The sequence below is a fragment of the Roseomonas chloroacetimidivorans genome (assembly GCF_049629625.1).
In the GTDB taxonomy this organism is placed as follows: Bacteria; Pseudomonadota; Alphaproteobacteria; order Acetobacterales; family Acetobacteraceae; genus Roseomonas; species Roseomonas chloroacetimidivorans.
The window spans coordinates 1-55,279 of the sequence record NZ_JBNBZS010000026.1 but is presented as its reverse complement, the minus strand read 5'-3'; the positions used below and the strand labels follow the sequence as shown (position 1 = coordinate 55,279).

The following is a 55,279-nucleotide window of genomic DNA, read 5'->3' as shown; positions in this document are numbered from 1 at the left end:
CACCGTAGGAGCAGCGCCAGGAAGTCGTCCAGGCGCGCTTCTGTTTCACGTGAAATAGCGGAAGACGGGGGCTTCACCCGACCTCCACGCGCGCGGCCGATTGCCCGCGCATCTCCGCCTGAGTGCGCCGCAGATGGCCGGCCAGTGCGACCAGCGCCGCCGGTGTGACGCCGGGAACCCGGCCTGCCGCGCCCAGCGTTGCCGGCCGCGCCGCGGACAGCCGCTGCTGCATTTCCGTAGACAGCCCCGCGATCACGGCAAAGTCGATCTCGTCCGGAATGGGCAGCCGCTCCTCACGCTCGAGCGCTGCGAACTCAGCAGCCTGTCGGGTGAGATAGGGCGCATAGAGCGCTTCCGTTTCCAGTTGCTCCCGCACACCGCGTGGAAGATCGCGCAGCCAGGGAAAGGCCTCCTCCAGCGCTGGCCCCGCCGCTGCGGGCAGCGCCATTACCTCGAGCAACGACCGCGGCACGCCATCCTGGTTCACCGCGATCCCCGCAGAGGCAAGGGCCGCCGGTGTCGCCACAGAAGCACGAGCGCGGGCGAGCGCATCGGCCACCGCCGTCGCAAAGGCCCGGTGCCGCGCGGCCCGCTCAGGACCGACACAACCCCATTCGATGCCTCTCTCAGTCAGCCGCAGCCCGGCATTATCTGCCCGCAGCCGCAGGCGGTGCTCGGCCCGTGCAGTCAGCATCCGGTAGGGCTCTGTCACCCCCTGGGTAACAAGGTCGTCCACCAGCACCCCGGCATAGGCCTCGGTCCGAAGCAACACGCGTGGCTCCTGCCCTCCCCCGGCCCGATGTGCAGCATTCACCCCGGCCAACAATCCTTGGGCCGCTGCTTCCTCATAGCCGGTGGTTCCGTTCACCTGCCCGGCCAGGAACAGCCGCGGCACCGAACGGACCTCCAGCCCTGGCCGCAGCGCCCGCGGGTCCAGGTGGTCGTATTCGATGGCATAGCCGTGCCGGAGGATTCGTGCTCGTGACAGGCCGGGGATGCTGGCCACCACCGCATCCTGAACCTCCCGCGGTAGGCTGGTGGAGATACCGTTCGGATAGACTGTGGGATCGTCCAGCCCCTCCGGCTCCAGGAAGATCTGATGGCGCTCCCTCTCGGCGAAGCGCACCACCTTGTCCTCGATCGAGGGGCAGTAGCGGGGCCCCGCCCCCTGGATCTGCCCGGTATAGATCGGCGCCTGGTCCAGGCTCGCCCGGATGATCGCATGGGTTTCCGGCGTCGTGGCGGTGATCCCGCAGGCGACCTGGGGCGTCGTGATCCGGTCCGTCATCCAGGAGAGCGGCTCAGGCGGGTCGTCCCCGGGCTGTGTTTCCACCACGCTCCAGTCGATCGTCCGCCCATCCAGCCGAGGCGGCGTGCCCGTCTTCAGTCGCCGTACCGGAAGGCCTAGGGAAGCCAGTGTCATGGCCAGCCCAATCGAGGCTGGATCGCCATGCCGTCCGGCGGGCTGGCGCTCCCGCCCCAGATGGATCTCCCCACGCAGGAACGTCCCGGCCGTGATCACCACGGCGCCGCAGGCGATCCGCGCGCCGTCGCCGGTCAGGACAGCATCGATCCCGCCATCCGCCCCACGCTCCAGGCCCTCCACCACCCCTTCCCGGATGGTCAGCCCTGCTGTCGCCTCCAGCAGTGTCCGCGCGGCCTGCCGATAAAGCCCGCGATCCGCCTGGACCCGCGGCCCTCGCACGGCCGGCCCCTTGCTTCTGTTCAGCAGCTTGAAGTGGATTCCCGCCGCATCGGCAGCCCGGCCCATAAGCCCGTCCAGCGCGTCCACCTCACGCACCAGATGCCCCTTGCCCACCCCACCAATAGCCGGGTTGCAGGACATCTCGCCAAGACGGTCCATCCGGTGGGTCAGCAGCAGCGTCCGCGCACCGCAGCGCGCCGCAGCCGCGGCCGCCTCGGCCCCGGCATGTCCACCGCCCACCACCACGACATCGAACGCGCACTCCATGGCGCGCCTATACCGCCGTGGCGCCTCGGGGTCACTTCCCCAAGCAGAACTCCGCGAAGACACGGTCCAGAATTGCCTCTGCCCCGACTCGCCCGGTCAGCCGCCCCAAGGCTCGCAGCGCCTCTCGCAGGGCATCGGCCCGCAGCTCCGGCAGGGTGGCCCGTTCCGCCTCCTCCAGCCAGCCAAGCGTGTCCCGCAGGGCCGCCCGGTGCCGCGGCCGGGTCAGCAGCGCGGTTTGCGCGGTGGGGACGAGCCGCCGTGCCTCCTCCTCCAGCCGCGCCCGCAGCGCAGCCAGCCCCACACCGGTCCGCGCGGAAATCGGCAGCGCGCCATCCGGCATGCCTGGTCCCGCAGGCTCCCCCAGATCAGCCTTGCCGGCGACCAGGACACAGGGCCGCCGTCTGATCAAATCCAGCGTTGCAGGATCGGGTGCCAGATCCGGAGCCAGCACGGCAATCACGATGTCCGCTGCCTCACCGCGCTTCAGGGCGCGCCTCACCCCCTCGGCCTCGATCTCATCCCCGGCTTCCCGGAGCCCCGCCGTATCCGCCAGCGTGGCTGGCAGTCCGGCGAGCACCATCCGGGCCTCCACGATGTCGCGCGTCGTCCCGGCCCGTGCGGAGACGATCGCGGCCTCCCGCCCGACCAGGGCATTCAGCAGCGATGACTTCCCGGCATTCGGCGGACCGAGGATGGCGATGTCCAGCCCGGCACGCACCCGCTCGCCACCGGCGTCCTCGGTCAGGCGTGCCTCGATCTCCCGGGCCAGTACAACCACGCTATCCCGGACCTGCCGTTCCAGCGTCTGGGGCAGACCCTCACCCTCGAAATCGATCAGGGCTTCCTGGCGGGCCAGCAGGGCGGTCAGCCGCTCCGCCCAGCCATCGCAGAGCGAGGCCAGACCACCACCCGCGAGGCGCAGCGCCTGCGACGCCTGCGCGGCCGTTTCTGCCTCAATGAGATCGATCACGCCTTCGGCGGCCGTCAAGTCCATCCGGCCGTTCAGAACGGCGCGGCGGGTGAACTCGCCCGGTTCCGCCGGCCTTGCCCCCGCAGCCACAAGCGCCGCGCCCACCCCGGCGATCACGGCACCCCCGCCATGGAGGTGTAATTCCGCCGAATCCTCTCCTGTGTAAGACCGCGGCCCTGGCATCCAGAGCACCAGCGCCTCGTCCAGCACCGTGCCTGCCATATCCCGCAGCCGCCGCACCGAGGCACGCCGTGACGGCGGCAGGCGGCCGCAGAGCGTGGCCAGAATCCTCCCGCTCTCCGGCCCTGACAGCCGCATCACGGCGATCGCTGCCCGCCCCGGCGCCGTCGCCAGCGCGAAGATCGTGTCCATGGAGAAGAGTTAGGGCGTGTATCAGGCCTGGGAAGGCGTCTTGGGTGCCACGTGCAGCTCCGTCAGCATCAACCGCCGAACCCGGCCCTTGTCGCGCACATGCACGGTCAGGATCTCGTCCAGATCCTCGCGCGTGTCGTAGCGGTACCAGACCCCCTCGGGGTAGATGACCATCACTGGCCCGAATTCGCAGCGGTCCAGGCAGCCGGAGGTGTTCACCCGGACATACCGCAGTCCCAGCTCCTTAGCCCGGGCTTTCAGATAATCCCGCAGGGGCTCGCTTCCGCGGCCGGCACAGGATCCCCGACGGTGTCCATTCGGCCGCCGGTTCGTGCACACGAAGAGATGCACGTCGAACCAGAGCGGCGGATCGGGTTGCGTTTCACGTGAAACAGACAGTGGTACTTGCTTGGACAAGGCTCGGAATCCCGGAGAAGGAGGACGAAGGCGGCCCGGTATCCGGCGAGTGTAGAGCCAGTGCCCGCCCAGATCGAGGGAGGATCATTCGTCTACGAACGTACTGCGTTAAACCCGGTGCTTGACGTGAGGCCCGGCTGGACGGACGAATGCCTCCGGCCAGACCCATGCCCCAGATCTTCCTTCACACGCCGCTCGGCCCCATCACCCTGTCCGAGGAGGACGGTGCCATCGTGGCCCTTGATTGGGGCCAGGGGCGCGACCGCGAGGAGACGCCCCTGCTGCGGCGCGCAGCCGACCAGCTGCAGGACTACATGGACGGCTTACGTACCAGCTTCGACCTGCCTCTGAAGCCGATGGGCAGTTCCTTCCGCCAGCGCGTCTGGCAAGCATTGCAGGCGATTCCCCATGGCGAGACCTGCACCTATGCCGAGCTTGCCCGGCAGCTCGGCACCGCCTCACGCGCGATCGGTGGTGCCAACGGCGCCAATCCGATTCCTATCATTATCCCCTGTCATCGCGTGATCGGCGCCGGCGGCACGATCGGCGGTTATTCTGGGGAGGGCGGCATCGCGACCAAGCGCTGGCTCCTCGCCCTGGAACGCCGCACCCGCCGCCCCGATCCTGCCAGCCCCGACCTGCTGGACGACCCTGTTATCCCCCCGCCCATGCCGCGCGCGCCCACGCGCCCGGATCCGAGCTAGGAAGCGGCCATGAACCACGCCATCCGCCTGCACGAGCCTGGCGGCCCGGAGAAGCTGGTCTGGGAGGAGGTTCCCCTTCCCAGTCCCAAGCCCGGTGAAGCCCTGGTCCGGCACGACGCCGTAGGCCTGAACTTCATCGACATCTACTTCCGAACGGGCCTCTACAAGGTGCCCTCCCTCCCCGCCGTTATTGGCATGGAAGCGGCCGGTGTGGTCGAGGCGGTTGGCGAGGGCGTCGAGGATCTCAAACCCGGCGACCGGGTCGCCTACGCTATGGGTCCGATCGGCGCCTATTCCCAGGCCCGCACCATCCGGGCCGACATCCTGGTGAAACTGCCTGACGACATTCCGTCCCAGACCGCAGCCGCGATGATGCTGCAGGGCCTCACCGCCCAGTATCTGCTCCGCCGGACCTACAAGGTTCAGGCTGGCGAGACGATCCTTATCCATGCGGCAGCTGGCGGCGTGGGACTCATCCTGAGCCAATGGGCCAAGGCGCTCGGGGCCACTGTCATCGGCACCGTCGGCACTGAGGCGAAGGCCGACATTGCCCGCGCCCATGGCTGCGACCATGTCATCCTCCAGGGCGAGGATCTCGCCGCCCGGGTCAGCGAAATCACCCGTGGCGCCCGCCTGCCCGTCGTTTATGACAGCATCGGCCGCGACACCTTCGCCGCCTCGCTCGACTGCCTGGCTCCCTTTGGCCTTCTCGTCTCATTCGGCAATGCCTCAGGCCCGGTCACAGGCGTGGATCTCGGCGTTCTTGCCGCTAAGGGCAGCCTCTTCGTCACCCGCCCGACCCTTGCCACCCACACCGCGAAGCGCGCCGATCTGCTCGCGATGTCAGAGGATCTTTTCGCGGTGGTCCGCAGCGGCGAGGTGAAGATCGAGGTCAACCAGACCTACCCTCTCCGCGAAGCCTCCGCAGCGCATCGGGACCTTGAGGCCAGAAGAACCACGGGAAGCTCCATATTGCTGCCCTGATTTTTCGTCCCAGGCGAGAGCTGCAAAGGCCGAAATCTTGCCGTGGGCGGGTCTTATGACTGCATCGGTCACCAACACGGGCAGCCCGGTGATGCTCCGCGCCTAATCCCGAAGGAAGTATCGGTATCGGTAGCGCTCAACGAAGCCGGCCGCCTCATAGATCCGCCGCGCCCCGGCATTGCCGGGCGCCACCTGAAGCCAGCACAGCCCCGCGCCCCGTGCGGCTCCCCAGCCAGCCAGGGCCGCCAATAGGCGCCGCCCCAGCCCGCGCCGCCGGAATTCGGGGCGCACGGCCAAGTCGAAAAGCCCGCAAAGCCCGCCATCTGCGACGGCATGGCCGCATGCGGCGGCCATCCCCCCGTCCCGTATCACGAGCCAGGTCGCCGGGCGCGCGAATAGCGGCACGGCACCAGCCTTCTCCGCACGGCGTGCCATGCCCTGATATTCGGCCGTCGCCAGAACTGAGAGCCATTCCTCATCCGGCCCATCGCACCAATGGACCGCCGCATCTGCCATTGGCAGCACCGAAGCGGTCATCACCAATGCGCCCTCGGCTTCCCGGTAGCCACGCGCCTCCAGCAGCGGCACCAGCCCCGGTGGGTCCAGCGGTGTGGAGCGGAACCGGCAAGGAAGGCCCAACCGGGTGTAATGCTCCTCGACCCGCTTCACCCGCGCCAACAGTTCCTGATCGGGTGCCGGGTCCAGCGAGCAGGCCGCATTCGCTCGCCCTGTGCCATTGAGGAAGGCCCGCACCACAAAGGGGCCATCCCAGGCCACGCGCGGCGCAGGAACGGCGTTCAGTGCTGCCCGTTCCAGCAGGGCGATATCCGGAAGCGCACTCATCCGGCCTGCTGCTCCGGTCCCGTCCCCGTACCGCATCCTGCACACCCCACTGGCTTGCGACCGGGCCATCGTCTGCCGTCGCGATCGCCTGGATTTACCCGGGTCTGCCCATGCTTGGCAGATCCGGCGGGCAGGTTCCGCGGGCTCCGATAGGTAACCCCGAAACATGGAAACGGCTGCGGGAAAGCCCGTAAGGGTGCTGCGGACCTTTCCGCGACGCAATGTCCTACGCAACCGGCGTCAGAAGGCCGCGTTGGTTGCCCGCAGACCTTGCGGTTTAGGAGATACACGAATGAAGAAGACCAGTCTCGCTCTCGCCCTTGCTCTCGCGGTTGGCCCGCTTGCCGGCTCCGCCCTGGCCCAGTCTCCCGGTGCGCCTGGCACGGTTACCACTGCGCCCACGACGCAGCACCCCAGCGGCATGACCCGCGACCAGGGTGCTGGTTCCCCGGGCGCATCGGCCGTGCCTGCCGCCCCAATGGGGACGGCTGGCGGTCCTCCTAGCCCGCAGGCTGGCTCTCCCGGCGTTCAGAACCCGTCTGGCCAGGGCGGTTCGGGTGGTGGTTCTGGCGGTGGTTCTGGCGGCTGAGCTCGAGCAAGCCGCATGAAATAAGGGCCTGCCCCGAATGCGGGGCAGGCCCTTTCTGTATACGAGAGCCGGTGCAGGTCTAAGGCGAACCTCTGCCCGCAACAGCCATCCCTTTCAGGTGTTCATCGCGTCGAAGAAATCCTGGTTCGTCTTGCTGTACTTCAGCTTGTCGAGCAGGAACTCCATCGCATCCTGCGTGCCCATTGGATTTAGGATGCGCCGCAGCACCCACATTTTCGACAGCTCCGCGCGGTCCACCAGCACTTCTTCCTTGCGGGTGCCGGACTTGGTGATGTCGATCGCCGGGAAGACGCGCTTGTCCGAAAGCTTGCGGTCCAGGATGAGCTCCGAATTACCGGTGCCCTTGAACTCTTCGAAGATCACCTCGTCCATGCGGCTGCCGGTGTCGATCAGCGCCGTCGCGATGATGGTCAGCGAGCCGCCTTCCTCGATGTTGCGCGCCGCGCCGAAGAAGCGCTTCGGGCGCTGCAGCGCATTGGCATCCACACCACCCGTCAGCACCTTGCCCGAGGAGGGCACGACGGAGTTGTAGGCACGGCCCAGGCGCGTGATGGAGTCCAGCAGGATCACCACATCCCGCTTATGCTCGACCAGGCGCTTCGCCTTCTCCAGCACCATTTCCGTCACCTGCACGTGGCGGGTGGCCGGCTCATCAAAGGTGGAGGCGACCACCTCGCCGCGCACTGTGCGCGCCATATCCGTCACTTCCTCCGGCCGCTCGTCGATCAGCAGCACCATGAGGAAAACGTCGGGGTGGTTGGCGGAAATGGACTTGGCGATGTTCTGCAGCATCACCGTCTTGCCGGTACGCGGAGGCGCCACGATCAGGGCGCGCTGCCCCATGCCGATCGGCGCCACCAGATCGATCACCCGGTGCGTGTAGTCCTTGGTCGGCCCCTTCCCGACACTCTCGACTTCCGGGTTCTCCATCCGCAAGCGGCGGGTCGGATAGAGCGGCGTCAGATTGTCGAAGTTCACCCGGTGCCGAACCGCCTCGGGCGGCTCGAAATTCACCGTGTTAACCTTCAGCAGCGCGAAGTAGCGCTCGCCATCCTTCGGCGCCCGGATCTGGCCCTCGACCGTGTCGCCGGTCCGCAGGGCGAAGCGGCGGACCTGCGCCGGCGAGACATAGATATCGTCCGGCCCCGGCAGGAAGTTCGATTGCGGGTTCCGTAGATACCCGAAGCCATCGGAAAGGATTTCCAGCGTGCCATCCCCGTAGATCGCCTGGTCGTTCTCGGCGAGCTGCTTGAGGATGGCGAACATCGTATCTTGTTTACGGAGCGAGGAGGCGTTCTCGACGCCCACCTGCTCCGCAAAGGCGAGCAGTTCGCCCGGGCTCTTAACCTTCAGTTCGGAAAGGTGCATTCGGAATGGTCTCGATCGGCGGGGCCGAAGGGGAAGGGTGCGCGGAACCTGGATCGAAGCCGTTAAGGCTCCTCCGCCGGGGAGGCGGGATTCCGATGGCGATGCACGGGGGGTGGCGGCCGGCGGGAATCCGCGGCCCTGCACCGGCGCCGACCCTAAAAGGCTGATCAGCCGTACGTCAAGCGGGTAGTTGGGAAAAATTCTCGCAAAATCAAGGTAGCTGTGAAGGGCATCATTTCCGGCCGGACCGTCTATCGGGGCACCGGCTTCGCGAGCCGGGCCGGCAGGCCCGGCACCGGCGCAGGAAAGGCAAACAGCGCGCCCTCATCCGGATGCCGCAGCCGCTCCTCAGGGGGGAGCGGGTTGTTTGCCGAGGTGACAAACACCGTGCCAAGATCCGCGCCGCCAAAGGCCGGCATGGTTGGATAGCGAGCCGGCACGGGAACCCGGCGCTCCAGCCGCCCCGCCGGATCAAAGCGCAGCAGGCAGCCCCCACCGAACACCGCGCACCAATAGAAGCCATCCCGGTCCACCGCCGCGCCGTCCGGCCCGTCCCCTTCCTCCACACGCGCGAAGACCCGCTTGCCCCCGACCGCCCCGCTCGGCGGGTCGTAGTTATAGGCCCAGATCAGGCGCTGCTTCGTGTCCGCGTGGTACATGGTCCGGCCATCCGGGCTCCAGGCCAGGCCGTTGCTGACCGACACAGGATCGGTCAGCCCCTCCCAGCCCCCTGCCCCATCATACCGCCACAGGGGCGCGGCGTGCGGCGCATCGGCCTGCCGTTCCCCCGGTGCGAGCGGCTCATACATCGCGCCCACCAGGAAGCGTCCCGCCGGGTCGCAGGTGCCATCGTTAAGGAAGAAGCGGCGCGGATCGCAGGGCGAGGGTGCGAGAAAATCCAGCGCGCCGGTCGCCAGCTCGAAGCGGTACAGCCCGGTGCGCAGCGCGACCAGCGCGCCGCCTTCGGTCAGCCCATAGGCCCCGATCCAGGCCGGCATCGCCCAGCACTCATCCTGGCCCGTAGCTGGATCGAACAGATGCAGGGTGGCGGCGCGGACATCGATCCAGAACAGCCGGCCGCGCTCGGAACACCAGCTTGGTCCCTCACCATTCAAGGCACCGGCCGTCAGGACGCGCGTGACCTCGACCATGGCTCGACATCTCCCCGGAAGGCGCCGGGATAGCGTGAGCCGCCGGAGCAGGTTGCCACGAGATAAACCGGAAGGGCGAATTCCCCGGGCATTTCCCTCAGAAGGGCCGGACGATCACCATCACCACGATCAGCACCAGCAGGACCGTCGGCACCTCATTCGCCGCCCGCCAGTACCGCTCGCTCTTTGGCCGCTCATCCGCCTCGAACCGCTTCCGGGCGGCGGACAGGTGCCCGTGCATCGCGCTCATCCCCAGGAATCCCGCCATCTTCCCGTACCACCAGCCCGCGCCCCAATCGACGACGCCCGGTGTCAGCACCAGGGTAATCCCGAACAGCCAGGCCGCGCCCATGGCGGGGTTGATGATGGCCCGCAGCAAGCGCCGCTCCATCACCTTGAACATCTCGGAAGGCTCGCTCCCCACCGGCACGGTGGAGTGATAGACGAACAGCCGAGGCAGGTAGAACATGCCGGCCATCCAGGCGAAGACCGAGATCAGGTGCAGCGCCTTGGTCCAGGGATAGAGATTCGCCAGCCAGGGAATCGTCACGGGATCAGGTTCCGCACGGGGGCGATCCCCAGCAGCCTCGGCAGGGCCGAATGGTCGGCGAAGGTCTCCGCCGCTCCCGCCTCCAGCAGGTCCAGCGCCGGCGTCTCATGCGCAAAGCCCAGCACGCGGCAGCCGGCGGCCACCCCGGCCCGCGCCCCCGCCACGCTGTCCTCGATCACCACGCAGTCCCTCGGATCAGCCCCGCAGAGCTTCGCGGCAGCGATGTAGAGGTCCGGATAGGGCTTTGGCCGCGCCACATCCTCAAAGCTCAGCAACCGGCCCTGGAAGTGGTGAAAGAAGGGCAGGATTCCCGCCTTGGTCCGCAGCTCGTCACGGCCGGAGTTAGAGGCGACCGCCATCGGGATGCCTGCCGCGGCTACCGCCTCGACGGCGCCCTGCGCACCGGGAATAGCGTCCAGGATCCCGGCCCGGTACTTGCCCACGATCCGCGCCACGATCTGCCGGGACCAGTCCGGCGGCAATGGACGCCCGAGCTGCCGCTCCACGGCCGCCATGATGTCGGGCAGCGCCGTGCCCATGAAGGTCTCCTTGGCCGCCTCCATGGTCATCGGCCAACCCCGCTCGGTCAGGTCCTCGGCAATGGAGCCATTCGCCACCGCCTCGCTATCGGCCAGGACCCCGTCGCAGTCGAACAGCACCGCCGCCGGGCGCATCACGCCGCCACCCGCATCGGCTGCGCCGCCCCATGCGGGCAGCCGGAATGCGCCTTCGGGCATTGCCGCCCCCCCGCGAAGGAACAGAGCTTACCCCCTGCCGCGTCACGAGACCCGCGCGTCTCCCCGCGCACCCGTTGCACCAGCGTCGCCAAAGCCCGGATAAAGGCCGGGTCGCTGTTCTGCGCCGGCACCCGGAAATAGCCGGGCACGCCCTTCTGGTGCGCCAGCTCGCGATACTCCACGTCCAGCTCCACCAGCGTCTCCGAATGTTCTGACACAAAGGCGATCGGGCAGACCAGAAGCGCTACACCCTCGGTGCCCGCGCGGGCGATCTCCTCCTCCGCGCTCGGCCCTAACCATTTCTGCGGCGTCACGCGGGACTGGTAGCACAGTGCGTGGTCAAGCCCCGGCAGGTCCAGCGCCTCCACCACGGCGGCGACGCTCCGCTCCACCTGCCATTGATAGGGATCGCCGGCCTTCACGATCTTCTCTGGAAGCCCATGCGCGCTGAACAGCAGCCGCAGCCTGGTTCCTTCCGGCACCTTGGCCCGCGCCTCGTCCCAGGCCCGCCGGACGATGGCGGCTGTGGCCTCCGCGAAGCCCTCATCGGAATGCCAGCAGCACAGAGTGGTCGTCGGCGCTGCCAGCCCTGCCTTCGCCGCCGCGGTATGCCACGCCCCCAGGCTGCTTCCCGTCGTCGTCGTGCTGAATTGCGGATAGAGCGGCAGCAGCAGGACCTCGTCCGGTCCCCAGGCCTTCACCTCGCCAGCCGCCGCCTCGGTGAAGGGATGCCAGTAGCGCATTGCCACGAAGCAGCGCGCCTCCACCCCCTCACCGGTCAGCACGCCCTCCAGCGCCCGCCCTTGCTCCTCTGTCAGCTCGCGCAGCGGCGACTTGCCGCCGAGGATGGCGTAGTTCTCGCTCGCCGCCTTCGTCCGCCGGGCCGCGATCAGCCGCCCCAAGGGCTGCCGGATGAAGGCCGGGAAGCGCAGGATCGCCGGATCGGTGAAGAGGTTCACCAGGAAGGGCCGCACCGCCTCCGGCCTGTCCGGCCCGCCCAGGTTGAACAGCACCACCGCCAGCTTCCGCCGGTCCTTCGGCCTGTCAGGGGAAGCAAGCCCGGCCGGATTGGCAGGCGTATCGGCGGTCATGGTCATGTGCACGCCAGATGCCACCGCCCGGGCGGGGGTCAAGGGCTCATCGCGTGACACGGGTTCGTATCCGCGATGGCGGGGCAGCCTCACTCCGCCGCCACGACCCGCTTCTTGCCGTACAACGCGGTCCGGAACGCCACCTGCCCCACGATTCCTGCCCCGGCCAGCACCAGCGCCGCCGACAACGCCGCGTTCGACCCCAGCCCCGCTAGCGCCGAGCAGATCGAGCCCACCGCCATCTGGATGAAGCCGTAGATCCCCGAGGCCGAGCCGGTCACGCGCGGGTTGAGGCTGATGGCCTGCGCCAGGGCAGAGGGCCCGGCGATGCCGACTCCAAGAGTGAAGACGAACATCGTTCCGACCGCGATCGCCACGGTCAGCTTCCCCGCCAGCACCACGCCAAGCAGCACGAAGACCGCCACGACGCCCATCAGGCTCGCCCAGGCCAGCACTCGGTCGATCTGCATACGCCCGATCAGCCGGCTGGCCAGCGCATTGCCGATGGAGATGCCGACGACGAGGACGGTCAGATAGATCCCGGCCTCATGCGGCGGCCGCCCGAGATCGTGGAAGATGAAGGGCGCCGAGCTGAAGAAGGCGTAGGCCGCCGTCGTCACGCAGCCGCCGCAGATGGAATAGCCCAGGAAGACCGGCGAGCGGAGGAGCCGCAGGTAGTCCTGCAGGATCGAGGCGGAGGAGACGCCCGCCGTGCTCCGCCCGGTTTCCGGCAGCATGCGCCAGGTGAAGACGAGGTTTGCCGCCCCCAGCAGGCACAGCGCCACGAGCACGAAGTGCCAGCCTGCCGTCTCCACGATGGCCGTGCCGACCAGCGGTGCCAGCCCGGGCCCCACCGTCACCATCACGTTCAGCAGCGCCAGCCGCTGCGCCGCCTCCTTCGGTCCCGCGGTGTCGCGCACGATGGCGCGCCCCAGCACCACGCCGGAACAGCCCCCCAGCGCCTGGAACAGCCGGGCGATGATCAGCGTACCGGCATTCATCGCCAGCAAGGTCGCCAGCCCTGACAGGGTGTAGAGAAGCAGCCCGCCCATCAGCACTGGCCGCCGGCCAAACCGGTCTGCCAGCGGCCCGTAGATCGGCTGCCCGACCGCAAGCCCCAGCACATAGAGGCTGATGGTCAGCTGCATCGCGCCGGTGGTGGCATCCAGGGCCTGGGCGGCCTGGGAAAGCGCCGGCACGAAGATGTACATGCCCACCGTGCCGCTGAAGGTGATCAGCGCCAGAAGCCAGAGCGGCACCCGTGGGCGCGGCGCCTGCTCGGCGTCCGTGCCGCTGGCGGCGGGGGCCGTGGCAGCCGGGGCGTCCGCCTGCGCCTTCAGAACGGCGTTCACGGCACGACCCCATCGGCTTCGGCCAGTCGGCTGAGGATATGGCTGATCACCCGGTGCGCCATTGCAATCTCCTCGTCGGACAACCCGCTCATCGCCTCGTCCCGCACCCGGGCGGAAACGGCATCCACCCGCTCCACCGTGGCGCGCCCGGCCTCGGTCAGCAGGATTGCCTTCGCCCGGCGGTCGGCATCCTCCCGTCGCTCGATCAGCCCGGCTTCCTGCAGCGCATCCAGCAGCCGAACCACCGAGGAACCGTCGAGCGAAAGGGAGAGCGCCAGGTCCTTCTGCCGCATCGGCGCCTGCGCCCGGGCCAGGCGCACCAGCGGCAGCCAGGTCGCCTCCGACAGTCCAAAGGGTTGCAGCCGCCGGTCCAACGCCCGCCGCTACTGCCGCGCCGTGGCGGAGATGACGGTGGGGAGGGTGACCCGGCTGGAAGAGGAAGCCGCCATGTCCGTGCCAGAACGATGTGATACCAATCGATGGTAAGTCATCAATTTGGTGCGCCGCAACATGCCAGGCCCGCATGGCGGCCCCGCCCTCGGCAACGCTGGACACCCGCAACTTGCCCCAGGGCCCCTCGCCCCCTAGGTGAAGTGCCGAAAGGCCCACCATTCCTGGCCAGGAAAGATCAGATCCGCCCGATGAGCGATACCCCGAACGAAGCCAAGCCCGAGACCGACGCCCAGCCGAACGCCGCGTTCATGCCGGACGGTCCCGCCCCCGACGCCACCGTTAGCGAAGCCCCGGCCTCCGCCCCCGATCTTGCCGCCCAGCTCAATGAAATGCGCGACAAGTGGCTGCGCGCCGAGGCCGAGATGCAGAACCTCCGCGCCCGCCACAAGCGCGAGCTGGAGGACGCCCGCAACTACGCGGTGACCAAATTCGCCCGCGATGTGGCGGATGCCGCCGAGAACCTCCGCCGCGGCCTCGACGCCCTGCCCGCGCCGAAGGAGGATGAGGACAGCGCCATCACCAAGCTCCGCGGCGGCTTCGAGGGCGTTGAGCGCGCCTTCCTGGCCATGCTGGAGCGCCATGGCGTGAAGGCCGAGAACCCCACTGGCAAGCCCTTCGACCCCGAGCTGCACCAGGCCATGGCCGAGCAGCCCGCGCCGGAAGGCATGGAGCCCGGCACCGTCATCACGGCCTGGACCCCGGCCTGGACCATCAACGGGCGGCTGCTGAAGCCGGCCATGGTGGTGGTGGCGGGGAAGGGCTGAGGGAATGGCCGGGGCAAAACGATTTCCCCGGCCTTCCATAACCTTTTTGATTCAGCCTCAGGGTCTTGTCGCGCCGCCCGCCCCTGAATACATCGGGAGCCGACGGGACAAGCCCGTCCCCCAACCCCCATCCGACTGAACAATGGGGCCGCGCACGGCGCCTGATCATGGGCCGTGCCCCGGCCGCCGCAAAGGAGAGTGAACGGATGAGCAAGGTCATCGGTATCGACCTCGGCACCACCAATTCCTGCGTCGCCATCATGGAAGGCGGCGACACCAAGGTGATCGAGAACGCTGAGGGCGCCCGGACCACCCCCTCGATGGTTGCCTTCGCCAAGAATGGCGAGCGCCTCGTCGGCCAGGCCGCGAAGCGCCAGGCGGTCACGAACCCCACCGATACGCTTTACGCCGTGAAGCGCCTGATCGGCCGTCGCTTCGAAGACCCGACGGTGAAGCGCGACATCGACCTCGTTCCCTACAAGATCGTGCGCGCCGACAATGGCGACGCCTGGGTCGAGGCCGGCGGCCAGAAGATGGCCCCGCAGCAGATCAGCGCCTATGTCCTCGGCAAGATGAAGGAGACGGCCGAGGCCTATCTCGGCGACAAGGTGACGCAGGCCGTCATCACCGTCCCCGCCTACTTCAACGACGCCCAGCGCCAGGCCACCAAGGAGGCCGGCAAGATCGCGGGCCTCGAGGTCCTGCGCATCATCAACGAGCCGACGGCCGCGGCGCTCGCCTATGGCCTGGACAAGAAGAACGGCGGCACCATCGCGGTCTATGACCTCGGCGGCGGCACCTTCGACGTGTCGATCCTCGAGATCGGCGACGGCGTCTTCGAGGTGAAGTCCACCAATGGCGACACCTTCCTGGGCGGTGAGGACTTCGACCAGCGGGTGATTGATTACCTTGCGGACGAGTTCAAGCGCGAGCAGGGCATCGACCTGCGCGGCGACAAGCTGGCCCTGCAGCGCCTGAAGGAGGCTGCGGAGAAGGCGAAGATCGAGTTGTCCTCGGCCAAGCAGACCGAGATCAACCTGCCCTTCATCACCGCCGACGCGTCCGGCCCGAAGCACTTGGTGCTGCAGCTGACCCGCGCGAAGCTGGAGGCCCTGGTTGACGACCTGATCCAGCGCACGCTCGAGCCCTGCAAGAACGCGCTGAAGGATGCCGGCCTGACCGCCGGTGAGATCGACGAAGTGATCCTGGTCGGCGGTATGACCCGCATGCCCAAGGTCATCGAGGCCGTGAAGTCCTTCTTCGGCAAGGAGCCGGCCCGCAACGTGAACCCGGACGAGGTCGTCGCCATCGGCGCCGCGATCCAGGGCGCGGTGCTGAAGGGCGAGGTGAAGGACGTCCTGCTGCTCGACGTGACCCCGCTGTCGCTGGGCATCGAGACGCTGGGCGGTGTGTTCACCCGGCTGATCGACCGCAACACCACCATCCCGACGAAGAAGTCCCAGACCTTCTCCACGGCTGATGACAATCAGACCGCCGTGACCATCAAGGTCTACCAGGGCGAGCGCGAGATGGCGGCCGACAACAAGCTGCTCGGCAACTTCGACCTGCAGGGCATCCCGCCCGCTCCGCGCGGCGTGCCGCAGATCGAGGTGACCTTCGACATCGATGCGAACGGCATCGTCTCCGTGTCCGCCAAGGACAAGGCGACGGGCAAGGAGCAGCAGATCAAGATCCAGGCCCGCTCCGGCCTGTCGGATGCCGATATCGAGCGCATGGTGAAGGACGCCGAGGCGAATGCCGAGGCTGACAAGCGCCGCCGCGAGAGCGTCGAGGCGAAGAACAACCTCGAGGCCCTGGTGCATTCGACCGAGAAGGCCCTGAAGGACAACGGCGACAAGCTCGCCGATGCCGAGAAGGGCGAGGTCGAGGCCGCGCTCTCCGCTGCCCGCTCGGCGCTGGAGGGTGATGATGCCGAGGCCATGAAGACGGCCGGGGAACGTCTCTCCGCCGCCTCCATGAAGATCGGTGAGGCGATGTACAAGGCGCAGTCCGAGACGCAGGCCCAGCCTGAGGCTGAGGCCGGCGCCAATGGCCCGAGCAACGCCAACCCGAACGGCAAGGTGGTCGACGCCGAGTTCGAGGATGTCGATCCCTCGAAGAAGAAGCAGGGCTGACCGGCCCATGCGGTAGGACAATGAGGCGCCCGGCATCGCGAGAAGCGGGCCGGGCGCTTTTTCTGTCCAGCCCTCCGTTCGGCCGCCTTTCGGGAAAACCGCTGGGCGGCACAGCTTTTGGATGCAACCCTACAGGGCACGGATCCGCCCCGCATGGGAACCACGATGGCCAAGCGTGACTATTACGACGTGCTGGGCGTTCCCCGGGACGCCAATGAGGACGCCCTCAAGAAGGCGTTCCGCAAGCTCGCCATGCAGTACCACCCGGACCGCAACCCCGGGGACAAGACCGCCGAGGCGAAGTTCAAGGAGTGCAACGAGGCCTACGACGTCCTCAAGGATCCGGAGAGGCGTGCCGCCTATGACCGCTATGGCCATGCCGCCTTCGAGAATGGCGGCGGGGGTGGCGGTGGCAATCCGTTCGGTGGCGGCTTCGCAGGCGGCGGCTTCGAGGACATCTTCGAGCAGATGTTCGGCAATCTCGGCGCCCGTGGGGGCCGTGGCGGCCAGAACAGCGGCCGCGGCGCCGATCTCCGCACCGAGGTGACGATCACCCTCGAGGAAGCCTTCGCCGGCACCAAGAGCACGATCCGCGTTCCCACCGCCGTCGCCTGCGACAACTGCCAGGGCACCGGCGCGGAGGGCGGCAAGGCCCAGACCGAGAGCTGCGGCACCTGTAAGGGCGCCGGCAAGGTGCGTGCGCAGTCCGGCTTCTTCCTGGTGGAGCGCACCTGCCCGACCTGCGGCGGCACTGGCCGCATCATCAAGAACCCCTGCAAGGTCTGCCAGGGCGCCGGCCGCGTGCAGAAGGACCGCAACCTCAACGTCACGATCCCGGCCGGCGTGGAGGAGGGCACCCGCATCCGCCTGGCCGGCGAGGGCGAGGCGGGCCTGCGTGGCGCCCCGCCAGGCGACCTTTATGTCGATATCGGCATCAAGCCTCACCCGATCTTCCAGCGGGAGGGAAACAACATCTTCATCCGTGTCCCCCTCCGCATGACCCAGGCGGCCTTGGGCGGAACGGTAGAGGTGCCGAGCATCGATGGCGGCCGCGCCCGCGTCGCCATCCCCTCGGGTACGCAGACGGGCGACCAGTTCCGCTTGCGGGGCAAGGGCTTCTCCGTCCTCCGCAGCGCAGCGCGCGGCGACATGTATGTCCAGGTTTCCGTGGAAACCCCGCAGAACCTCACCCCGAGGCAGCGCGAGCTGCTGGAGCAGTTTGAGGCCGAGGCCGAGGAAAACAGCCGCACCAGCCCGGAAAGCGAGGGCTTCTTCTCCAGGGTGAAGGAATTCTGGGAAGGCTTGGGGCGGTAAAGGCTGCCCCGCAGAGGAAGATGAGGTCCGGGGAGAACTCCTTCTCCCCGGCCTTTTTTATCTCTTCGCCTCGATCACGTCCCAGATGGCCTTTTCCAGGTGAACGCCGTCGAAGCGCGCCACTTCCTGAAGGCCCGTGGGTGAGGTCACGTTGATCTCGGTCAGGTAGCCCCCGATCACATCGATCCCTACGAAGATCATTCCGCGCTTCTTCAGCTCCGGCCCGATGGCCGCGCAGATCTCCTTCTCGCGGTCCGTCAGCGTGGTCTGTACCGCCTTGCCGCCGACATGCATGTTGGACCGCGCCTCGCCTTCCGCCGGCACGCGGTTGATCGCGCCCATCGCCTCGCCATCCACCAGGATGATGCGCTTGTCCCCCTGCCGCACGGCGGGCACGTATTTCTGGATCACCAGCGGCTCGCGCGAGCGTTCGGTGAACATCTCGATCAGCGAGTTCATGTTCGGATCGTCCGGCCGCAGGTGGAACACACCGGCGCCGCCATTGCCGAAAAGCGGCTTGATAATGATGTCCCCGTGCTTCTCGCGGAAGCGCGCGATGCGCCGCCGGTCGGCCGTCACCAGCGTCTCCGGCATCAGATCCGGGAAATGGGTGACGAAGAGCTTTTCCGGCGCGTTCCGCACATGGCCCGGATCGTTCACCACCAGCGTCTTCGGGTGGATATGCTCCAGGATATGGGTGGCCGTGATATAGGCCATGTCGAAGGGCGGGTCCTGGCGCATCAGCACCACATCCACATCCTTGCCCAGGTCCAGCTCCAGCTCGGGCCCGAAGGTGAAGTGGTCCCCCTTCACCCGCCGCACCTCCACCGGATGCGCCCAGGCCGTCACGCGCCCGCCCGAAAGCGCCAGGTCGCGGACATGATAATGCCAAAGCGCGTGGCCGCGCGCCTGGGCTTCCAACATCAGGGCGAAGGTGCTGTCGCCCTCAATCCCGATGCTCTCCATCGGGTCCATCTGCACCGCCACCCGCAAGGTCTTCGCCATGGCCGTCCATCCGTGATCGCGTTCGGCCGTGTTGGTGGCATTCCTCGCGGCAGGACGCCAGGGGGCAGGACGCCCCCTGGCCCCGCCGCGTCAGTGGGGGCTGGCCACCGGCCGCACGATCACCTCGCTGACATCCACGTCGTCGGGCTGCTCCACCGCGAAAGCGATGGCCCGGGCGACCGCCTCCGGCGCAATGGCGATGCGCCGATACGCCTCCATGGCCCGCGCCGCCCTGGGATCCGTGATCGTCCCGGCCAGCTCGGATTCCGTCACCCCTGGCGAGATCACGGTGACCCGGATCTGGTCCGTCTCCTGCCGCAGCCCCTCCGAAATCGCGCGCACCGCGAACTTCGTGGCGCAGTACACCGCCGCCGTCGGGCTCACCACATGCCCGCCGATGGAGGACAGGTTCACGAAATGCCCGTAGCCCTGCGCCCTCATCACCGGTAGCCCGGCCGCGATGCCATGCAGCACGCCGCGGATGTTCACGTCGATCATCCGGTCCCATTCCTCGACCTTAAGCGCGTCCAGTGGCGAAAGGGGCATGACCCCGGCATTGTTCACGATCACGTCCACCCGCCCGAATTCCTGGCACGCGAAGCCGATGAAGGCTTCCATGTCATCGTGCCGTGTCACATCCAGCGCCCGGAACCGCGCCGTTCCCCCGGCCCAGTTGATCTCCCCCGCCAGGGTCTCCAGCCGCTCCGTCCGCCGCGCCCCGATGACCACCTTCGCGCCCCGCGCGGCCAACAGCCGCGCCGTCGCCTCGCCGATCCCGCTGCTGGCCCCTGTGATGGCCACCACCTTCGTTTCCACACCGGACATGGCCTGCATCTCCTTCTGAGGCCCGAACATCCCGGGCCGCCGGGGCAGACCATCGGCGGTTCCGCCGCCGGAGCGGTAGACCAGCCCTCCGCAATCCTTGCCTGATCCTCCAGACCTGCCCATCGACAGCCCCGGGCAGGGTGACCTGCTAACGCCCATCGGTCATTCTTGGGAAAGCCAGACGAAAAGGAGATACGGAGGATGGACCGGCTGAACGAACTCGCTGCCCTCATTGATCGATTCGCCGGCAAGGACGGTATCCATCCCACCCCGATCCCGCGGGTCAGCCTGATCCGCATCGGGCGCCCGACAGAGCCTCTCCATGCGCTGCAGCAGCCCGCCTTGTGCTTCGTGGCCCAGGGCCGCAAGCAGGTCACCCTCGGCGGCCAGGTCTTCGAGTATGACCGTACCTGCTACCTGGCCGCCTCGGTGGACCTCCCCATCATCGGCCAGGTCGTCGAGGCCAGTCCCGAAACCCCCTATCTCTGCCTACGCCTGGATCTCGATCCCACTGCACTCGGCGCCCTGATCCTCGAGGCAGCGCCCGCCGCCGCCACCCACCCCGGCCCGGGCCTGGCCCTTAGCCGCATGACGGCCGAGATCACGGATGCTGCCATCCGGCTCCTCCGCCTGCTCGACACCCCGCGCGACGCCGCGATCCTCGCCCCGTTGGCCGAGCGCGAGCTCCTCTACCGCGCCCTCTCCGGCGAACAGCTCGCCCGCCTCCGCCAGATCGCCTTTCCCGACAGCCATCTCCGCCGCATCGGTCGCGCCATCCAGCGCATCCGCCGTGACTTCGCCGAGCCGATCGCCATCGCCGAGATCGCCGCCGAGGCCGGGATGAGCACCTCTGCCCTGCATGAGCATTTCCGGGCCGTGACGGGCCTGAGCCCGCTGCAGTACCAGAAACAGCTGCGCCTGCAGGAAGCCCGACGTCTCATCCTCAGCCGCGCGATGGACGCCGCCAGCGCGGGCCACGAGGTCGGTTACGGCAGCCCTTCCCAGTTCAGCCGCGAATATGCCCGCCTCTTCGGCGCGCCCCCGATGCGCGACGTGGCGAGCCTCCGCGACCTCGCCCGGCGGCGCGAGGATCTGGCCGTATCCGCCGCCTGATCCGCCCTCCGCGCCGGTGCCCCGGCGGAAGCCGCCACCCCGCAGGACCGCAAGTGCCTGTCCTGCCTGACGCCGCGCCCCGTATCGGCTATGGCACCCTCATGCAGGCGCCCCATACCCATACTGGCAAGACACGGCTCGCGGGCATTCTTGGTTGGCCCGTCGCCCATTCCCGCTCCCCGCGTCTGCACGGCTTCTGGCTGGCCCGCCATGGCATTGATGGCGCCTATGTCCCCCTGCCCGTGGAACCCGCGAACTTCGCCACCGCGATCCGCGCCCTTGCCGCCCTGGGCTTCCGGGGGGCCAATGTCACGCTCCCCCATAAGGAGGCCGCCTTCGCCGCCTGCGACATCGTGGAGGACCAGGCCCGCCGCATCGGCGCCGTGAACACCCTGGTTTTCCACGAGGATGGCCGCATCGAGGGCTGGAACACCGATGGCTGGGGCTTCATCGAAAGCCTGCGCGAACAGGCCCCGGCCTTCCGGCCCGAGGCCGGACCGGCCGTCATCCTCGGCGCCGGCGGCGGCGCCCGTGCGGTGGCGCACGCCCTGCTCTCCGCCGGCTGCACCGCCCTTACCCTGGTCAACCGCAGCCCTGCCCGCGCCGAGGCCCTTGCGCGTGAACTCTCAAACCATGGCGCCGCCATCGAAGTCGCCACCACACCCCCGCTGGAGAACGCCGCCCTGCTGGTGAACACCACCAGCCAGGGCATGCAGGGGCAGCCGCCGCTGCAGATCGATCTTACCCCCCTGCCCGCCACGGCGGTGGTGGCGGATATCGTCTATGTCCCGCTGGAAACCCCACTCCTGGCCGCCGCCCGCGCCCGCGGCCTCGCGGCGGTGGATGGGCTTGGCATGCTCCTCCACCAGGGGCGCCGCGGATTCCAGGCCTGGTTCGGGGAAATGCCGGTGGTGGATGCCGAGCTGCGCGCCTTCGTCGCCTCGGACATCCCGCGCGCATGAAGATCTGGGCGCTGACCGGCGGCATCGGCATGGGCAAGTCCACCGCCGCCAACACCTTCCGCCGCCTGGGTGTGCCTGTCTTCGATGCGGATGCCGCCGTGCACCGCCTCCAGGGCCCGAACGGTGCCGCCGTCCGCCCTATCGAAGCCGCCTTCCCCGGCACCACCCGCCCGACACCCCTCGGCCCGATGGTGGACCGGGAGGCCCTTCGCCGCGCCGTGCTCGGCCATGACGCCGCGCTGAACCGGCTGGAGGCCATCGTCCACCCGCTGGTCCGCCGGGAGGAGCGCCGCTTCCTTGCCGCCGCCCGTCGCCGGGGCGCCCGGCTCGCCGTGCTGGACATTCCCCTTCTCTTCGAGACCGGTGGCGAGCGCCGGGTGGACGAGGTGGTCGTCGTCACCGCCCCCGCCGCCACCCAGCGTGCCCGTGTCCTGCGCCGCCCCGGCATGACGGAGGAACGGCTGAAGGCCATCCTCGCCCGCCAGGTGCCGGACAGCCTGCGCCGGCAGCGCGCGGATCACCTGATCCATACCGGCCTGTCCCGGCACCACGCGCAGCGGGCGGTGCGGCGGCTGATGGCCCAAGGCGGCGCGATGGATCGCGGCCCCCTCTGATCCTGGGACCGCTGCGCCCACCGTTCCGTCCAAGGCGCCGCCGGGCTATCCTGCACGCGATGTCCGAGACCAAGCCCAAGCCGCGCGTCGCGCTCTTCGTCACCTGCCTGGTGGACTTGTACCGCCCCACCGTCGGCTTCGCGGCGATCAGGCTCCTGGAAGAGGCCGGCTGCCTGGTGGAAGTGCCGTCCACCCAGACCTGCTGCGGCCAGCCCGCCTATAATGCCGGCGACCGCGCGACGGCCAAGGAGCTCGCCCGGCCGGTGATCGATGCCTTCCTGGGCTACGATTACGTGGTGGCCCCGTCCGGCTCCTGCGCCGGCATGATCGCCCACCACTATCCCAGCCTGTTCGGGGACGACCCGGACTATCGCGGCCGTGCCGAGGCCCTGGCCGCGCGAACTTACGAGCTGACCAGCTTCCTGGGCGATGTCATGGGCCTGGACACGCCCCGGCAACCCTATGACGGCGTCGTGGCCTATCACGATTCCTGCTCCGGCCTGCGGGAACTGGGCGTGAAGGCACAGCCCCGCCGGCTGCTGGCCAAGGTGCCCGGCCTGACGCTGAAGGAACTGGCGGAGCCCGAGCTGTGCTGCGGCTTCGGCGGCACCTTCTGCGTGAAGTATCCCGACATCTCCACCCGCATGGTCACGGACAAGGCGGCCGATATCCGCGCCACCGGGGCCGACACGCTGCTGGCGGGCGATATGGGCTGCCTGCTGAACATGGCCGGCCGCCTGAAGCGCGAGAACAGCGAGGTGCATGTGCGCCACGTGGCCGAGGTGCTGGCCGGCATGACTGCCGAAGTGCCCCCAATCGGCGAGGCGACGGAACCGCACCGGTGATCCTCCCCCGCCTCAGCCGCCGCCCCATCCTGATCGGGGCATTGGCGGCCGGGGCGGCGGGATGGGCCCTGGCCTGGCTGCTGGGCACACGCGGCACGACCGCCGCGCTCCTCGCCTGGGATGCCGCGGCCGTGACCTATGCGGCCGCGATCCTGGCCTGGCTGTGGAATGCCTCACCCAAGACCCTGCAGGAACGGGCGGCGCGGTTGGACGAGGACCAGTGGACGATCCTCCTTCTCTGCGTGGCTGCCGCCCTTGTCTCACTTGTCGCGGTGGGTGCGGATCTGGCCGCGACGAAGGGCACGCCCGGCGCAAACCAGGCCGCCATCCTGGCTGGCGGCACGGTGATGATCTCCTGGCTCTTCGTGCAGGTGCTTTTCGCCCATCACTACGCCCACGCGCATTGGCTGCGCGGCAGCGGCCTGGACTTCCCGGGGAACGACCAGCCGGACTTCCCGGAATTCCTGTACTTCGCCATGACGGTCGGCATGACGGCGCAGGTGTCGGATGTAACGACGCGCTCGGCCGGCATGCGGCGGCTGGTGCTCGGGCACGGCCTGCTCGCCTTTCTGTTCAACGCCGTGGTGGTCGCGGCGGCGGTGAACCTGGCGGCGGCACTGGTCGGATAAGCGGGTCTTGCTTGACCTCACCTGACGCAGCGGGTGCTATCAACCGGCTGGGTGAGGGTGACATGAGCCGTTTGCGCGACAAGCGTGTTCTCGTCTTCGGCGGCAGCGCAGGCATCGGCCTTACGATCCTGCAGCGCTTCGCCAAGGAAGGCGCGCGGCTCGCCAATGCCGATCTTCAGGCACCGGCCGGCGGCCTGCCTGTGGATCTCCTGGACCTGCGCTGCGACATCGCGGATGGCGAGGCCGTCAGGACCGTTGTGGAGCAGGCGACGGCCCATCTCGGCGGGCTGGATGCGATGATCAACGCCGCCGCCGCGCTGACACGCATCGGGCCCGTCACTGACCTGCCGCCGGACGAATGGGAGCACGCGATCCGCGTGAACCTCACCGGTGCCTACCACGCCTCGCGCTGCTGCATCCCGCATTTGCTGGCAGCCGGCGGGGGCAGCATCGTCCATATCTGCTCGGAAATCGGCGTGGTCGGCGCGAAGGGCCGCTCCGCCTACAGCTCTTCCAAGGCTGGTCTCATCCAGCTCGCGCGCGTGCTGGCGCTAGACCATGCGGAGCAGGGCATCCGCGTGAACGCACTCTCCCCGGGCGCAGTGGTGACGGACCGGCTTCTTTCCCGTTTCGGAAGCGCCGAAGCGGCCGAGACCGCGCTCGCCCCCCTCTATCCCATGGGCCGGCTGGGCCGACCGGAGGAGATCGCGGCAGCGGCGCTGTTCCTGGCCTCCGAGGATTCCTCTTTCATGACCGGCGCGAATCTCGTCGTCGATGGCGGCTACACCGCTCGCTGACACGGGCGCCGCACCTCACCCGAACCGACAACATGGAGGTAGCAGCGTGAACGATCCGGCATTCCAGGAAGACTGCGCGGCGATCCTGGCCATGAAGGCGGCGGAGGCGGAACCAGAGCGACGCGATCTGCTGCGCGGCTTGTCCGCGCTCGGCGTTGCGGCAGTGCTCGGCACGACCCGCCCTGCGACGGCCCAGACGCGCGAGGTGGTATTGGCCGACTGGGGCGGCGACGGCTCCGTCGCCTTCCGCAAGGCCTTCGGCGAGCCCTTCGAACGCGCGACCGGCCTCCGCTTCGGCCAGGACGGCGCCGGCCCCAGTCCCGGCCGCATTCGCTCCATGGTGCAGTCGGGCAAGGTGACCCTGGACGTGCTGGATACAGCGGTGGGCGCCAGCCACTTCCTGGGCGCCGACGGGCTGCTGGAGGAGATAGACTACTCCATCGTCGACAGGAATCTCGACATGCCCGGCCTGTCCCACCGCTATGCTGTCGGCGCCTATACCTTCAGCGTGGTGCTGGCCTGGGATACGCGCGCTTTTGGCGGCCGTACGCCGACGAAGATGGCCGATTTCTGGAACCTGCGCGACTTCCCGGGCCCCCGCATGCTGCGCCGGGACCCGCAGGGCATGCTGGAAGCGGCGCTGCTCGCTGATGGCGTTCCGGCGGACAAGCTCTACCCGCTCGATGTCGACCGGGCCTTCCGCAAGATCCGGGCGATCCGCCCGCAGACTGTCTATTGGGGCAGTGGCTCCGACAGCCAGCAGATCATGCGCCAGGGCGATGCGGTAATGGGCCTGCTCTGGAATACACGCGCCACGCTGCTCCAGCGCGAGACGCAGGGCCGCATCCGTTTCACGTGGAACGAGGGCGTTCTCCAACCCTCCGTCTGGACCGTGCCGAAGGGCAACCCGGCCGGCAAGGACGCCTTCCGCTTGATTCGCTCGATGCAGGAACCGGCCGGCCAGGTCGAACTGCTTAAGCTGCTCGGCAATGGCCCCGTAAACCCGGCCGCCGCCGCGCTAGTGCCGCCCGACTTGAAGCCCTTCAACCCGACCGACCCCGAAAACGCCCGAGTGCAGGTCCCCTACGGCATCGAGTGGTATGCGAAGAACTACCAGGATGTTCTGGCGCGGTATGTGGACTTGGTGACGGGGTAAGGCGGGGCGCATGGCCCGCAATCCTCTCAGTCCGTGAAGGGGGACACCAGGCGCCGCCGAGGGTTATTGACCCTCGGCGAAGCCCCGGATCACCGGCCAAGCCGATGGTGAGGCCCGGGGAACATCATGCTTTCCGATAAAAGGGGTCCGGGGAAGGCAAGGCCTTCCCGGGCCGCCTATCCTTCCGCCGCGATGCGCCCGATCGCCCACTGCACGCTGCCCGACCCAGCCTCTGCCGCGACCGCCACCTGGGTGGTCGGCTTGGCCTCGCCGAACATCTGAACGCTGTCCTCCACGGAAACCCGGCCTCCCCGCGCACGCAGGCGCCAGGCGGCGCCGGAGGGAAGGCGCAGCAGCACGGAGATCCCGTCTTCCTGCAGCGTGGCGGTCACGGAGGGGTGGAGGTGGAAGCGAACGGTGAAGGCGGGCGGCTCCTCCGCTTCCACGATGTCCTCGCCCCGCAGGTCGTCCCCGGATTCCGCGAGGTAGAGGCGGCGGCGGTGGATGGCGCCGAGGCTCTTCTTCCAGCCGTCATGCGTGGCTTCCAGCCATTGGGCGCCGCTCGCCTCGTGGCGCTCGGCCTCGACATGCTCCGGGCGGCGGCCCAGGCCGTCCTCAGTCAACTCACTGCTGTTGGTATCGGCGAGGGTCAGGGTGGAATGGGCGGCGGTGGCGCGCAGCGCGTCGCGCCAGGCTCCCTCGGCGGCCGGAGCGGCGCCGCAGTTCACGATCAGCCGGTCGCGGCCGATCGACATCTCGAAGGACAGGGTGCCGGCATGATGCTGCCGGTCGGCGCCGCGCGAGAGCCCGCCCGGGCCGAGACCCCCACCCCTGGCTGGGGGCGGACCGCAATCGGCGATGACAAGGGTGCGCCCGGCCTGGAGCCGCTGGAACCCGGCATCGCCGAGGATCAGCGGCGCCCGGCCGCGGGCCTGGGCCTGGGTCAGGACGAGATCGAGCAGGTTCGCCGTCTCCTCCCGCGTGCCGTTGAAGGCAGCCAGTCCGCCATCTCCGTGCCGGAACAGGCGCAGCGCCGGCGCGGCGCGGTCCAGCGCATGGGCCAGATGCGGCGGTGCCTCGATCCCGGCGCCGTGGAGGAGGTTCCGGATCTCGATCAGATCCTGCAAGGCGAGCAGCAGGACCCCCGGGCTACGCTCCACATGCGCGCCATCCGGCAGGATCTGGCGATCGATCTCGGCGGGCAGGACCTTGAGGCAGCGGGTCAGCCAGGGCTCATCCTCAAGCGCCACGGCAGCGGCGAGGGCGCCCTTCAGTGCCACCAGGGCGCCCCGGTGGCGTGCTTCGGCCGGCAGGCTGGCGACAAGGGCCCGCGCATCGGTGGCGAGCCGCGACATGATGGCGCGGCGGAACCCATCCTCCGCCGTGGCGGCGAAGAAATCCCAATGCCCGAGCCAGGCGGAAAGGCGGGCGCCCACCACCTCGGGCGTCGTGCTGACCGGATCGGCGGCCGGGGCCTCCAGCCAGGCCCGCGCGATATCGCGGGCATGCAGCCGGGCAGCATCGGTGCCCAGCGCCCGCAGGTCGCGCAACCAGGCGAAGCCGTGCAGCGCCGCGCGCCAGGTCGGGCTTCCGGCGGCGGGACCAAAGGCGGAGGGATCGTCAGGCAGGGGCCGGACCGTGCCCGACACCTCCAACTCCCCGTTCATCAGGCGCTGGCCGCGTACCGCATCGCCCGGCCAGAGATCGCGGAAGGCACGGGAGGGCGCCTCGGGCACCCGGATGGGCTTGAGGCTGGAGAGGGTGCGGCGGGCGCCGCGTAGCCAGTTGCCGCTCATTGGGCGCTCCCGCGGATAGCCTTGATGGCAGCAGCCCGGTCCTGTGCGCCGAAAACAGCGGTGCCCGCCACCAGCACATCGGCACCCGCCGCGATGCAGGCGGGGGCGGTCTTCGCCGTTACGCCACCATCGACCTGAAGGTGGATCTCACGGCCGGTGGCATCGATCATCCGGCGTAGCGCGGCCATTTTCGGCAACTGGCTCTCCAGGAAGGATTGTCCCCCGAAGCCCGGGTTCACCGTCATCACCAGGATCAGGTCCACCAGGTCCATCACATGGGCGACGCTTTCCACAGGGGTGGCCGGATTCAGCACCACCCCGGCCTTCTTGCCGAGCCCGCGGATGGTCTGGAGCGAGCGGTGCAGATGCGGCCCAGCCTCGGGATGCAGGGAAATCAGGTCAGCCCCGGCCTCGGCGAAGGCGGCCAGATAGGGATCGGCCGGGGCGATCATCAGATGCACGTCGAAAGGCATGCGGCTGAGTGGCCGCAACGCCTTCACGATGGCCGGCCCGAAGGAAATGTTCGGAACGAAATGGCCGTCCATGATGTCGAGGTGCAGCCAGTCCGCGCCGGCGGCCTCGATGGCAGACAGCTCCTCAGCCAGCCGCGTGAAGTCGGCAGCCAGGAGGGAGGGCGCGATGCGGACGGGATTTCGGGCGGCGCTTGTCACGCCGGGGTTATGCGGCAGCGTGATGGGGGCATCAACTCGAAGACCGCCGCATTTCTCACGGGGCCAGTTCACAAGGGCAATGCCGTGGTGCCCTTCACCCGTTCCATGGCGAAGCGGCTGGTAACATTGCGCAGCCCCGGCACGGTGGCGGTCAGGCGGCGATAGAAGGCGTCATAGGCCGGCATGTCCTCCACCACCACGCGCAGCAGGTAGTCCACGTCGCCACCCATCCGCCAGCACTCCAGCACCTCCGGCATGGCCCCGACAGCCTTCGCGAAGGCGTCGATCCAGTCAGCCGAATGATCCCCGATCTCCAGCGCGACGAAGACCGAGAGCGGCAGGCCGACCTTGGCCGGGTCCAGCAGGGTCACGCGCCCCGTGATGATGCCGGCCTTCTCCAGCCGGCGGATGCGCTTCCAGCAGGGGGTCGGGGTCAGGCCGACCTCTGTCGCGATGGACGCCAGGGAAAGGGCGGCGTCGCGCTGGATCAGGCGCAGGATCTCGCGATCGATAAGGTCCAACTCCGGCGGTGCAGGCATAGCCCAAATCCATCTCCCAATCAGGGATAATCAGGGGAGGAAAATCTTTCAATTGCCGGAATATCCGGGAAGGTGGAGAAAAACCATCTCTCACTTCACGATGGCACCCAAGCCCGCCCATGCGCGACCTCCCCCGCCGCCACCTTCTGACCCTGGCCGCCGCCCTGCCCGTTCCGCTGGCGCTCGGTGCCGCCCCGGCCCGGGCGCGCCCCGCCTTCGCTCAAAGCGGTAACCCGGCCGCCGAGGCTGCCGCTTGGCCCGACCGCCCCATCCGCATGATCGTGCCCGTCGCCCCCGGCGGCAGCCTGGACATTCTGGGCCGCAGCGCCGCACGGGCCCTTACCGCCCCACTGGGCCAGCCTGTGGTGGTGGAGAACCACACCGGCGCCGGCAGCAACATCGCCTTCGAACTGGTCGCGCGCGCCAAGCCCGACGGGTCCACCATCCTCGTCGGCTCCGACCCGCTGGCCATCAACCCCGCGCTGTACTCGAAGATCGGTTTCGATCCGGTGCGCGACTTCGCCCCGATCGCCGAGTTGGTGCGTGCGCCGCAGGTCCTTGTGGTGAAGAACGGGCTGGAGGCGAAGAATCTTGGGGAATACCGCCGGCTGGCACAGGAGATGGGCGGCACGCTCACCCTCGCCAGCCAGGGCAATGGCAGCATTGGCCATCTCGGCGGCATCCTGCTGGGCCAGACCCGGGGCTTCCAGACCACCCATGTTCCCTATCGCGGCGGTGGTCCCGCCGTGGTGGATCTGGTGGCCGGCCATATCGACAGCCTGCTGGTCACCCTGCCCGCCGCCATCGAGCACATCCGCGGGGGCCGCATTCGCGCCCTGGCCGTGACCGGCAGCGGCCGCGCGGCCACCCTGCCCGATGTGCCGACCGTGGCGGAAAGCGGCTTCCCGGGCTTCGAGGTGGTGACCTGGCAGGGCCTTCTCGCCCCCGCCGGCACGCCGGAGCCGGTCCTGAACCGGCTCCATAGCGAGACGCGAACCGCGATGGCGAAGCCCGAAGTGGCCGACACCCTGCGCGCCCAGGGCTTCGACCTCGCCTCCGGCAGCCGTCAGGACTTCGCCAACCTCATCCGCGCCGAGGCGGCCCGCTGGCCGGCTATCGTACGGGCCTCGGGCGCCCGGATCGACTGAAGGGATAGGTTGTCCCAGGGAGGCTTCGCCTCCCTGGGCCCTCCAGCAGGAAACTGAGCTTCCTGAACCTTCCTTCCGTTGAGCACGCTGAGGATCTTGCCCCAGCGGCGGCCAGCCCCCCAGATCGCCTCCCCGTCCGGGCGAGCGAAGGGGCGCGGAACCTCGTATCCGCGTGCGAGCGCCTGGTGGACGATCAGGCGGCCGGGATGCCTTCACATGCTGCATCGTTCACTGATGCCTCCTTGAGACGCGGAACGCCCCGACAGGGCCGTCCCGTCCTTCGGGTTCCGTGCGGGAATCAGATCCGGCCCTCGGCCGTCAGCTCGCGGGTGCGTTTGAGCGTGGACAGTAGGGCGGCCCTGTAACCCCTGTCGCCGTCGCACTGCACCTGCTCGGCCCTCTCCTCGGGACCGTTCGGCTCCCTGCCGCGTAGCCCGAGGTAGCAGTAGAACCGGAGCTGGAGCGCGCCGGCCTCGTCCTCGAAGAGCTCGTTCACGATGGCGCCCTCGCGCGGGCCGGTCGCCTGGAAGAAGGTGACCTTGCCCTGCGGCTCGAAGGTGATGATCTCGCGCAGGTCCTGGCCGGCGATCGTGGCCTCACGCACGATGTGCGTCGCGCTCTCCTCCACGACCTCGCAGCGGGTGCAGAAGTTAGGCGGAAGGAAAAGGCGGGCGTCGCGGGCCTTGAGGACCAGCCCTTCCCAGACCTGCGTGCGGGTCAGCGCGTTCTCGCCTTCCGGGTTCACCGGGACGGTGGCGGCCGAGTAGATCATGATGATGTTCCTTGTCGTGGGTGTTGCATGTCGCCCGGGCGCTAGGCCGAGGCGGCGACCTCGGCGGCGAAGCTGCGGTAAGAGCGCAGGGGGCGGCCCAGCAGCGCGGTCAGGCGCTCCACGTCACCGGCCTCGGGCAGCATCCCTTCGGTGAGGAAGCGCTCGCTCATCAGGCGCATGTCGTAGGCCATCCAGCCCGGCATGAACTGGCTGAGGTTCTGTTCGAACCCGGCGGTGTCGTCGCCGCCGTAGGTGACCGGGCGCCCGAGGACCTCCGACCAGATGGCGGCGACATCCGCTCCGGTCAGCGTCTCGGGGCCGACCAGGTTGATGCGGTCCGACGGAAGCGGCGTGGCGGCGCGTTCGCGGCGGATCAGCTCGACCGCCGCGATCTCGCCGATGTCGCGCGCGTCGATCATGGCGAGCCCCTTGCCGCCGATCGGCATGGGGTAGACGCCGTGGTCGAGCACCACGTCCCTGATCATGAGTTCGTTCTGCATGAAGTAGGCGGGGCGCAGGATGGTGGCGTTGAGGCCCATCCGCTCGATCATCCGCTCGACGCCGAACTTGCCCGCGAAATGCGGCACGTTCACGTAGAGGTCGGCGTGGATGACGGAGAGATAGACGATCCGCTGGATGCCGGCCTCCCTGGCGAGGTTGAGCGCGATCAGGGCCTGGGAGAATTCGTCTGGCACGACGGCGTTGAGCAGGAAGAGGGTCGAGACGCCCGAGAGCGCGCCGCGCAGGGAGGCGACGTCGAGCAGGTCGCCCCGCACCAGGTTGACGCCTGCGGGGAGGTTCGCCTTCGCGGGATCGCGGACGAGTGCGCGGATTTCGGCGCTGCGGCTGACGAGCTGCTGGACGACATGGCGGCCGACGGTGCCGGTCGCGCCGGTGACGAGGATGGTCATTGGGGATCGCTCCTGAATGGGTGCCAAGGGGCGTCCCGGAAATTAGCGATCCACTCGCGGGCCAGTAGACGCTAGTTTTGGACGGTATGTCTCTCTGGTGGAACACATGGATCTGCTTGCCCTGGCCGACTTCAACCTGGTCGCCCGGCATGAGGGGTTTGGCCGGGCCGCGCGCGCCACAGGGCGCCCGAAGGCGACCCTGTCCCGCCGGGTTGCAGAGCTGGAGAGCAGCCTCGACCTGCGCCTCTTCGAGCGCGGCGCGCGCGCCCTCAAGCTGACGCAGGAAGGACGGGCGCTCTACGAGCGCACAGGGGCGTTGCTCACCGAACTGGACGAGGCGGCGGCGGCCATCGCGTCGGGCGTGAACAGGCCAAAGGGCCGGCTGCGGATCAGCGCGCCGCTGCTCTTCTCCCAGATCGCGATGGGAAAGCTGGCGGCGGAGTTCGCGCTGAAACACCCGGAGGTCCGGCTGGAGGTCACGACGGAGGACCGGGAGGTGGACATGGTGGAGGAAGGGTATGACCTCGTCATCCGCGTGAATCCGGATCCGGATGAGAGCCTGGTCGGGCGGGTCTTCCTGCGTGACCGGCTGGTCGTGGTGGCGAGCCCGGCGCTTGCCCGGCCGGCGGATGGTTCGGCCGTTCCGGCGGTCGTGCGCGGCCTGGGTGACCGGATCTCATCCTGGAGTGTGGTGACGCCGGACGGTCCTTCGAGCATCACGGCCGACGCCGTTCTCGGCCTGTCGTCGCTCATCATGGTCCGCGACGCGGTCCGGGCGGGCGTCGGTGCCGGGCGCCTTCCGGTATCGCTTGTAAGCCGCGATCTTGCGGCCGGAAAGCTGGTGCACTGGGGTGATGCGAACGGGCCGGACATCGCCCTGTGGACGCTCTACCCGTCCCGGCGGCTGCTAAGCGCGCGTGTCTCCGCCTTTCTCGACCACCTGAAGGAGGCCTTCCCGAAGGGAACTCCTGACGAGCTAGCGGCCTATATCGGGGACTGAGGAGGCCGGGTGGGCGGGTGTCCTCCGCCCCGTTCCTGACCGCGGCCGTGTTCCGCCGGAAGGCCGCCCGAAGCGTTTTGGGATCCCTATGGCCGCCTTCCGGGCCGTTCTTCCGGAAAGCGGAATTGCCGCTTCCGACTGCAATTCGTCGTGGCAGCTGGGCGCCCAGCCAGGTCATCCGGCCGAGCTGGGCTCTTCCGCCAGGGTGGACTTCGCGGTCAGCCTGTCGACGCCGATCTCGGAGGCCGGGGGCAAACTGTCGATAGCGGCAGCGGGCGCGGCGGTAAGGCTCCCCAGTCCGAGCCATGACGCCATCAGGCGAAGCTCTCCGACCAATCGGTCCACCGTGCATCGTGGCGCACCCTGCTCAACATGCACCCGCAGGACGACCAAGGTGCCTGCTTTTCGATCCGCCTTGAGGTCCACGCGGGCGACGAGAGCTCCGTCCAGCAGGAAGGGAAGCACATAGTAGCCGTGCTCGCGCTTGTGAGCGGGCGTGTAGATCTCGAGACGATAGCGGAACCCGAACAGTCTCTCGGTTCGCGGGCGGTGCCAGACAAGTGGGTCGAAGGGCGACAGCAGTGCCGAGCCCTCGAGCTTACGGCCGGTACGTGCGTCCTTGTGCAAATAGGCCTGCTGCTGCCAGCCCTGCACACGCACGGGGATGATGGTTCCCTCCTCCACGAGTTGTTCGATGGGCAGTTGCGCGTCCGCGGGGGAGAGGCGGTAATAGTCGCGCAGGTCATGCGCCGTGGCGACACCAAGCGCTTGCGCCGAACGCGCCAGAAGTTCCCGCCGGGCGTCGACGCCGCGCGGCGTCGGAAGTTGGAGGATGGCGCGGGGCAGCACCCGCTCGGGCAGGTCATACACGCGCTCGAAGCTGCCTCGGCGATGCGTCGAGGTGACCAGCCCCGCCCAGAACAGCCATTCAAGTGCATGCTTCGCGGCGCTCCACACCCACATGCCCCGCGAAGCCCTGCTGCCCGTCACGTCGGAAGCGGCCAGCGGCCCCTCGCCAGCAATGCGGGCGAGCAGCGCATCGGCCTCGCCCCGCCTTTCTTTCGCAAAGGGCTCGAGCTGCCGCCAGATGCCTCGGCCGCCAAGCGCACGGGCCATGCGCCAGCGCAGCAGCGGTTGGCAATCAATGGGCAGAAGCGACGCCTCATGCCCCCAGTATTCGAAGAAGCGCCTCGGTCTGGCCACCGCCACCGCCTCAAGGAGCGCGCGATCGTAGGAGCCCAGGCGCGAGAAGATCGGCAGGTAATGGGCGCGCACGAGGACGTTGACGCTATCGATCTGAAGAAGGCCGAGACGGCCGATGACCTTGCGCAGCTGTGCCGCCCCAACCTCGTCACGGCGACGCCACGCGTTGAAGCCCTGCGCGGCAAGCGCGATGCGGCGAGCCTCGGAAGCTGAGAGTTCCGCTTTCAGCGCCGCGCTCCCGTCATGAAAAGCCCCCAGCCGTTGCTAGCCTCTGCGCCGCGCTCACTGCCCCGAGCCTCTTGGCCACCCGGCTGCCCCTGCACCTGCCCTGGCCTCCGCCCGCAATGTGCCAGGACCAATCTGGCTGGAGCAATCCCGAGCCTTGGGCGACCAGGGCATGGAAAGGCTTGGCGGTCGTGCTCGCCGGGTTTCCGCTCGGAACTGGCCGCGATCAGCAGCTAAACGCCGATCCCGGCCATCCAGGCGCTTCGATCGGCTTCCCGGAGGCGGGTATCAGTCCGGTCGATGATGCTGACCGGAATGACTGGGTATGGAACACCGGCCATGATGGCCGTGCCTCTGGCGGGGTGGTACGAGGGCCAAGCGTGACTGTGCCTGTCCTTGAGCCCACACAGGCGGAGAAAGGTGCGGTGATGCGCTTACTTCCAGTCATGCAGGCGAGATGACGCAGGACAAAGACTTCGAGATATTTCTTGCGGCGGCACCGGGCCTGGAACCCGTGCTTTGCGCCGAAGTGCGCGGCAAGGGATTCAAGCAACCGAAGCCCGTTCCTGGCGGCGTTGTCCTCAAGGGCGGCTGGCCGGAAGTCTGGCGTGCGAACCTGTGGATCCGGGGGGCCGGCCGCGTCCTGGCGCGCATCGACTCCTTCCGTGTCGTTCATCTCGCGCAGCTCGACAGCCGCGCGCGCCGCGTCGCGTGGAACAGCGTCCTACGCCCCGACGTGCCATTCCGGGTGGAGGCGTCCTGCACGGCATCGCGTATCTATCATAGCGGTGCCGCGGCCGAGCGGATCGAGACCGCCATCCGGGAAACACTCGGCGCGCCCCATTCGCCGGACGCCGAGATCCTCGTGAGGGTGCGCATCGAGCACGACATCTGCACTATCAGCGTCGATACCTCAGGCGAAGCACTGCACAAGCGTGGTTACAAGGAAGCGATCAACGCGGCACCGATGCGGGAGACCATGGCATCGCTCTTCCTGCAGCAATGCGGCTATGACGGCGCCGAACCCGTGCTCGACCCGATGTGCGGATCCGGTACCTTCGTCATCGAGGCGGCGGAAATTGCGGCACGCCTCAATCCGGGCCGCGCCCGCCATTTCGCCTTTGAGAAGCTCGCAACCTTCGATGCGGCCGCCTGGCAGCGCATGCGCGAGGTGAAGAGCCGGCGCACACCGGCCGCCCGCTTCTATGGGAGCGACAGGGATGCCGGAGCAATCGCCATGAGCCGCGCGAATGCCGAGCGCGCGGGCGTCTCCGACTACACCGAATTCCGGCAGGCCACGATCAGCGAAGTCCTCGCGCCCGCCGGGCCTCGTCATCGTCAACCCGCCCTACGGCACCCGCATCGGGGACAGGACGAAGTTGTCCCCATTGTACCGCGCACTCGGGCAGATGCTGAAGAGCCGCTTCACGGGCTGGCGTGTCGGGATCATTACGAGCGAGCCCAGGCTGGCCTATGCAACCGGATTGCCGTTCCTGCCGACCGATGCGCCCGTTCCGCATGGCGGGCTGCGTGTTTCCCTGTTTCGGACCGGCCCTCTGGCGTGAGTCTCCGCGGGGCGCGGCGGCCGTAGGGAGCGATGGACGCGGCCCCCATCGGGTCTGATGCCCTCCACCACTCATTCCCGCGGTATCATTCCGGCGTTGATCACGGGGGTGGCGTCCTTGTCGCCAACCAGGACCACCAGCAGGTTGGCGACCATGGCCGCCCGCCGCTCCGGGTCCAGTGCCAGCCCCTTGCGTTCCAAGGCCGACAGCGCGTCCTCGACCATGTCCACCGCGCCGGCCACGATCTTCCGCCGGGCGGAGAGCACCGCCTCCGCCTGCTGCCGCCGCAGCATCGCCCCGGCAATCTCGGGCGCATAGGCGAGGTGCGTGATCCGTGCTTCCTCTACCCTGATCCCGGCGCGGCGCACCCGGTCCTGCAGTTCCCGCGCCAGTGCGAGCACCACCTCGTCACCGCCATCCAGCAGCGTCGCTGGAGGCCGCGGGATGGATTTTCCCAGGGGCGCCTCGGCCTGTCCCTCAGCGATGGCGACCTCTGCCCTGTCATAGGCGTGGCTGCCCGCAATCCGGCGCAGCGCGGTATCACTCTGCACCCGCACGAAACTCTCGTAATCATTGATCTCCAGCAGGGCCGCCGCAGCATCTGAGACCGACCACACCACCGCGGCGCCGATCTCGATCGGGTTGCCCACGGCATCATTGACCTTCAGCGCCGCGATCTCATGCGTGCGCAGACGCCGGGACACCTTGGAACGCGCATAGAGCGGGTTCGTAAAACGCAGCCCCGTCCTGCTATCGCCGCCACGGTAGGAGCCGAAGAGCAGGAACACGGCACTCTCATTCGGTGCCAGGATATAGAGGCCCCGCAGCAGGAACAGGCCGAGCAGCAACGGCGCAAATCCCGTGAAGATCCGCCCCCTGTTGCCGACAGGTGCACCGTTCGCGATCAGCAGCACACCGCAGAGGACCAGCACCAGGATGGCCAGCAGAGCGACGTAGCCGTTCGCCGCGAGGCCCTGCCGCTCTGCAATCGCTGGCTGCCGCGCAGGCTCTTGCCGTTGGGGAAGGTCCACCTCGCTCATGCCGCTGATCCCTTGCTCAGTGTCCAAGTTCTCGAAGCGTCACCGTTGCTCGGGGGTTTGCAAGCCGCCCGATCCAGCGTTCGGTTGCGGATCACTGGCTTCGGTCCGGGCACTGCCCGCGAGCAGCGCGGGGCCGAAGTGTGTTCGTTTCGCCATCTCGCATGCCGCAAAGCGGAGATGCCGCTTCGGACCAAACTTGTCTGCCTATATGCCCACTTACACGCGGCGGAGCCTAGCGGGCCGGTTCCTACCCTGCCCCCAGCTCGGTCAGGCACCCTGCTTCCGTCTCGCGTTCCGTTCCGCTGGCGCGCGCCGCGGCCCAGGCGACACGCGCCGTGGCGCGATCGCGGTACAGAATGAGATCCAGGGCGCAACGAGGCCCTTGGTAGAGCCAGATTTCAGCCTGGCCCTCGGGCCGGCGCCGCGCTGGAGGCCCAAGCGCGGCCAGGACAGCCTCCTGGGTTTGGCCCAGAAGGGCGGCAACGCTGCCAGGGGCCAGGCGGTGCGTGGCGGAACGGGGCGGCGGCCGGGGCGTTGTATCCAGCGCGGCGATGCTGGCGCGGTGCTGCTCCAGCACCTTCTCCAGCACTTCGCTGGCGGCGCGGTCCGGGCCGGCAGGAGCGCAGCTCGCAAGCAGCAGGGCGAACGGAACGATCCACCCGGCCCCGCGCAGAACAGGGGCCAGGCGACAGACGCCACCGGTTGACGCGATCATCGCCGGTCCCGTTGCCCCGGAATGCAGATGGCCAGCAGGGATGCGCGGCCGCATGGCCGCGCATCGGGATGATCAGTCGTTATACGGGGTCAGGGCCGGCGCCGCGTATTGCGGGGCCATGGCAGGCTGCGGCGCCGGGACGGGTGCGCTGGGCGGGGCCGCCTCCTGTCCCTCGCTCAGCATCTCCATGCGGCCGGAGAGCTGGCCGCCCTCCTCCACCGAGAGCTTGCGGGTGCGCGCCACGCCCAGCACGCGGCCGGTGGAACGGATGGTCAGGGAACCACGGGCGGTGATGGTGCCATCGAACACGCCGGCGATTTCGGCGTCCTCGACCTGGACCTCACCCTTGAAAACGCCGGACTGGGCGATCTGCAGCTCGGCCGCCTGGATCATCTGGCTCTCGACCGTGCCCTCAACGACCAGGCGCTCGGCATCGTTCACCGTGCCCTGGAGCGAGATGCCCTTGCCGACCACGAGGGTACGGCGCTCGGCGGCCGATGCCGCCGGACGGGCGGCCGGGCGCGGCGGCATGGACACGCCGGGGGCGGCAGCAGGGCCCTGAGGCGCGGTAGGCTTGGGCGGCAGGCTCATGGTGGTGTCCTTGGGGGCGGCTTGCCCCGGAGTGGGACGGAAAGGGGGCACCGATAACTCGGGATCGCGCAAAACGGGCACGGTCGTGGGTTCCACGGCCTCACTGGGCCCTTGGTCGGTCGGTCGGCGGCGGAAGACGGACATGGCAGATCCCCCTGGCAAAGGCGGTCACGGACATTGCGCGGCCTGCCGGCCGGGCGGTCGCGGATCCCGCGAACGGGCCGGCAAACCAGACGGGCAGCAGCCTGGCGCGGAGGGGACCCCCCCGGTCCCGCACCTGCCGGACTCGGCTATCACGGCCAGCAGACAGGGCACAACGGCCGATGGACGAATCGGGCGGAGAATCATTCGTCTGTTACGCCGGGCAGGTTCCGGCCGTGACGCCGCATGGTATGGCGGCGCCGATCGGGGCCGGGCGCCCCTCCGAAAAGGGCCGGGCACGCCCGGCGGCATGGGAACTGACGGGCAATGGCGGATCAGCAGGCAGCGCTGGACATCCTGGGCATTGGCAATGCCATCGTGGACGTGGTGGCCTCGGCCACGGATGCCACCCTGGCGCAATGGGGCATGACCAAGGGCGGCATGGCGCTGATCGACACGGCCCGTGCCGAAGCGATCCACGCCGCGGTGGGCGAAGGCATCCAGACCGGCGGCGGCTCGGCCGCCAATACCTGTGCGGCGGCAGCCGCGCTGGGCGCGAAGGTCGGTTATCTGGGCAAGGTGGCGGATGACGCGCCGGGCCGGGCCTTCTCCGAGGATCTGAAGAAGCTGGGCATCGCCTTCCCGACCGCACCGCTGAAGGGCGGTGACCCGACCGCGCGCTGCCTGATCCTGGTGACCCCGGACGGGCAGCGGACGATGAACACCTATCTCGGCGCCTGCGTGACCTTCGGGGAAGCCGATGTGGACCAGGCCTCGGTGGAATCCGCGGCCCTGACCTATCTGGAAGGCTATCTCTTCGACCCGCCGGCGGCGCAGGCTGCCTTCCGCAAGGCCGCCGCCATCGCCCATGGGGCGGGGCGCAAGGTGGCGCTGACCCTGTCGGACAGCTTCTGCGTCGGGCGGCACCGCGCCGCTTTCCTCGATTTCATCGCCCGCGACTGCGACATTGTCTTTGCCAACGAGGACGAGGCGTTGTCCCTGTTCCAGGTGAGCGACGCGGAGGCGGCGACGCGGGCCTTCGCCGCAACCGGCAAGCTGGTCGCGATGACGCGTGGCGAGAAGGGCAGCCGGATCATTGCCCCCAACACGGGCGCGGGCGGGCAGGTGATCGAGGTTCCGGCGGTTCCGACCACGATGATCGACACGACCGGGGCCGGCGACGCCTATGCCGCCGGCTTCCTCGCAGCCCATGCCCGGGGCCTGCCCCTGGCTGAATGCGGTCGCTGGGGCAGCGTGGCGGCCAGCGAGGCGATCTCTCATTTCGGGGCCCGGCCCCAGGCCGACCTCCGGAAGCTCGTCGGGATTTGAGATGGCCCCAGGGAGGCTCTGCCTCCCTGGACCCTCCGCCGGAGAGCATCATGCTCCCCGGACTCCACCATCGATCGGCGTTTCAGCGGAGATCTGCCGAGGCGTCCCGGTGGGCCCTGAGCTAAGCCTGCCAGAAGCAGTCATTCGGAGACCTCAGGGAAGCGGCTACCGGAACGGGCCATCGCCATACCACGAAGCCGATCCCTCCCCGGCGCGTTGGCGATCGAAGACGAAGGAGAACGCATGATCCGCACGACGTCCCTGACCGCGGTGCTGGCGGCCATAGCCCTGGCCACCCCGGCCCTGGCCCAGGCTCCTGGTCCGTCCGGGGCAGACCCGGCGCTCCGGGAGATGCAGCGCGAGCGCGCTGCCCCGACCGCCACCCCCTATGTTCCCGCCCAGAACCGCAATGCAGCCGATGCCGATATCAGCGGCGTGGAGCAGGCCCGCGCCCTGCTCGCCGAGGCCCGCACCTTCCTGGTCCGCCGCAGCACCGGGCGCGCGGTCGAGGCGCTGGAGCGGGCTGAAACGCGGCTCCTGACCAATCCCGTGGCTGCCACCGAGGCCGACCGGCCGCAGAGCACCGCGGCGGTGAGCCAGATCCGCTCCGCCCGCCGGCTGGCGGGACAGGGCGATACGCGGGCGGCGCTGAACGCGCTGGACCAGGCCGAGACGGCTCTGCCCGCCACCCCCACGGGCCCCGGCGCCCGGCCGCTGCCGGACACCGTGCCTACCGCGGTGGACGCGCCGACCTTGCCGCCCCATCTCCAGCGCCCGGCGCGGCCGACGCGGGAAGGGCCGCGCCCTGCGGTACCCCAGGGTCCCGGCATCCCTGCCGAGGCCACGCCGCCCAGGGGCTGAGTCCGGCCTGATCCCGGTCCATTCCCGCCCCGCTCCCAATGCATGGGCGAGGTGGGGCCGGGGCATCGCGGAAACCCTCGCAATTCGGTGTGCGGCACGCTATCTGTGCGCTGCAACACGCCGAACCGCCGAGACAGGCCCCGCCGCCCATGCGCGCGGGGCCTTCCATATGGATGGACGTCGAGCGGAGGGCCGCATCCCCGTTTGGGGATGCGAAACATGGCGCGATGGACCCCTGCATGGGCCGGCATCGCGCGCAGCGCCGGGGGGACCCCTCGGCGCGAGGTTAAGGGACATCGCGCGGTGACACAAAACATCCGCAACGTGGCGATTATCGCCCACGTCGACCACGGCAAGACGACGCTCGTGGACAACCTTCTCAAGCAGGCCGGCGCCTTCCGTGCCAACCAGCAGGTGGCTGAGCGCGCCATGGACCGCAACGACCTGGAGCGGGAGCGTGGCATCACGATCCTGGCCAAGTCCACGGCCGTGGAGTGGAAGGGCACCAAGATCAACATCGTGGACACGCCAGGCCACGCCGATTTCGGCGGCGAGGTCGAGCGCATCCTGTCCATGGTGGACGGCGCGATCGTGCTCTGCGACGCGGCCGAGGGTCCGCTGCCGCAGACCAAGTTCGTGCTGACCAAGGCGCTGGCCCGTGGGCTGAAGCCGATCGTGGTCATCAACAAGGTGGACCGCCAGGACGCCCGCGCGGACGAGGTGCTGAACGAGGTGTTCGACCTCTTCGCCGCGCTCGGAGCGACGGATGAGCAGCTGGACTTCCACACCATGTTCGCCTCGGGCCGCCAGGGCTGGGCCGACCTGTCGATGGACGGGCCGCGCAAGGACCTGTCCCCGATGTTCGACCTGATCCTGAGCCATGTGCCGGCCCCGAAGGTGGACCTCGACGCCCCCTTCGCCATGAACGCCTCCATCCTTGAGGCCGACAACTTCCTGGGCCGCATCCTGACGGGGCGCGTTGAGCAGGGCGTGGCGCGGGTGAACATGCCCGTGCGCGTGCTGCGCCAGGATGGCAGCGTCGTGGAGACCGGCCGCCTGACGAAGCTGATGACCTTCTCCGGCCTGGAGCGCGTGCCGGTGGACGAGGTTCAGGCGGGCGACATCATCGCCATCGCCGGCCTGTCCGACGCCACGATCCCCGACACGATCGCCGCCCCCGAGGTGACCGAGCCGCTGCCGGCCATTCCGGTCGATCCGCCGACCCTGAGCATGACCTTCCGCATCAATGACGGCCCGCTGGGCGGTCGTGAGGGCAAGAAGGTCACCTCCCGCCAGATCCGCGACCGCCTCTTCAAGGAGACGGAGGGCAATGTGGCGATCAAGGTGAAGGTGTCCGAGGAAGTGGACGCCTTCGAGGTGGCCGGGCGCGGTGAGCTCCAGCTCGGCGTGCTGATCGAGACGATGCGCCGCGAGGGCTTTGAGCTGACCATCGGCCGCCCGCGCGTCCTCACCCGCGAGAACCCGGAGACGGGCCAGAAGGAGGAGCCCTTCGAGGAGGTGCTCGTCGACGTGGACGAGGGCTATTCGGGCGTGGTCGTCGAGAAGCTGTCCCTGCGGAAGGGCATGATGCAGGACATGCGGCCCTCGGGCGGTGGCAAGGTGCGCCTGACCTTCCACATCCCGTCCCGCGGCCTGATCGGTTATCATGGCGAGTTCATGACGGACACGCGTGGCACCGGCATGATGAACCGCCTGTTCATCGGCTATCAGCCCTGGGCCGGGCCGATCGAGGGGCGCGTGAAGGGTTCGCTGATCTCCAACTCGGATGGCGAGGCGGTGCAGTACTCCCTCTTCGCCCTGCAGGAGCGCGGCACGCTCTTCGTGGATCCGGGCGTGAAGGTCTATGTGGGCATGATCCTCGGCGAGCATTCGCGCGAGAACGACCTGGACGTGAACCCGATCAAGGAGAAGAAGCTCACCAACATCCGTGCCGCCGGCAAGGATGAGGCGCTTCTGCTGGTTCCGCCCCGCCGCATGAGCCTCGAGCAGGCGATCGCTTATATTGAGGAGGACGAGCTGGTGGAGGTGACGCCGAGCGCGATCCGGCTCCGCAAGCGCTACCTCGATCCGCATGAGCGCAAGAAGCACGCCCGCCGCGCGGAGAGCGAGGCGGCGTGAGAAAGGCCGGGGAGAAGGAATTCTCCCCGGCCTCCATCTTTGGTGCTGGTGCACAAGGCCCGGGGGTCATCCCCCGGGCCTTTTTGTTTTCAGGCCAACACCCGGCCGCGTCCCTGCAAAGCCAGGAGCGCAGCAGCCAGCGCCAGCCCGATCCAATGCGGTGCCGGCAGCCAGGGCACCACCCCTTCCAGCAATGCCGGGAAGACCAGCAGCAGCCCCGCCGCCGCGAAGCCCACCCGCTCAGCCGCGTTCAGCCCGCGCACGAAATATCCCTGGCAGGCCGCCGCCAGTGCCGCGAGCCCCGCCGTGGCCAGGATGATCTGCCAGGCCACGTCCAGCCAGGTCATCTGCGGCGTCAGCGAGAGCAGCAGCCCTACCCCCTCCGGATCGGTCACGAAGACGAAGGGCAGCACGAAGGCCGGCAGCGTGTATTTCCAGGCCTGGAGCGTCGTGGAGTAAGGCCCGGCCCCCGTGATCGCGGCCGCCGCGAAGGGCGACAGGGCGGTCGGCGGCGAAACCTCGCTCAACACCGCGTAGTAGAAGACGAACATATGGGCCGCGTAGTCCGGCACGCCCAACTTCATCAGCGCCGGCGCCGCCACCACGGCGCAGATGATGTAGCTGGCCGTCACCGGTACGGCGAGGCCGATGATCCAGACGATCAGCGCCGTGAACAGTGCCGTGCCGAGGATGGACCCGTTCGCAGCCTGGATGGCGATGTCCGAGAACTTCAGTCCCAGCCCGGTGAGCGTGATCACGCCGACGATAATGCCCGCGCAGGCACAGGTCGCTGCGATGCCGACCGACTGGATGGCGCCGATGGCCAGCGCCTCGATCAGCTTGCGCGGGAAGAGCGCCGTCTCCTTCCGCAGGAAGGAAAGCACGACGGCCACGACCATCGCGTAGAGCACGGCGAGGGTGGAGCTGTAGCCCAGCACCATGAAGACGATGATCGCGATCAGCGAGGAGAAGTGGAACCCGTATTTCTTTGCCAGTTCCCAGGCCGGCGTCGCGGCGGGCACTTCCACCGTCTTCCCCGCCGCCCCCAGGCGCCGCTGGTCCAGCTCCACCATGAAAAGCAGCGAGGCGTAGTAAAGGCAGGTCGGGATCACCGCCATGCGCAGCACGTCGAGATACCCGATCTTCAGATATTCGGAGATCAGGAAGGCCGCGGCTCCCAGCACGGGTGGCGAGATGATCGCGCCGAGCCCGCCCGCGGCCAGCAGCCCGCCCGCATCGGCAGCCCGGTACCCCACCTTCTTCATCATCGGCCATGCGACCGTGCCGAGGGTGACAGTGGTCGCCACGCCGGAGCCGGAGGGCCCGCCCAGCAGGAAGGAGGACAATACAACCGTCCGGCCCGCCGAGCTCGCCTTCCCGCCCATGACGGAGAAGGAGAAGTCCACGAAGAACTTCCCGGCACCACTGAGCTGCAGGATGGCGCCATAGATCGTGAACAGGATGATCAGCGTCGCCGAGACATCCACCGCCGTGCCGAAGATGCCATCCAACCCCACCGCCAGATGCGGGATCAGCCGCTCAGAATCGTACCCGCGATGCGTCCAGGGCGCGGGCAGGTGGTTGCCGAAAAACGCATAGGCGATGAAGACGATGGCGACGACCGGCATCACCCAGCCGGTCGTCCGCCGCGTCACTTCCAGCACCAGCGCGACCAGCATCCAGCCGACCACGAGATCCATTGTTTCGGGAAAAATCACCCGATCCTGCAGGTCGTCGCCGCCCGCGATCAGGTACCAGGTGCAGTAGAGCCCCGCCGCGATCAGCACCGCGTCCCAGGGCATGAAGCGATGCCGGAAACGGCGCGCGGCCGGAAACAGGTAGAAGCCGATCACCATCGCGAAGCCGACATGCACGAAGCGCAGCGTGGTCGTCGGCACGATGTCCCAGGCGGCCCAGAGATGGAACAGGCTCATCGCCAGCGCCAGCGCCGTGCCGATCCAGGCCAGGATTCCACGAAAGCGGTGCTGGGCTCCCTCTTCCTCCTCGATCAGCGCCTCGACCTTGGCCGTGGTCGCGGCATCCAGCGATCCCGGCGCCACCTCCGGCGGCAGTGCCGAGCCCAGATCCGTTACAGTAGAGGCAGCGCCGGGCGGCCCGTCGGACGGGGCCGCCAGTTCCTCGCGCCGCATCAGGCGAGATTGGCCCCAGCCGCCTTCCAGAAAGCTTCCGCAGCGGGGTGCCACGGAATGCCGGCGGCCGCAGTCTTCTGGCCCTCCAGCTTGAAGTTGCGCGCCTCGGCATGGGTGCGCGCCAGCTCCTCGCGGCCTTCCCAGGTGATGCGCAGCAGCTTCGTCACGAGATCCGCCGGCATGTCCTCGCGCACGGCGAGCACATTAGCCACCGACATCTGCTTGTTGTCGGTCTCCTGACCGGGATAGGTCCCCTTGGGGATCACCTCGTTGAAATAGACCGGCCCGTATTTCTCGGTGATTTTCGCGGTGTACTGGTCATGGTCGATCATCTGGATCTGGATGCCGGGGCTCGCCGCCAGATCGGTGATCGCACTCGTCGGCACGCCCGAGACGAAGAAATACGCGTCGAGCTTTCCGTCCTTCATGGCGTTGGTCGATTCCGCCGGGGAGAGTCGCTCCCGCGCCCGGAAGTCCTTCGCCGGGTCCAGCCCGGCGGCCTCGATCAGCCGCAGCGCCATCACTTCGGTCGCCGAGCCCGGCGCGCCGGTCGAGACGCGCTTGCCCTTCATGTCCGGGATGCTCTTGATCCCCGTGGCAACCGTCGTCACGGCCTGCATGCGGTTGGTGTAGATCACCGCGATGGCCCGCGCCGGCACCGGCCGCCCGCGGAACCGGTCTTTGCCCTGGACCGCATCCACCGCGGCATCCACCTGGGTGAAGATCATCCCCACGCGGCCCGCGCCGAGAAGCTGCAGGTTACCGACCGATCCGCCTGTCACCTCGACCGTGGCCGACATGCCGGGAAGCTGGCGGGAGAAGAGATTGGCCAGCGCGCCGCCCAGCGGATAGTACACGCCGCCCGTGGTGCCCGTGGCGATGGCAAGCTGCTGGCCGTCCTGGGCCAGAGCGAGGCGTGGTGCCGCAAGGGCGAGCCCTGCAGCGAAGACGCCCCGACGCGGGATCTTTCCCATCGTCCCAAATCCTTAAACAGTTTCCTCTGGCGCGAAGCATAGACTGCTCTCCGCGACAGGCGAAAGCCCGGCCTTGGGCAGCCTTGCCACCATCCGGCCCGCTTCAGCGTTGCATCCTCCGTCCGCCGCGCTGCCAGGATAGGTCGATGATGGAGACAACCCCTTTCAAGATCCGCTGGACCGGAGCCGCGCTCGACCGCCTTCGGGAGCGGCTCGGCGCCTTCACCTTCCCGCGCGCACCAGAGGGCGAGGATGGCTGGCGCTACGGCTGCGACCCGGACTTCCTCTCCGCCCTGCGCGATCACTGGGTGGAGGGCTTCGATGCGGAGGCCGCCGCGGCCGAACTGAACCGCTATCCCCAGATCATGGCCCGTGTTGAGAACATCGACATTCACGCCGTGCACGTCGTCGGCGAGGCGGGCGGGCGGCGGCCTCTCCTGCTCACTCATGGATGGCCGGGCTCGGTTTATGAATTCTGGCAGGTGATCGGGCCGCTGGCCTTTCCCTCCCGCTATGGCGGCACGGCGGAGGACGCCTTTGACCTCGTCATCCCCTCCCTCCCCGGCTTCGGTTTTTCCGGCAAGCCCCGGTCACCCATCGGCCCCCGTACCACCGCCCGGCTGTTCGATGCGCTGATGCGCGGCCTGGGCTATGGCCGCTATCGCGCGCAGGGCGGGGACTGGGGCGCGGGAGTCTCCGCCTGGCTCGCCCTCGACTACCCGGGCTCGGTAAAGGCCATCCATCTGAACTACCTGCTCACGCAGCCTGATGCGGAGCCTGGAACGCCCGAGGAGAAGGCCTGGAAAGCCGCCTTCGACGCCAACCAGCAGAAGCTCGGCGCCTATGCCCAGCTCCAGGGCACGAAACCGCAATCCCTGGCCTATGCCATGCAGGCCAACCCACTCGCCCAGGCCGCCTGGATCGTGGAGCGCTTCCATGACTGGTCCGACCACCGCGACCGGCCCTTCCAGGCGATCTTCAGCCGCGACCAGCTGCTGACCAACATCATGATTTACGTGATGAACGACGCCTTCACGACGGCTGCCTGGTACTATGCCGGTGCACAGGCCGAGAATGTGCGGAAGATTCCGCCGGGCCGCCGGGTGCAGGTGCCCACCGCCATTGCCGCCTATCCCGACCCACGCTCGCCCTTCCCGCCGCGAAGCTGGGTGGAGCGCGGCTATGCCGTGAACCGATGGATCGACCAGCCGAAGGGCGGCCACTTCGCCGCCATGGAGGTTCCCACCGCCTTCATCGCCGATATTCGCGAATGGGGACGCGAGACGGATGCCTGAAGCAAACCCGGCAAGGCCATTGGTTGTTCAGCGGGCGGGAGAACAGGACGGGGACCGCCCGTCCGGGACAGGACCGGTGGTGCAGACCGCAACGGCGGAGGTGAGGCTCGGCGAGCATGTCAGCCTGAGGGCGGAAGTCCGCGTGACGCCCGCCGGGCTGCTGGCGATCGGCGCCCTTGTGTCGGGCATCATCCTCTCGGTCGCGCCGCTCGTCTGGTCGGCGCGGCGGCGGCGCTACTGAAAGAAAAAGGCCGGGGAAGATTTCCTTCCCCGGCCTTCTATCTCAGCGACGCAGGCCGAGGCGCCCGATCAGGCTCTCGTAGCGCTGCTGGTTCTTGCGCTTCACATAATCCAGCAGGCCACGGCGCTGGCCGACCAGCACCAGCAGGCCGCGCCGGGAGTGGAAGTCCTTCGGATGGGCCTTCATGTGCTCCGTCAGCGACGAGATGCGCTCGGAGAGCAGCGCAACCTGGACTTCCGGCGAGCCGGTATCGCCCGGGGCGGTGGCGTATTCCTTGATGAGCGCGCTGCGGCGCTCGGCAGTGATCATCGACATCGGGATATCCTGATGTAAGGGGTTCTAGCGGTCGCTGCGGGCGAGCCAGCGTTCGGGGCGGAGAAGCCCCTCCCCCAAGCGGCACAATCCCATCAGGCGCTCCCCCGACAACACGCGAACCAGACCCCCATCGGGGTTGGCCGCCTGCGGAACCCGGCCCATGAACTCGACCAGGGACAATTCTTGGCCGAAGGAGAGCCGGGCGGCCTCACTCTCGGTAACGGCCAGTGCCGGGATGTCGTCCAGCGCGGTCGTCACCGGCAGCAGAAGCGCCGGGGAAGGGGGCGGGGTATCCCCCGTAACGACCAGCCTGTCCAGCGGAATCGCGTGCTCTTCCCGGAAGGGGCCGACCCGCAGCCGGCGCAGAGCGGCGATATGCCCCACCGTCCCCGCCGCCCGCGCCAGGTCCCGCGCGAGGGAGCGCATATAGACACCTTTTCCGCTCTGCACGTGGAAGATAGCGGTGTCGTCGTCCACCCGCTCCACCAGCTCGAACCGGTCCACCCGGGCCGGGCGGGGCTGCAGCTCTACCACCTGGCCTTCGCGGGCCAGGTCATAGGCGCGTTCGCCATTCACCTTGATGGCCGAGTAGATCGGCGGGATCTGCATGATGTCGCCGCGGAAGGCCGGCAGCGCCGCCTCAAGCTGCTCATTTGTCGGACGGTAGTCGGAGGTCGCGATGGTCTTTCCATCGGAATCATCCGTGTCCCGCTCGTCGCCCATCTTCAGCGTGAAGCGGTAGATCTTCGTGCTGTCCATGACATAGGGCACCGCCTTGGTCGCCGCCCCGAAGGCAATGGGCAGGATGCCCGTCGCCAGCGGGTCCAGCGTGCCGCCATGCCCAACCTTCTGCGCGTCGAAGGCGCGCTTGAGCTTCGTCACCACATCGGTGGAGCCCATGCCCGTGGGCTTGTCGACGATCAGCCAGCCGTCCAGCGGCCGCCCCTTGGGCTTCCGGTTCTGCCGGCGGTGCCCGCCACCCTGTCCCGCCATGCGCGGCCTGCCCCTCTACTCCGGACCGGCGTGAACGCGGCCGTGTGTTATCCCTCCGCCCGTTTTCCCGGGCCGGGAGGGCGGCCCTCTAGCACCGGGCGCAACGCATCGCACGGGGGAGGTACGCGGGGGTGGGTTGCGGAACCGGGAGGCTTTGCCCTCCCTGAGTCGTCCCTCACCCCACCGGTGTGATCCCGCGCCCCGACAGCAGCCCGGATGTCATTCCGCCGCCGAAGCCCATGGCTCGCCGGGCGAAGAAGCCCTTCAGGGCCGGCATCCGGTCCACGGCCGCGATGCCCAGGCGGCGCGCGATACGGATGGGGGCCAGGTCGTTCCCGAACAGCCGTTCCAGGGCATGGGTTGCCCCTAGCATCACCAGGGAATCCGGCCGGCGCACGGCCTGATAGGCCGCCAGCAGGGATGGAGCTCCGACATCCTCGCCGGCGGCCTTAGCCTGGATCACCAGCTCCGCCAGCGCCGCCACGTCGCGGAAGCCGACATTCAGACCCTGACCCGCAATGGGATGGATGCCATGGGCGGCATCGCCCACCAGGGCCAGGCGGGTATCGGCGAAGCGCATCGCCTGCAGGGCGGAGAGCGGATAGGACCAGCGCCCGCCGACCAGGCGCAGCGCGCCCAGATGGTTGCCCATGCGCCGCACCACTTCCCGCGTGAAGGCAGGGGCGTCCATGGCCATGAAATGCGGGGCCAGGCTGCTGCGCTCGGACCACACGATGGCGGAGGCATGTGGGAAGCCCTCCCGTGCAGCCTGGGCGCGCTCATCGTCACCATCCGGGGAGGCGTCGGGAAGAGGAAGCTGGGCAAAGGGGCCGTTCGGGAGGAAGGCCTCCAGTGCCGTGCCGTTATGCGGGCGCTCATGCGCGATGGCACAGACGATTCCGGACTGCTGGTAGTCCAGTCGCGTGGCGCCGATGCCGGCCTCGCCACGCAGGGTGCTCTTCCGGCCCTCCGCCGAAACCGCCAGCCGGGCCCGCATTATGCACCCATCCGCCAGCCGCGCCACCACGCCCTCCGCCGAGCGTTCGAGCGAGACAGTGATCGGCGCCAGCACCTGTAGGGCCGGCAGCGTGGCCATCCTCGCGTTCAGCGCCACGCGCAGCGACCGTGCTTCGACCATCCAGCCGAAGGCGTCCTCCCCCATCGCCGCCGCGTCGAAATGCAGGTGCAGGCTGGAGGGGCGCTCCCCCGGGCGACCATCCGTGACCCGGATGCCCGTGATGGCGCAGGACGGGGCCGGCAAGTGATCCCAGATCCCGGCGGCTTCCAGCAGGTTCCGGCTGCTGGCCGCGATGGCATAGGCGCGCCCGTCGAAGGCCGGCAGTTCCATGGGCGGCAGCGGCTGGGCATCCACCACCGCCACCGACACCCCGCCGGTGGCCAACGCTGCCGCCAAGGTGGCGCCGGCCGGGCCCGCCCCGATCACCAGCACATCGACCTCTGGCATGGCGGCGTCGGTTGGCATCATCGATCTTTCCTGCATCACGGGGCGGTGTTCTGCCCATGATTTAGGCAATACACCAGAACCTGCCACTCCAATTGGTTGTAACAGGCTTGGCACGCAACTCGCATCGCTCGCTTGGTCCAAGCGGAGGAAGGGGGCCGCGACACGATGAAGTTGGTGATGGCGATCATCAAGCCGTTCAAGCTGGACGAGGTGCGCGAGGCGCTCACCCCGCTCGGCGTGCAGGGGCTGACGGTGACCGAGGTGAAGGGCTTCGGCCGCCAGAAGGGGCAAACGGAGATCTATCGCGGCGCCGAGTATCAGGTCTCCTTCCTGCCCAAGCTGAAGATCGAGGTGGCCGTACCGTCGGAGCTGGTGGATGCCGTGGTGGAGGCGATCGCCAACACCGCGCGCACCGGCAAGATCGGCGATGGCAAGGTCTTCGTGCTGGACCTGGAGCGCGCGCTGCGCATCCGCACTGGCGAGACTGACGCGAGCGCCCTGTGAACCTCACGATGACAAACAAGGAAACGACGATGCGACCCGATTCGCGCGGCTGGGCAATGACCGCCGCGAAGCTGTCCACCCTGGGGCTGGCGGGTGCCGCGCTGCTGGCTGGCCCAGCCCTGGCTCAGGACGCCCCGGCCGCGGACGCCACTGTAAATACCGGCGACACGGCCTGGATGCTGACCTCCACGGCGCTGGTCCTGATGATGACCATTCCCGGCCTCGCGCTCTTCTATGCCGGCATGGTCCGCAAGAAGAACATCCTGGGGACGATGATGCAGTCCTTCGCGATCGTCGCCATCGCGACGATCGTGTGGATGGTGGTCGGCTACAGCCTCGCCTTCGGCGAGGGTGGAGCCTATGTCGGCGACCTTTCCAAGCTGTTCCTCCGCGGCGTGGCGGAGAACTGGGACAAGCCCTTTACCCTGGGCACGGGCGATTCGGCGGTGGCCTTCACCATCCCCGAGACGGTCTTCCTGATGTTCCAGATGACCTTCGCCATCATCACCCCGGCCCTGATCACCGGTGCCTTCGCCGAGCGCATGAAGTTCTCGGCCATGGTGCTCTTCACCATCCTGTGGCTGGTGGTGGTCTACTCGCCGATCGCCCATTGGGTCTGGCATCCGAATGGCTGGATTTTCGGCCTGGGTGCGCTGGACTTTGCGGGTGGCACGGTGGTGCACATCAATGCGGGCGTGGCCGGCCTGGTCGCGGCCATCGTGCTGGGCAAGCGCATCGGTCTCGGCCACGACAACATGGCCCCCTACAACCTCGCCTTCGCCGTGATCGGCGCGGCCCTGCTCTGGGTGGGCTGGTTCGGCTTCAACGCGGGTTCCGCGGGCGCGGCCGGTGGCCGTGCGGGCATGGCCATGCTGGTGACGCAGATTGCCGCCGCCGCCGCCGCCCTCGCCTGGCTCTTCGCGGAGTGGATGGGTAAGGGCAAGCCCTCCGTCCTTGGCGCGATCTCGGGCGCGGTTGCGGGCCTCGTTGCCATCACCCCGGCCTCGGGCTTCGTGCTGCCGGTTCCGGCGCTGATCATCGGCGTGGTCGCCGGCCTGGCCGGCTTCTGGGGCGCCACCGCGCTCAAGCACTGGTGCGGCTATGACGACAGCCTGGACGCCTTCGGCGTGCATGGCATCTGCGGCATCGTCGGCGCGCTGCTGACGGGCTTCTTCGCCTATGGCCCGCTCTCGGCCACCACAGCGCTGCCCGAGGGCGTGGTCGGCAGCATGTCGCAGTTCATGATCCAGCTTTACGCGGTGATCGCGACCTTCGTGTACACGGCCATCGTCAGCTGGATCCTGCTGAAGATCGTGGACGTGATCGTCGGCCTGCGCGTGACCGAGGAAGAGGAGCGCGAGGGTCTCGACGTCTCCCTGCACGGCGAGCGCCTCGGCTGATCCCGGCCTGAACAGAAAGGCCCCGGCGGAGCGATCCGCCGGGGCCTTTTGCTTTTGCGGAGGGGGGACAGGGGAAAGAGTTCCCCAGGCCCCTAACCATTTCTTTCTTCGGGCTTGGGCGCGTCAGCGCCCTACTCCCGCGCGCCCCGGACACCTTCCGCCAGCGCCCGCACCCCATCCAGCACTGCCCGCACCGTGCCGGGCGTTGCGCACCCATTCGCATCCAGCGTCCCGGCCAGAATCTCGATGAGAGAGGAGGCGACGACCGCGCCATCCGCGACCCGCACCGCCTCGGCCGCCTGGGCCGGGGTACGGACGCCGAAGCCGATTGCCACCGGCAGGTCGGTGGCCGCGCGCACGCGGGGGATGGCCGCGGCCAGGTCAGCCGCATCGGCGGAGCGCGTGCCGGTGATGCCGGTGATCGAGACATAATAGATGAAGCCGCTGGCGCCGTTCAGCACGGTGGGCAGCCGGTTCTCCAAGGTGGTGGGCGCCACCAGGCGGATCATGTCCAGCCCATCGGCATAGGGCTGCACCTCATCCGCCTCCTCGGGCGGCATGTCCACGATGATCAGGCCATCCACGCCGGAGGAGCGGCAATCCTCGCAGAAGCGCTCCGGTCCATAGGCGATGATGGGGTTGAGGTAGCCCATGAGGACCAGCGGGGTCTCGTCATCGTCCCGGCGGAAGTCGCGCACCATGGCCAGCACCCCGGCTAGGCTGCCGCCGGCCTTCAGCGCCCGCTGTCCAGCCTTCTGAACGGTGGGGCCGTCAGCGGCGGGATCGGTGAAGGGCACGCCGATCTCAATCAGGTCCGCCCCCGCACCGGGCATGCCGCGCAGGATTGCCATGCTGGTGGCGGGGTCGGGATCATAAGCCTCAAGGAAGGGCATGAGGGCCCCCCGGCCCTCCTGCTTCAGCTTCGCGAAGCGCGCGGCAATGCGCCCCATCAGATTTCCACCCCCATGTGATGGGCGACGGTGAAGATGTCCTTGTCGCCACGGCCGGAGAGATTGAGGACGATGATCGCGTCCTTCGGCATGGTCGGGGCGCGCTTGATCACCTCCGCCAGGCCATGGGCGGATTCCAGGGCGGGGATGATGCCTTCCAGCTTCGAGCAGAGCTGGAAGGCATCCAGCGCCTCGTTGTCGGTGGCCGCCGTGTATTCCACGCGCCCGATCTCATGCAGCCAGGAATGCTCCGGCCCGATGCCCGGATAGTCCAGGCCGGCGGAGATGGAATGCGCCTCCTGGATCTGGCCGTGGCGGTCCTGCAGCAGATAGGTCTTGTTCCCGTGCAGCACGCCGGGGGTGCCGCCATTGATGGCGGCGGCATGGGCGCCTGTCTCGATGCCGTGGCCCGCGGCCTCCACGCCCACCAGCTTCACCTCCGCATCGTCCAGGAAGGGGTGGAAGATGCCCATGGCAGAGGACCCGCCGCCGACGGCGCAGACCACTACATCGGGCAGCCGGCCCTCAATGGCCAGGCACTGCTCCTTCGTCTCGTCGCCGATCACGCATTGGAAGTCGCGCACCATCTGCGGATAGGGCGCGGGGCCGGCGACGGTGCCGATGCAGTAATAGGTGTCGTGGACATTCGCGACCCAATAGCGCAGGGCCTCGTTCATCGCATCCTTCAGCGTGGCGGCCCCGGAGGTCACGGGATTCACCTCGGCCCCCAGCAGCTTCATGCGGAAGACGTTCGGCTTTTGCCGCTCCACATCGGTCGCGCCCATGAAGACCGTGCATTTCAGGTCGAAAAGCGCGCAGGCAGTGGCGGTGGCCACGCCGTGCTGGCCTGCCCCGGTTTCCGCGATGATATGCGTCTTGCCCATGCGCTTCGCGAGCATGATCTGCGCCAGCACCGCGTTGATTTTGTGCGCGCCGGTGTGGTTCAGCTCCTCGCGCTTCAGATAGACCTTGGCGCCGCCCAGATGCTTCGTCAGCCGCTCCGCGAACCAGAGGGGGGAGGGACGGCCGACATAGTCCTTGAGGAGGCGTCGCCACTCCTTCTCGAACTCGGGGTCCTTCCTGGCTGCCTCATAGGCCTCCTGCACCTCGGTGATATTGGGCATCAGCGTCTCGGCCACGAAACGGCCGCCGAAATCGCCGAAGCGGCCCCGGGCGTCGGGACCCATGCGGAGGGAATTGGGAAGAGGCTTGTTCACGGCGGGGTATCCCGTGTCTGGTTGGCCCGAAGGAACGGGCGGCAGGTCTTTAGCGCGCGCCCGGGGCCGGGTCACGCCGCCAACGCAGCGCGGTCACCCCGAGCCCCGCCAGCACCAGCGCCATTCCGGCCAGGCGGGTGGGTCCGAAGCTCTCCCCCGTGACCAGCGCGGCGGAGGCGGCGCCGGTGATCGGCACCAGCAAGGCGAAGGGGGCGACGGTCGTGGCGGGATAGCGGGCCATCAGGAAGCCCCAGATACCATAACCCAGGCTGGTGGCGGCGATCGCGACATAAAGCACGGCCGCGACCCCGGCCCAGCGCAGCTCCGCCAGGGCATGGGCCACTGTCGCGGGGCCCTCGACCACCAGGGACAGGACCGACAGCGGCAGAATCGGCACCAGGCTCAGCCAGGACATGAGAGCGAGCGGCCCGCCGGGCGAAGAGCCGGCCCCGCGCAGCAGGATATTGCCCACCGCCCAGCTCGCGGCAGCGGCAAGGCAGAGAGCGAGGCCCGCGGCCGTGACGCCGTTGCCGCCAACCGTGGTGGCAATCAGCGCGAGCCCGGCGAAGGCCACGGCCATGCCGGCCAGGGCGCGGCGGGTCGGACGCTCCCGCAGGATGGCAGCGGCTAAAAGGCCGGTGAGGAAAGCCTGGGATTGCTGCGTGACCGAGGCGAGGCCGGGCGGCATCCCCGCCGCCATACCCGTGAAAAGCAGGGCGAACTGGCCGACGAAGAGGAACATGCCGATCGTAACCAGACGGCCCGTGGGAATTTTCGGCCGGGGTAGCCAGAGCACCGGGAGGGCGGCGACCATGAAGCGCAGCGCGGCCATCAGCAGGGGCGGCAGGCCGCTTTCCAGCCCGATCTGGATCATGACGAAGTTGAAGCCCCAGAGCGCAGTTGTCAGCAGCGCGAGGGCCAAATGGGCAGGTTTCATGCCTCGGCCGGGCGCGGGGCGATGATGCAGGCGGCTTCGTTCATGCCTGCCGCCTAGAGCAGATCGCGACGGGGCGGTACCGCCGGAAGTGTGAAGCAGCCCCCGGCTCAGGTCCGGGCGGGTCTGGCGGTGGCTTCAGTCCTGGTGAGACGCACCGGGCGGGTTCGTTCCACCCGGTGCGGAGGCGGGCTTTTTCACCCGCCTCCCTGGTTTGATCAGGTGAAGAGGAAGTCGTCGACCGAGAGTTGGGCGGTGGTGATGCCGGCGAGGAACAGCGTGCCGTTCTCGCCGATCTCGTGCCCGTTCAGCAGCACGCCGCCATCCATGTCGGTTGCGATCGACTGGATCAGGGCGGTCCGCTCGTCCGGGGTGTCGAGCGAGGCCGGGATCAGGGCGTCATCGATCACGAGGTGGTCGATGCCGTCCTGGAAGTCGGTGATGGTGGCCGCGTAGAAGGCC

At 68.5% G+C, this 55,279-nt stretch carries 54 protein-coding genes and 1 pseudogene (1 of these 55 cut by a window edge); 23 read left to right on the top strand and 32 right to left on the bottom strand.

Annotation, left to right across the window (positions count from 1 at the left end; all coding sequences use genetic code 11):
* The 4 genes in view from rsmG to ACO1BU_RS19590 are tightly spaced (at most 31 nt apart) and all read right to left on the bottom strand, a layout consistent with a single transcriptional unit that may run on beyond the window.
* On the bottom strand, positions 1-77 hold the 5' end (the start) of the coding sequence (rsmG, locus tag ACO1BU_RS19605) for a 16S rRNA (guanine(527)-N(7))-methyltransferase RsmG (protein WP_424137647.1). 529 nt of this gene lie to the left of the window's left edge; the window shows 77 of its 606 coding nt (coding positions 1-77); its start codon is at positions 75-77; its stop codon lies off the left edge, out of view.
* Complete coding sequence (mnmG, locus tag ACO1BU_RS19600; protein ID WP_424137646.1) at positions 74-1,972, bottom strand: tRNA uridine-5-carboxymethylaminomethyl(34) synthesis enzyme MnmG; 1,899 nt, start codon at positions 1,970-1,972, stop codon at positions 74-76. The genes rsmG and mnmG overlap by 4 nt, the downstream gene beginning before the upstream one ends.
* Before the next feature lie 31 nt (positions 1,973-2,003).
* Positions 2,004-3,314, bottom strand: coding sequence for a tRNA uridine-5-carboxymethylaminomethyl(34) synthesis GTPase MnmE (mnmE, locus tag ACO1BU_RS19595; RefSeq protein ID WP_424137645.1), 1,311 nt, complete (start codon positions 3,312-3,314; stop codon positions 2,004-2,006).
* 21 nt (positions 3,315-3,335) lie between these two features.
* Positions 3,336-3,488, bottom strand: a complete 153-nt coding sequence (locus ACO1BU_RS19590) for a hypothetical protein (protein WP_424137644.1) — start codon at positions 3,486-3,488, stop codon at positions 3,336-3,338.
* A 410-nt stretch (positions 3,489-3,898) separates the two neighbouring features.
* Between ACO1BU_RS19590 and ACO1BU_RS19585 the strand changes: the two genes are divergently transcribed.
* Together ACO1BU_RS19585 and ACO1BU_RS19580 are read left to right on the top strand one after the other, a co-directional pair.
* The gene (locus ACO1BU_RS19585; RefSeq protein ID WP_424137643.1) at positions 3,899-4,435 is read left to right on the top strand and encodes a methylated-DNA--[protein]-cysteine S-methyltransferase; all 537 of its coding nucleotides are present in this window, start codon (positions 3,899-3,901) and stop codon (positions 4,433-4,435) included.
* Positions 4,436-4,444: 9 nt separating this feature from the next.
* Positions 4,445-5,419, top strand: coding sequence for a quinone oxidoreductase family protein (locus ACO1BU_RS19580; protein WP_424137642.1), 975 nt, complete (start codon positions 4,445-4,447; stop codon positions 5,417-5,419).
* 102 nt (positions 5,420-5,521) lie between these two features.
* On the opposite strand, the gene ACO1BU_RS19575 is transcribed toward ACO1BU_RS19580, so the two are convergent.
* The 8 genes from ACO1BU_RS19575 to ACO1BU_RS19540 form a co-directional block, all read right to left on the bottom strand.
* A complete protein-coding gene (locus ACO1BU_RS19575) occupies positions 5,522-6,262 on the bottom strand; it encodes a GNAT family N-acetyltransferase (protein WP_424137641.1) in 741 nt (246 codons plus the stop codon).
* Positions 6,263-6,965: 703 nt separating this feature from the next.
* Entirely contained in the window at positions 6,966-8,240 is a 1,275-nt protein-coding gene (gene rho, locus ACO1BU_RS19570) for a transcription termination factor Rho (protein ID WP_424137640.1), read from the bottom strand.
* Between the two features lie 251 nt (positions 8,241-8,491).
* Positions 8,492-9,391: an SMP-30/gluconolactonase/LRE family protein gene (locus ACO1BU_RS19565; RefSeq protein WP_424137639.1), complete on the bottom strand. Its 900-nt coding sequence runs from the start codon at positions 9,389-9,391 to the stop codon at positions 8,492-8,494.
* Positions 9,392-9,488: 97 nt separating this feature from the next.
* Positions 9,489-9,941, bottom strand: a complete 453-nt coding sequence (gene hemJ / locus ACO1BU_RS19560; protein WP_424137638.1) for a protoporphyrinogen oxidase HemJ — start codon at positions 9,939-9,941, stop codon at positions 9,489-9,491.
* Positions 9,938-10,678, bottom strand: coding sequence for an HAD family hydrolase (locus ACO1BU_RS19555; protein WP_424137637.1), 741 nt, complete (start codon positions 10,676-10,678; stop codon positions 9,938-9,940). The genes hemJ and ACO1BU_RS19555 overlap by 4 nt, the downstream gene beginning before the upstream one ends.
* Entirely contained in the window at positions 10,615-11,775 is a 1,161-nt protein-coding gene (hemH, locus tag ACO1BU_RS19550) for a ferrochelatase (RefSeq protein WP_424137636.1), read from the bottom strand. Before hemH ends, ACO1BU_RS19555 begins: the two co-directional genes overlap by 64 nt.
* Before the next feature lie 83 nt (positions 11,776-11,858).
* Positions 11,859-13,121, bottom strand: a complete 1,263-nt coding sequence (locus ACO1BU_RS19545) for a multidrug effflux MFS transporter (RefSeq protein ID WP_424137635.1) — start codon at positions 13,119-13,121, stop codon at positions 11,859-11,861.
* Positions 13,118-13,495: a MarR family winged helix-turn-helix transcriptional regulator gene (locus tag ACO1BU_RS19540; protein WP_424137634.1), complete on the bottom strand. Its 378-nt coding sequence runs from the start codon at positions 13,493-13,495 to the stop codon at positions 13,118-13,120. Before ACO1BU_RS19540 ends, ACO1BU_RS19545 begins: the two co-directional genes overlap by 4 nt.
* Before the next feature lie 267 nt (positions 13,496-13,762).
* On the opposite strand from ACO1BU_RS19540, the gene ACO1BU_RS19535 reads away from it, so the two are divergent.
* From ACO1BU_RS19535 to dnaJ, 3 genes are all read left to right on the top strand, one after another.
* Complete coding sequence (locus ACO1BU_RS19535; RefSeq protein WP_424137633.1) at positions 13,763-14,338, top strand: nucleotide exchange factor GrpE; 576 nt, start codon at positions 13,763-13,765, stop codon at positions 14,336-14,338.
* A 167-nt stretch (positions 14,339-14,505) separates the two neighbouring features.
* Entirely contained in the window at positions 14,506-16,473 is a 1,968-nt protein-coding gene (gene dnaK / locus ACO1BU_RS19530; RefSeq protein ID WP_424137632.1) for a molecular chaperone DnaK, read from the top strand.
* A 165-nt stretch (positions 16,474-16,638) separates the two neighbouring features.
* On the top strand, positions 16,639-17,787 hold the full coding sequence (dnaJ, locus tag ACO1BU_RS19525; protein WP_424137672.1) for a molecular chaperone DnaJ: 1,149 nt from the start codon (positions 16,639-16,641) through the stop codon (positions 17,785-17,787).
* A gap of 57 nt (positions 17,788-17,844) precedes the next feature.
* Here the strand turns inward: dnaJ and gshB are convergent, their stop codons facing one another.
* A complete protein-coding gene (gshB, locus tag ACO1BU_RS19520; RefSeq protein ID WP_424137631.1) occupies positions 17,845-18,792 on the bottom strand; it encodes a glutathione synthase in 948 nt (315 codons plus the stop codon).
* A 90-nt stretch (positions 18,793-18,882) separates the two neighbouring features.
* The gene (locus ACO1BU_RS19515; RefSeq protein WP_424137630.1) at positions 18,883-19,617 is read right to left on the bottom strand and encodes an SDR family oxidoreductase; all 735 of its coding nucleotides are present in this window, start codon (positions 19,615-19,617) and stop codon (positions 18,883-18,885) included.
* A 201-nt stretch (positions 19,618-19,818) separates the two neighbouring features.
* Between ACO1BU_RS19515 and ACO1BU_RS19510 the strand changes: the two genes are divergently transcribed.
* From ACO1BU_RS19510 to ACO1BU_RS19480, 7 genes are all read left to right on the top strand, one after another.
* Entirely contained in the window at positions 19,819-20,730 is a 912-nt protein-coding gene (locus ACO1BU_RS19510) for an AraC family transcriptional regulator (protein WP_424137629.1), read from the top strand.
* A gap of 101 nt (positions 20,731-20,831) precedes the next feature.
* Positions 20,832-21,692, top strand: a complete 861-nt coding sequence (locus ACO1BU_RS19505) for a shikimate dehydrogenase (RefSeq protein WP_424137671.1) — start codon at positions 20,832-20,834, stop codon at positions 21,690-21,692.
* Positions 21,689-22,306: a dephospho-CoA kinase gene (coaE, locus tag ACO1BU_RS19500; RefSeq protein ID WP_424137628.1), complete on the top strand. Its 618-nt coding sequence runs from the start codon at positions 21,689-21,691 to the stop codon at positions 22,304-22,306. Before ACO1BU_RS19505 ends, coaE begins: the two co-directional genes overlap by 4 nt.
* A 59-nt stretch (positions 22,307-22,365) precedes the next feature.
* Entirely contained in the window at positions 22,366-23,151 is a 786-nt protein-coding gene (locus tag ACO1BU_RS19495; RefSeq protein WP_424137627.1) for a (Fe-S)-binding protein, read from the top strand.
* The gene (locus tag ACO1BU_RS19490; protein ID WP_424137626.1) at positions 23,148-23,780 is read left to right on the top strand and encodes a DUF1345 domain-containing protein; all 633 of its coding nucleotides are present in this window, start codon (positions 23,148-23,150) and stop codon (positions 23,778-23,780) included. The genes ACO1BU_RS19495 and ACO1BU_RS19490 overlap by 4 nt, the downstream gene beginning before the upstream one ends.
* A 62-nt stretch (positions 23,781-23,842) precedes the next feature.
* A complete protein-coding gene (locus tag ACO1BU_RS19485; protein ID WP_424137625.1) occupies positions 23,843-24,577 on the top strand; it encodes an SDR family NAD(P)-dependent oxidoreductase in 735 nt (244 codons plus the stop codon).
* A 46-nt stretch (positions 24,578-24,623) separates the two neighbouring features.
* Entirely contained in the window at positions 24,624-25,733 is a 1,110-nt protein-coding gene (locus tag ACO1BU_RS19480) for an ABC transporter substrate-binding protein (RefSeq protein WP_424137624.1), read from the top strand.
* Positions 25,734-25,909: 176 nt separating this feature from the next.
* Here the strand turns inward: ACO1BU_RS19480 and ACO1BU_RS19475 are convergent, their stop codons facing one another.
* From ACO1BU_RS19475 to ACO1BU_RS19465, 3 genes are all read right to left on the bottom strand, one after another.
* Positions 25,910-27,529 (bottom strand): heparinase II/III family protein, encoded by a 1,620-nt coding sequence (locus ACO1BU_RS19475; protein WP_424137623.1) that lies wholly within the window; start codon positions 27,527-27,529, stop codon positions 25,910-25,912.
* Complete coding sequence (gene rpe / locus ACO1BU_RS19470; protein WP_424137622.1) at positions 27,526-28,200, bottom strand: ribulose-phosphate 3-epimerase; 675 nt, start codon at positions 28,198-28,200, stop codon at positions 27,526-27,528. Before rpe ends, ACO1BU_RS19475 begins: the two co-directional genes overlap by 4 nt.
* A 68-nt stretch (positions 28,201-28,268) precedes the next feature.
* Positions 28,269-28,739 carry an Lrp/AsnC family transcriptional regulator gene (locus tag ACO1BU_RS19465; protein WP_424137621.1) on the bottom strand — a complete coding sequence of 157 codons (471 nt, stop codon included), beginning with the start codon at positions 28,737-28,739 and terminating at the stop codon, positions 28,269-28,271.
* A gap of 119 nt (positions 28,740-28,858) precedes the next feature.
* On the opposite strand from ACO1BU_RS19465, the gene ACO1BU_RS19460 reads away from it, so the two are divergent.
* Positions 28,859-29,887: a Bug family tripartite tricarboxylate transporter substrate binding protein gene (locus ACO1BU_RS19460; RefSeq protein WP_424137620.1), complete on the top strand. Its 1,029-nt coding sequence runs from the start codon at positions 28,859-28,861 to the stop codon at positions 29,885-29,887.
* A 298-nt stretch (positions 29,888-30,185) separates the two neighbouring features.
* Here the strand turns inward: ACO1BU_RS19460 and ACO1BU_RS19455 are convergent, their stop codons facing one another.
* Together ACO1BU_RS19455 and ACO1BU_RS19450 are read right to left on the bottom strand one after the other, a co-directional pair.
* Positions 30,186-30,659: an AtaL-like protein gene (locus ACO1BU_RS19455; protein ID WP_424137619.1), complete on the bottom strand. Its 474-nt coding sequence runs from the start codon at positions 30,657-30,659 to the stop codon at positions 30,186-30,188.
* Positions 30,660-30,700: 41 nt separating this feature from the next.
* Entirely contained in the window at positions 30,701-31,570 is an 870-nt protein-coding gene (locus ACO1BU_RS19450; protein ID WP_424137618.1) for an NmrA/HSCARG family protein, read from the bottom strand.
* A gap of 106 nt (positions 31,571-31,676) precedes the next feature.
* Between ACO1BU_RS19450 and ACO1BU_RS19445 the strand changes: the two genes are divergently transcribed.
* Positions 31,677-32,570: a LysR family transcriptional regulator gene (locus tag ACO1BU_RS19445; protein WP_424137617.1), complete on the top strand. Its 894-nt coding sequence runs from the start codon at positions 31,677-31,679 to the stop codon at positions 32,568-32,570.
* Positions 32,571-32,744: 174 nt separating this feature from the next.
* Here ACO1BU_RS19445 and ACO1BU_RS19440 read toward each other — a convergent pair whose 3' ends face one another.
* Positions 32,745-33,845, bottom strand: a complete 1,101-nt coding sequence (locus tag ACO1BU_RS19440; RefSeq protein WP_424137616.1) for a winged helix-turn-helix domain-containing protein — start codon at positions 33,843-33,845, stop codon at positions 32,745-32,747.
* On the opposite strand from ACO1BU_RS19440, the gene ACO1BU_RS19435 reads away from it, so the two are divergent.
* Together ACO1BU_RS19435 and ACO1BU_RS19430 are read left to right on the top strand one after the other, a co-directional pair.
* A complete protein-coding gene (locus tag ACO1BU_RS19435; RefSeq protein ID WP_424137615.1) occupies positions 33,834-33,986 on the top strand; it encodes a hypothetical protein in 153 nt (50 codons plus the stop codon). The two genes, ACO1BU_RS19440 and ACO1BU_RS19435, sit on opposite strands and share 12 nt — an antisense overlap.
* 469 nt (positions 33,987-34,455) lie before the next feature.
* Positions 34,456-35,563: pseudogene (locus ACO1BU_RS19430) on the top strand (THUMP domain-containing class I SAM-dependent RNA methyltransferase).
* A gap of 71 nt (positions 35,564-35,634) precedes the next feature.
* Here ACO1BU_RS19430 and ACO1BU_RS19425 read toward each other — a convergent pair.
* From ACO1BU_RS19425 to ACO1BU_RS19415, 3 genes are all read right to left on the bottom strand, one after another.
* On the bottom strand, positions 35,635-36,630 hold the full coding sequence (locus tag ACO1BU_RS19425; RefSeq protein ID WP_424137614.1) for an SPFH domain-containing protein: 996 nt from the start codon (positions 36,628-36,630) through the stop codon (positions 35,635-35,637).
* Positions 36,631-36,850: 220 nt separating this feature from the next.
* Positions 36,851-37,318 carry a hypothetical protein gene (locus ACO1BU_RS19420; protein ID WP_424137613.1) on the bottom strand — a complete coding sequence of 156 codons (468 nt, stop codon included), beginning with the start codon at positions 37,316-37,318 and terminating at the stop codon, positions 36,851-36,853.
* A 72-nt stretch (positions 37,319-37,390) separates the two neighbouring features.
* The gene (locus ACO1BU_RS19415) at positions 37,391-37,909 is read right to left on the bottom strand and encodes a bactofilin family protein (RefSeq protein WP_424137612.1); all 519 of its coding nucleotides are present in this window, start codon (positions 37,907-37,909) and stop codon (positions 37,391-37,393) included.
* A gap of 468 nt (positions 37,910-38,377) precedes the next feature.
* Here ACO1BU_RS19415 and ACO1BU_RS19410 point away from each other — a divergent pair, with 468 nt between their 5' ends.
* From ACO1BU_RS19410 to typA, 3 genes are all read left to right on the top strand, one after another.
* Positions 38,378-39,379: an adenosine kinase gene (locus ACO1BU_RS19410; RefSeq protein ID WP_424137611.1), complete on the top strand. Its 1,002-nt coding sequence runs from the start codon at positions 38,378-38,380 to the stop codon at positions 39,377-39,379.
* A 243-nt stretch (positions 39,380-39,622) separates the two neighbouring features.
* Positions 39,623-40,240, top strand: coding sequence for a hypothetical protein (locus ACO1BU_RS19405; protein WP_424137610.1), 618 nt, complete (start codon positions 39,623-39,625; stop codon positions 40,238-40,240).
* 303 nt (positions 40,241-40,543) lie between these two features.
* On the top strand, positions 40,544-42,379 hold the full coding sequence (typA, locus tag ACO1BU_RS19400; RefSeq protein ID WP_424137609.1) for a translational GTPase TypA: 1,836 nt from the start codon (positions 40,544-40,546) through the stop codon (positions 42,377-42,379).
* A gap of 89 nt (positions 42,380-42,468) precedes the next feature.
* Here typA and ACO1BU_RS19395 read toward each other — a convergent pair whose 3' ends face one another.
* A complete protein-coding gene (locus tag ACO1BU_RS19395) occupies positions 42,469-44,529 on the bottom strand; it encodes a TRAP transporter permease (protein WP_424137608.1) in 2,061 nt (686 codons plus the stop codon).
* Positions 44,529-45,503 (bottom strand): TAXI family TRAP transporter solute-binding subunit, encoded by a 975-nt coding sequence (locus tag ACO1BU_RS19390; protein WP_424137607.1) that lies wholly within the window; start codon positions 45,501-45,503, stop codon positions 44,529-44,531. Before ACO1BU_RS19390 ends, ACO1BU_RS19395 begins: the two co-directional genes overlap by 1 nt.
* Positions 45,504-45,649: 146 nt before the next feature.
* On the opposite strand from ACO1BU_RS19390, the gene ACO1BU_RS19385 reads away from it, so the two are divergent.
* Both ACO1BU_RS19385 and ACO1BU_RS19380 read left to right on the top strand, forming a co-directional pair.
* Positions 45,650-46,798, top strand: coding sequence for an epoxide hydrolase family protein (locus ACO1BU_RS19385; protein WP_424137606.1), 1,149 nt, complete (start codon positions 45,650-45,652; stop codon positions 46,796-46,798).
* 76 nt (positions 46,799-46,874) lie between these two features.
* Positions 46,875-47,039 (top strand): hypothetical protein, encoded by a 165-nt coding sequence (locus tag ACO1BU_RS19380; protein WP_424137605.1) that lies wholly within the window; start codon positions 46,875-46,877, stop codon positions 47,037-47,039.
* A 42-nt stretch (positions 47,040-47,081) separates the two neighbouring features.
* Here the strand turns inward: ACO1BU_RS19380 and rpsO are convergent, their stop codons facing one another.
* The 3 genes from rpsO to ACO1BU_RS19365 all read right to left on the bottom strand — a co-directional run bounded on the left by rpsO (position 47,082) and on the right by ACO1BU_RS19365 (position 49,833).
* Positions 47,082-47,348 carry a 30S ribosomal protein S15 gene (gene rpsO / locus ACO1BU_RS19375; protein WP_424137670.1) on the bottom strand — a complete coding sequence of 89 codons (267 nt, stop codon included), beginning with the start codon at positions 47,346-47,348 and terminating at the stop codon, positions 47,082-47,084.
* A gap of 30 nt (positions 47,349-47,378) precedes the next feature.
* Complete coding sequence (truB, locus tag ACO1BU_RS19370) at positions 47,379-48,347, bottom strand: tRNA pseudouridine(55) synthase TruB (RefSeq protein ID WP_424137604.1); 969 nt, start codon at positions 48,345-48,347, stop codon at positions 47,379-47,381.
* A 175-nt stretch (positions 48,348-48,522) separates the two neighbouring features.
* Complete coding sequence (locus ACO1BU_RS19365) at positions 48,523-49,833, bottom strand: FAD-dependent monooxygenase (protein ID WP_424137603.1); 1,311 nt, start codon at positions 49,831-49,833, stop codon at positions 48,523-48,525.
* 144 nt (positions 49,834-49,977) lie between these two features.
* Here ACO1BU_RS19365 and ACO1BU_RS19360 point away from each other — a divergent pair, with 144 nt between their 5' ends.
* Together ACO1BU_RS19360 and ACO1BU_RS19355 are read left to right on the top strand one after the other, a co-directional pair.
* Positions 49,978-50,316, top strand: a complete 339-nt coding sequence (locus ACO1BU_RS19360; RefSeq protein ID WP_424137669.1) for a P-II family nitrogen regulator — start codon at positions 49,978-49,980, stop codon at positions 50,314-50,316.
* A gap of 29 nt (positions 50,317-50,345) precedes the next feature.
* Positions 50,346-51,716: an ammonium transporter gene (locus ACO1BU_RS19355; protein ID WP_424137602.1), complete on the top strand. Its 1,371-nt coding sequence runs from the start codon at positions 50,346-50,348 to the stop codon at positions 51,714-51,716.
* A gap of 131 nt (positions 51,717-51,847) precedes the next feature.
* Here ACO1BU_RS19355 and trpA read toward each other — a convergent pair whose 3' ends face one another.
* From trpA to ACO1BU_RS19335, 4 genes are all read right to left on the bottom strand, one after another.
* Positions 51,848-52,666 (bottom strand): tryptophan synthase subunit alpha, encoded by an 819-nt coding sequence (gene trpA, locus ACO1BU_RS19350; RefSeq protein WP_424137601.1) that lies wholly within the window; start codon positions 52,664-52,666, stop codon positions 51,848-51,850.
* Positions 52,666-53,853 (bottom strand): tryptophan synthase subunit beta, encoded by a 1,188-nt coding sequence (trpB, locus tag ACO1BU_RS19345; RefSeq protein ID WP_424137668.1) that lies wholly within the window; start codon positions 53,851-53,853, stop codon positions 52,666-52,668. Before trpB ends, trpA begins: the two co-directional genes overlap by 1 nt.
* A gap of 79 nt (positions 53,854-53,932) precedes the next feature.
* Positions 53,933-54,820, bottom strand: a complete 888-nt coding sequence (locus tag ACO1BU_RS19340; protein ID WP_424137600.1) for an EamA family transporter — start codon at positions 54,818-54,820, stop codon at positions 53,933-53,935.
* A 215-nt stretch (positions 54,821-55,035) separates the two neighbouring features.
* Positions 55,036-55,279, bottom strand: a 244-nt coding sequence (locus ACO1BU_RS19335) for a hypothetical protein (RefSeq protein WP_424137599.1), incomplete at its 5' end; no start/stop codon positions are given.

What these genes read in the sequence shown, in the direction of transcription:
- mnmG (WP_424137646.1), bottom strand. Translation starts at nt 1,972, where the DNA reads ATGGAGTGCGCGTTCGATGTCGTGGTGGTGGGCGGTGGACATGCCGGG.
- mnmE (WP_424137645.1), bottom strand. Translation starts at nt 3,314, where the DNA reads ATGGACACGATCTTCGCGCTGGCGACGGCGCCGGGGCGGGCAGCGATC.
- ACO1BU_RS19590 (WP_424137644.1), bottom strand. Translation starts at nt 3,488, where the DNA reads ATGGTCATCTACCCCGAGGGGGTCTGGTACCGCTACGACACGCGCGAG.
- ACO1BU_RS19585 (WP_424137643.1), top strand. Translation starts at nt 3,899, where the DNA reads ATGCCCCAGATCTTCCTTCACACGCCGCTCGGCCCCATCACCCTGTCC.
- ACO1BU_RS19580 (WP_424137642.1), top strand. Translation starts at nt 4,445, where the DNA reads ATGAACCACGCCATCCGCCTGCACGAGCCTGGCGGCCCGGAGAAGCTG.
- ACO1BU_RS19575 (WP_424137641.1), bottom strand. Translation starts at nt 6,262, where the DNA reads ATGAGTGCGCTTCCGGATATCGCCCTGCTGGAACGGGCAGCACTGAAC.
- rho (WP_424137640.1), bottom strand. Translation starts at nt 8,240, where the DNA reads ATGCACCTTTCCGAACTGAAGGTTAAGAGCCCGGGCGAACTGCTCGCC.
- ACO1BU_RS19565 (WP_424137639.1), bottom strand. Translation starts at nt 9,391, where the DNA reads ATGGTCGAGGTCACGCGCGTCCTGACGGCCGGTGCCTTGAATGGTGAG.
- ACO1BU_RS19555 (WP_424137637.1), bottom strand. Translation starts at nt 10,678, where the DNA reads ATGCCCGAAGGCGCATTCCGGCTGCCCGCATGGGGCGGCGCAGCCGAT.
- hemH (WP_424137636.1), bottom strand. Translation starts at nt 11,775, where the DNA reads ATGACCATGACCGCCGATACGCCTGCCAATCCGGCCGGGCTTGCTTCC.
- ACO1BU_RS19535 (WP_424137633.1), top strand. Translation starts at nt 13,763, where the DNA reads ATGAGCGATACCCCGAACGAAGCCAAGCCCGAGACCGACGCCCAGCCG.
- dnaK (WP_424137632.1), top strand. Translation starts at nt 14,506, where the DNA reads ATGGGCCGTGCCCCGGCCGCCGCAAAGGAGAGTGAACGGATGAGCAAG.
- dnaJ (WP_424137672.1), top strand. Translation starts at nt 16,639, where the DNA reads ATGGCCAAGCGTGACTATTACGACGTGCTGGGCGTTCCCCGGGACGCC.
- gshB (WP_424137631.1), bottom strand. Translation starts at nt 18,792, where the DNA reads ATGGCGAAGACCTTGCGGGTGGCGGTGCAGATGGACCCGATGGAGAGC.
- ACO1BU_RS19515 (WP_424137630.1), bottom strand. Translation starts at nt 19,617, where the DNA reads ATGTCCGGTGTGGAAACGAAGGTGGTGGCCATCACAGGGGCCAGCAGC.
- ACO1BU_RS19510 (WP_424137629.1), top strand. Translation starts at nt 19,819, where the DNA reads ATGGACCGGCTGAACGAACTCGCTGCCCTCATTGATCGATTCGCCGGC.
- ACO1BU_RS19505 (WP_424137671.1), top strand. Translation starts at nt 20,832, where the DNA reads ATGCAGGCGCCCCATACCCATACTGGCAAGACACGGCTCGCGGGCATT.
- coaE (WP_424137628.1), top strand. Translation starts at nt 21,689, where the DNA reads ATGAAGATCTGGGCGCTGACCGGCGGCATCGGCATGGGCAAGTCCACC.
- ACO1BU_RS19495 (WP_424137627.1), top strand. Translation starts at nt 22,366, where the DNA reads ATGTCCGAGACCAAGCCCAAGCCGCGCGTCGCGCTCTTCGTCACCTGC.
- ACO1BU_RS19485 (WP_424137625.1), top strand. Translation starts at nt 23,843, where the DNA reads ATGAGCCGTTTGCGCGACAAGCGTGTTCTCGTCTTCGGCGGCAGCGCA.
- ACO1BU_RS19475 (WP_424137623.1), bottom strand. Translation starts at nt 27,529, where the DNA reads ATGAGCGGCAACTGGCTACGCGGCGCCCGCCGCACCCTCTCCAGCCTC.
- ACO1BU_RS19465 (WP_424137621.1), bottom strand. Translation starts at nt 28,739, where the DNA reads ATGCCTGCACCGCCGGAGTTGGACCTTATCGATCGCGAGATCCTGCGC.
- ACO1BU_RS19460 (WP_424137620.1), top strand. Translation starts at nt 28,859, where the DNA reads ATGCGCGACCTCCCCCGCCGCCACCTTCTGACCCTGGCCGCCGCCCTG.
- ACO1BU_RS19455 (WP_424137619.1), bottom strand. Translation starts at nt 30,659, where the DNA reads ATGATCTACTCGGCCGCCACCGTCCCGGTGAACCCGGAAGGCGAGAAC.
- ACO1BU_RS19450 (WP_424137618.1), bottom strand. Translation starts at nt 31,570, where the DNA reads ATGACCATCCTCGTCACCGGCGCGACCGGCACCGTCGGCCGCCATGTC.
- ACO1BU_RS19445 (WP_424137617.1), top strand. Translation starts at nt 31,677, where the DNA reads ATGGATCTGCTTGCCCTGGCCGACTTCAACCTGGTCGCCCGGCATGAG.
- ACO1BU_RS19435 (WP_424137615.1), top strand. Translation starts at nt 33,834, where the DNA reads ATGGGCGCGCACGAGGACGTTGACGCTATCGATCTGAAGAAGGCCGAG.
- ACO1BU_RS19420 (WP_424137613.1), bottom strand. Translation starts at nt 37,318, where the DNA reads ATGATCGCGTCAACCGGTGGCGTCTGTCGCCTGGCCCCTGTTCTGCGC.
- ACO1BU_RS19415 (WP_424137612.1), bottom strand. Translation starts at nt 37,909, where the DNA reads ATGAGCCTGCCGCCCAAGCCTACCGCGCCTCAGGGCCCTGCTGCCGCC.
- ACO1BU_RS19410 (WP_424137611.1), top strand. Translation starts at nt 38,378, where the DNA reads ATGGCGGATCAGCAGGCAGCGCTGGACATCCTGGGCATTGGCAATGCC.
- ACO1BU_RS19405 (WP_424137610.1), top strand. Translation starts at nt 39,623, where the DNA reads ATGATCCGCACGACGTCCCTGACCGCGGTGCTGGCGGCCATAGCCCTG.
- ACO1BU_RS19395 (WP_424137608.1), bottom strand. Translation starts at nt 44,529, where the DNA reads ATGCGGCGCGAGGAACTGGCGGCCCCGTCCGACGGGCCGCCCGGCGCT.
- ACO1BU_RS19390 (WP_424137607.1), bottom strand. Translation starts at nt 45,503, where the DNA reads ATGGGAAAGATCCCGCGTCGGGGCGTCTTCGCTGCAGGGCTCGCCCTT.
- ACO1BU_RS19385 (WP_424137606.1), top strand. Translation starts at nt 45,650, where the DNA reads ATGATGGAGACAACCCCTTTCAAGATCCGCTGGACCGGAGCCGCGCTC.
- rpsO (WP_424137670.1), bottom strand. Translation starts at nt 47,348, where the DNA reads ATGATCACTGCCGAGCGCCGCAGCGCGCTCATCAAGGAATACGCCACC.
- truB (WP_424137604.1), bottom strand. Translation starts at nt 48,347, where the DNA reads ATGGCGGGACAGGGTGGCGGGCACCGCCGGCAGAACCGGAAGCCCAAG.
- ACO1BU_RS19365 (WP_424137603.1), bottom strand. Translation starts at nt 49,833, where the DNA reads ATGATGCCAACCGACGCCGCCATGCCAGAGGTCGATGTGCTGGTGATC.
- ACO1BU_RS19360 (WP_424137669.1), top strand. Translation starts at nt 49,978, where the DNA reads ATGAAGTTGGTGATGGCGATCATCAAGCCGTTCAAGCTGGACGAGGTG.
- ACO1BU_RS19355 (WP_424137602.1), top strand. Translation starts at nt 50,346, where the DNA reads ATGCGACCCGATTCGCGCGGCTGGGCAATGACCGCCGCGAAGCTGTCC.
- trpA (WP_424137601.1), bottom strand. Translation starts at nt 52,666, where the DNA reads ATGGGGCGCATTGCCGCGCGCTTCGCGAAGCTGAAGCAGGAGGGCCGG.
- trpB (WP_424137668.1), bottom strand. Translation starts at nt 53,853, where the DNA reads ATGGGTCCCGACGCCCGGGGCCGCTTCGGCGATTTCGGCGGCCGTTTC.
- ACO1BU_RS19340 (WP_424137600.1), bottom strand. Translation starts at nt 54,820, where the DNA reads ATGAAACCTGCCCATTTGGCCCTCGCGCTGCTGACAACTGCGCTCTGG.